At 50.2% G+C, this 41,212-nt stretch carries 35 protein-coding genes; 24 read left to right on the top strand and 11 right to left on the bottom strand.

Going from position 1 to position 41,212, the window contains the following annotated elements:
- Positions 1–100 precede the first annotated feature (100 nt).
- From KTH89_RS13225 to KTH89_RS13240, 4 genes are all read right to left on the bottom strand, one after another.
- The gene (locus KTH89_RS13225) at positions 101–811 is read right to left on the bottom strand and encodes a FadR/GntR family transcriptional regulator (RefSeq protein ID WP_158345525.1); all 711 of its coding nucleotides are present in this window, start codon (positions 809–811) and stop codon (positions 101–103) included.
- Between the two features lie 146 nt (positions 812–957).
- A complete protein-coding gene (locus KTH89_RS13230) occupies positions 958–1,647 on the bottom strand; it encodes an LrgB family protein (RefSeq protein WP_238722025.1) in 690 nt (229 codons plus the stop codon).
- Positions 1,644–2,003 carry a CidA/LrgA family protein gene (locus KTH89_RS13235; protein WP_238722026.1) on the bottom strand — a complete coding sequence of 120 codons (360 nt, stop codon included), beginning with the start codon at positions 2,001–2,003 and terminating at the stop codon, positions 1,644–1,646. Before KTH89_RS13235 ends, KTH89_RS13230 begins: the two co-directional genes overlap by 4 nt.
- Positions 2,004–2,008: 5 nt before the next feature.
- Entirely contained in the window at positions 2,009–3,082 is a 1,074-nt protein-coding gene (locus tag KTH89_RS13240) for an iron-containing alcohol dehydrogenase (RefSeq protein ID WP_238722027.1), read from the bottom strand.
- 566 nt (positions 3,083–3,648) lie between these two features.
- On the opposite strand from KTH89_RS13240, the gene KTH89_RS13245 reads away from it, so the two are divergent.
- From KTH89_RS13245 to KTH89_RS13290, 10 genes are all read left to right on the top strand, one after another.
- The gene (locus KTH89_RS13245; RefSeq protein WP_238722028.1) at positions 3,649–4,524 is read left to right on the top strand and encodes a dihydrodipicolinate synthase family protein; all 876 of its coding nucleotides are present in this window, start codon (positions 3,649–3,651) and stop codon (positions 4,522–4,524) included.
- A gap of 58 nt (positions 4,525–4,582) precedes the next feature.
- Positions 4,583–5,506 carry a 4-hydroxy-tetrahydrodipicolinate synthase gene (dapA, locus tag KTH89_RS13250; protein ID WP_238722029.1) on the top strand — a complete coding sequence of 308 codons (924 nt, stop codon included), beginning with the start codon at positions 4,583–4,585 and terminating at the stop codon, positions 5,504–5,506.
- Between the two features lie 27 nt (positions 5,507–5,533).
- Entirely contained in the window at positions 5,534–6,628 is a 1,095-nt protein-coding gene (locus KTH89_RS13255; protein ID WP_238722030.1) for an iron-containing alcohol dehydrogenase family protein, read from the top strand.
- Positions 6,629–6,633: 5 nt separating this feature from the next.
- Positions 6,634–9,660, top strand: a complete 3,027-nt coding sequence (locus tag KTH89_RS13260; RefSeq protein WP_238722031.1) for a glycosyl hydrolase — start codon at positions 6,634–6,636, stop codon at positions 9,658–9,660.
- Positions 9,661–9,672: 12 nt separating this feature from the next.
- Positions 9,673–10,584, top strand: coding sequence for a carbohydrate ABC transporter permease (locus KTH89_RS13265; protein WP_158345533.1), 912 nt, complete (start codon positions 9,673–9,675; stop codon positions 10,582–10,584).
- A gap of 2 nt (positions 10,585–10,586) precedes the next feature.
- Positions 10,587–11,414: a carbohydrate ABC transporter permease gene (locus tag KTH89_RS13270; RefSeq protein ID WP_158345534.1), complete on the top strand. Its 828-nt coding sequence runs from the start codon at positions 10,587–10,589 to the stop codon at positions 11,412–11,414.
- Between the two features lie 195 nt (positions 11,415–11,609).
- On the top strand, positions 11,610–13,031 hold the full coding sequence (locus KTH89_RS13275; protein ID WP_158345535.1) for an ABC transporter substrate-binding protein: 1,422 nt from the start codon (positions 11,610–11,612) through the stop codon (positions 13,029–13,031).
- Between the two features lie 139 nt (positions 13,032–13,170).
- On the top strand, positions 13,171–13,932 hold the full coding sequence (locus KTH89_RS13280) for an MFS transporter (RefSeq protein WP_238722032.1): 762 nt from the start codon (positions 13,171–13,173) through the stop codon (positions 13,930–13,932).
- Between the two features lies 1 nt (position 13,933).
- Positions 13,934–14,434 (top strand): MFS transporter, encoded by a 501-nt coding sequence (locus tag KTH89_RS13285; protein WP_330656690.1) that lies wholly within the window; start codon positions 13,934–13,936, stop codon positions 14,432–14,434.
- Entirely contained in the window at positions 14,409–16,730 is a 2,322-nt protein-coding gene (locus KTH89_RS13290; RefSeq protein WP_238722033.1) for an alpha-L-rhamnosidase N-terminal domain-containing protein, read from the top strand. The genes KTH89_RS13285 and KTH89_RS13290 overlap by 26 nt, the downstream gene beginning before the upstream one ends.
- A 205-nt stretch (positions 16,731–16,935) precedes the next feature.
- On the opposite strand, the gene KTH89_RS13295 is transcribed toward KTH89_RS13290, so the two are convergent.
- Positions 16,936–17,295: a LacI family DNA-binding transcriptional regulator gene (locus KTH89_RS13295; RefSeq protein ID WP_238722034.1), complete on the bottom strand. Its 360-nt coding sequence runs from the start codon at positions 17,293–17,295 to the stop codon at positions 16,936–16,938.
- Positions 17,296–17,556: 261 nt separating this feature from the next.
- Between KTH89_RS13295 and KTH89_RS13300 the strand changes: the two genes are divergently transcribed.
- Positions 17,557–18,456 carry a type II CAAX endopeptidase family protein gene (locus KTH89_RS13300; RefSeq protein ID WP_238722035.1) on the top strand — a complete coding sequence of 300 codons (900 nt, stop codon included), beginning with the start codon at positions 17,557–17,559 and terminating at the stop codon, positions 18,454–18,456.
- Between the two features lie 266 nt (positions 18,457–18,722).
- Positions 18,723–19,652 (top strand): AEC family transporter, encoded by a 930-nt coding sequence (locus KTH89_RS13305; RefSeq protein WP_238722036.1) that lies wholly within the window; start codon positions 18,723–18,725, stop codon positions 19,650–19,652.
- A gap of 175 nt (positions 19,653–19,827) precedes the next feature.
- Here KTH89_RS13305 and KTH89_RS13310 read toward each other — a convergent pair whose 3' ends face one another.
- Together KTH89_RS13310 and KTH89_RS13315 are read right to left on the bottom strand one after the other, a co-directional pair.
- Complete coding sequence (locus tag KTH89_RS13310) at positions 19,828–20,280, bottom strand: hypothetical protein (RefSeq protein WP_238722037.1); 453 nt, start codon at positions 20,278–20,280, stop codon at positions 19,828–19,830.
- Between the two features lie 260 nt (positions 20,281–20,540).
- Positions 20,541–21,365, bottom strand: a complete 825-nt coding sequence (locus tag KTH89_RS13315; RefSeq protein WP_238722038.1) for a hypothetical protein — start codon at positions 21,363–21,365, stop codon at positions 20,541–20,543.
- A 255-nt stretch (positions 21,366–21,620) separates the two neighbouring features.
- On the opposite strand from KTH89_RS13315, the gene KTH89_RS13320 reads away from it, so the two are divergent.
- From KTH89_RS13320 to KTH89_RS13335, 4 genes are all read left to right on the top strand, one after another.
- On the top strand, positions 21,621–21,944 hold the full coding sequence (locus KTH89_RS13320; RefSeq protein WP_158345545.1) for a PadR family transcriptional regulator: 324 nt from the start codon (positions 21,621–21,623) through the stop codon (positions 21,942–21,944).
- Positions 21,941–22,921 carry an HAAS signaling domain-containing protein gene (locus tag KTH89_RS13325; protein WP_158345546.1) on the top strand — a complete coding sequence of 327 codons (981 nt, stop codon included), beginning with the start codon at positions 21,941–21,943 and terminating at the stop codon, positions 22,919–22,921. The genes KTH89_RS13320 and KTH89_RS13325 overlap by 4 nt, the downstream gene beginning before the upstream one ends.
- Before the next feature lie 218 nt (positions 22,922–23,139).
- On the top strand, positions 23,140–23,517 hold the full coding sequence (locus tag KTH89_RS13330) for a BlaI/MecI/CopY family transcriptional regulator (protein WP_238722039.1): 378 nt from the start codon (positions 23,140–23,142) through the stop codon (positions 23,515–23,517).
- Positions 23,507–25,933 (top strand): M56 family metallopeptidase, encoded by a 2,427-nt coding sequence (locus KTH89_RS13335; RefSeq protein WP_238722040.1) that lies wholly within the window; start codon positions 23,507–23,509, stop codon positions 25,931–25,933. Before KTH89_RS13330 ends, KTH89_RS13335 begins: the two co-directional genes overlap by 11 nt.
- A gap of 60 nt (positions 25,934–25,993) precedes the next feature.
- Here KTH89_RS13335 and KTH89_RS13340 read toward each other — a convergent pair whose 3' ends face one another.
- Together KTH89_RS13340 and KTH89_RS13345 are read right to left on the bottom strand one after the other, a co-directional pair.
- Positions 25,994–27,256 (bottom strand): MFS transporter, encoded by a 1,263-nt coding sequence (locus KTH89_RS13340; protein WP_238722041.1) that lies wholly within the window; start codon positions 27,254–27,256, stop codon positions 25,994–25,996.
- The gene (locus KTH89_RS13345; protein WP_238722042.1) at positions 27,253–28,080 is read right to left on the bottom strand and encodes a metallophosphoesterase; all 828 of its coding nucleotides are present in this window, start codon (positions 28,078–28,080) and stop codon (positions 27,253–27,255) included. The genes KTH89_RS13340 and KTH89_RS13345 overlap by 4 nt, the downstream gene beginning before the upstream one ends.
- A gap of 178 nt (positions 28,081–28,258) precedes the next feature.
- On the opposite strand from KTH89_RS13345, the gene KTH89_RS13350 reads away from it, so the two are divergent.
- The 8 genes from KTH89_RS13350 (at position 28,259) to KTH89_RS13385 (ending at position 39,453) form a co-directional block, all read left to right on the top strand.
- The gene (locus tag KTH89_RS13350; RefSeq protein ID WP_238722043.1) at positions 28,259–30,262 is read left to right on the top strand and encodes an ATP-dependent helicase; all 2,004 of its coding nucleotides are present in this window, start codon (positions 28,259–28,261) and stop codon (positions 30,260–30,262) included.
- A gap of 314 nt (positions 30,263–30,576) precedes the next feature.
- The gene (locus KTH89_RS13355) at positions 30,577–31,806 is read left to right on the top strand and encodes a BMP family ABC transporter substrate-binding protein (protein ID WP_158345552.1); all 1,230 of its coding nucleotides are present in this window, start codon (positions 30,577–30,579) and stop codon (positions 31,804–31,806) included.
- Between the two features lie 143 nt (positions 31,807–31,949).
- Positions 31,950–33,479 (top strand): ABC transporter ATP-binding protein, encoded by a 1,530-nt coding sequence (locus tag KTH89_RS13360; protein ID WP_158345553.1) that lies wholly within the window; start codon positions 31,950–31,952, stop codon positions 33,477–33,479.
- Positions 33,472–34,572 carry an ABC transporter permease gene (locus KTH89_RS13365; protein ID WP_238722044.1) on the top strand — a complete coding sequence of 367 codons (1,101 nt, stop codon included), beginning with the start codon at positions 33,472–33,474 and terminating at the stop codon, positions 34,570–34,572. Before KTH89_RS13360 ends, KTH89_RS13365 begins: the two co-directional genes overlap by 8 nt.
- Entirely contained in the window at positions 34,569–35,519 is a 951-nt protein-coding gene (locus KTH89_RS13370) for an ABC transporter permease (RefSeq protein ID WP_158345554.1), read from the top strand. The genes KTH89_RS13365 and KTH89_RS13370 overlap by 4 nt, the downstream gene beginning before the upstream one ends.
- Before the next feature lie 531 nt (positions 35,520–36,050).
- Positions 36,051–36,674 carry a phosphate-starvation-inducible PsiE family protein gene (locus KTH89_RS13375; RefSeq protein WP_158348852.1) on the top strand — a complete coding sequence of 208 codons (624 nt, stop codon included), beginning with the start codon at positions 36,051–36,053 and terminating at the stop codon, positions 36,672–36,674.
- Between the two features lie 63 nt (positions 36,675–36,737).
- Entirely contained in the window at positions 36,738–38,726 is a 1,989-nt protein-coding gene (locus KTH89_RS13380) for a fructose-1,6-bisphosphatase (protein ID WP_158348851.1), read from the top strand.
- Positions 38,719–39,453 carry a DNA alkylation repair protein gene (locus KTH89_RS13385; RefSeq protein WP_158348850.1) on the top strand — a complete coding sequence of 245 codons (735 nt, stop codon included), beginning with the start codon at positions 38,719–38,721 and terminating at the stop codon, positions 39,451–39,453. Before KTH89_RS13380 ends, KTH89_RS13385 begins: the two co-directional genes overlap by 8 nt.
- A gap of 9 nt (positions 39,454–39,462) precedes the next feature.
- Here the strand turns inward: KTH89_RS13385 and KTH89_RS13390 are convergent, their stop codons facing one another.
- On the bottom strand, positions 39,463–40,425 hold the full coding sequence (locus tag KTH89_RS13390) for a D-2-hydroxyacid dehydrogenase (RefSeq protein ID WP_158348849.1): 963 nt from the start codon (positions 40,423–40,425) through the stop codon (positions 39,463–39,465).
- A 19-nt stretch (positions 40,426–40,444) separates the two neighbouring features.
- Positions 40,445–41,047 carry a TetR/AcrR family transcriptional regulator gene (locus KTH89_RS13395; protein WP_238722045.1) on the bottom strand — a complete coding sequence of 201 codons (603 nt, stop codon included), beginning with the start codon at positions 41,045–41,047 and terminating at the stop codon, positions 40,445–40,447.
- Between the last annotated feature and the right edge of the window lie 165 nt (positions 41,048–41,212).

A 41,212-nucleotide genomic window follows, 5' to 3' on the forward strand; every position in this document is an offset into this window, starting at 1 on the left:
TTTATAGCTATGAGCACTTAGTGCCTGCATTTTAGGCACTTACGTGCGATGCATAAAAAATAGTCAGCGAGGCTTTTTCGAGCGCTACTATTTTTGGGTATTACGGCGCCTCCTGCCCGTCCGATTTCGTATGAATGATCTCCATATCCTTCGCGGTAATGTTCAGATGGTTTTTCATCTCCTCCACCGCCTGCAGCGGAGCGCGGATCTGGAAGCACTGCAGAATTCGGGTATGGGGCTCCACCGCGTTGGCATATACGCTGGTGTTCATAAAGGAATCACCCCGGTATTTTCGGAAGCTGGCCAGCAGCTGTTTATTGATATTCATTAATAAGTTATTATCCGTGAATTCAATGATTTTTGAGTGATATAATTCATCCAGCATAATCATCTGCGGTCCGTCATGATTTTTTACCGCTTCCAGGAATGACTGGTTGATGCTCTCCAGTTCTCCCACCTGCTTCTCGGTAGCCCGCTCCACGGATAAGCGCACGGCCAGGGTCTCGATGGCCATACGGACTTCCATAAAGTCGTTAAAACGGGCATTTTCAATATCATACCAGTTGGAGTGATTGGGGATCTTCTGGTATTCCGCCACAAAGGCGCCTTTTCCCGGCAATATATCGACATATCCCAAAGCCTGCAGCATACGCATGGCCTCCCGGACGCTGGTACGGCTTACTTTCAGAGTTTCACAAAGATTCGATTCTGTCGGGAGCTTTTGGCCGGGTTCATATTCGCCGGAATCGATCAGTTCCTGAATCCTTTCCACGACGGTATCGGTAACCGATATCCTCCTTATTTCTTTCATAAGCAATTCCTCTCCCTCGATTTTTGTTTAAACTAGCGGAACTGTCTGATGTCATATTTGATCAAAACTGAAACCATACTTGTATGCTAGCATATTTTGGCAAAGATTTATAGTGAAAAATGTCCGAAAGCGAAATTCGCCGGACGTCAATACACAGCCGAAAAAATCAGGACGAATAATACGGACAGGATACCGGTGAGGACCAGGGACAGGCTGCTGACCGAGCCCTGGATTTCGCCCATTTCCATAGCCCTGGCCGTTCCGATGACATGGGATGACGTACCGAACCCTACGCCCTGACTGATGGGATCATCGATGCCGAATAGCCGGCAGACCCATTCTGCGGTCATATTCCCCAGTATTCCGGTGAGGATGATCACAACCGCCGTTATGGTAACGATACCGCCCAGCTCCTGTGAGACGCTGATTCCGATCGCTGTGGTTATGGACTTCGGCAGCAGGGTTACATATTGCTGATGGTTCAGCTTAAAAAGCGAGGAACACAAAAGCACGATCAGCATATTCGTCACGATCCCGCTCAGGACGCCGGCGATAATCGCCTTCAGGTTGTTCTTAAGCAACATAATTTTTTCATAAAGCGGAATGGCCAGACATATGGTGGCCGGCGTCAGCAGATAACTCAGATACCGGCTGCCCGCTTCATAGTCCGCATAATCCATATCCAGCGCTTTCAAACATATGATGACAAGGACAATGGCAATCAGCAGCGGGTTGCACAGCGCGATCCCGCATCTTTTTTTGATGATACAGCCGGTCTCATAGGCGGCGATACTGAGAAAAAGGCTCAAATAAACGGAATTGTGGAACAAGCTCATATCGTTCTTCGCTCCCTTCTGCGACGGATAAACCGGGTGGTCCCCGCGCTGACGGCGGTCACGGCCAGAGTGGATACAACCGTAATAACCGAGGCGGGAAGAAGCAGAGGAGCGAAAGCCTGCCAGTCTTTCATGAGACCTACCCCCGCAGGGATAAACATTAACGGCATGAGATCAATCAGCAGTTTTCCCGCATCCTGTATCTGCTCCGGTTTGAGTAGGTTACAAAACAAGAGAAAAAACAGGATGGCCAGTCCGTAGATACTGCCGGGTATGGGGAGGGGGATCACCGCCCTCAGTAGTTCTCCGGCAAGGGCGATTCCCAGGATGATAAGGATCTGGTTGACATATTTCATAGGGATCAAAGCGCCTCCGGTACCGCATTTTTAAGCCGGATGATTTCCGGTTCGGTGTTGATGTCAGAATCCGCAGCCAGGTGTTTTATTAAGAATTCCAGGCTTTCCGGGGAGGTATCGTATCCGATATCCCCAAGTGTCAGCGGCATATTCATACTGCGCATGATCGAGCGGACCTGTCCGATTTCGGATGAAGGGCACTGATTGAAGGCCATCTGTATGAGGAGCCCGACGGCGACCAGCTCGCCATGCAGGAAAGCGCCGCCCTTGAGCGTGTGATAATTCCGGATAAAGTCATAGGTGGCATGGGCGACGGCCAGCTGCCCGGAACCGTCCGCAAAGCCGCTGACGATGGATGTGTGCAGCAGATTTGTCAGAATCGCATCGTCAAATCGTCCGGAGGAACCGTTATTCCGATACAGATCCTCGTACTCGCCGGATAGAAACTCATAGATCCCTTTTGCGTTGATAATCTGTATGTATTCTTTCAGATCACAGCTTTGGTATCCGGTAACCTGTTTTTTGTGCAGGGACTCCGGATATTTTGCCATGGAATCCAGGATGCCTGCCGCCAGTGTGCGTTTGGGCGCGGTTGCGATCAAATCATGGTCGGCGATACAGACGTCGACTTCTTTTTTCAGATTGACGGCGGGAGCGCGCTGTCCCTTTTCATTATACATGATAGCTACCATGGAGGTAGCCGCGCAGGTAGCGATGGAGGAGGGAACGGTGATAACCGGAAGGCCGGAAAAGACGGAAGCACATTTCACATTGTCGATACATTTGCCTCCGCCCACTGCCACCAGTACGCTGCAGGCATTCTCTTTTGCAGTATGAACGAACTCCATCGCCCGGTCTGTAGTACAAGGGCCGGTGTGGGTGAATGAGGTATAGGGGACGCCGTCCGCCTGAAATAGGGAAGCAGCGCAGTCCCAAAAGCGTTCTAGAGATGTTTTGCCTCCGATAATCAACGCTTTACCTCCCAATCTGCGGATCTCTCCGGGGAGATACGAAAGGGCCCCTCTGCCATGAAAAAATTTACCGCATCCGACTTTCAGTGGTGATATTTCTGCTTTCATAATTTCCTCCAGTGGCGCATGTACTGCGCCATAAATTAAAGTATGGGTGAACATGTTGTTCAACCTTTTTACTTCTGTTTCTAATCTCTTTTCCTATATATGGTTGCTCTTTTTTTGTGACGCCGAACCTATTTCCTTAAGTGAACGAAACAGTCGGAATCGTTATAAATTGTGAAATAGTTACGACATCATACAATTGTGAATGGCTATTTATAGAATAATCTAGGAATATTATTTTGTCAAGCGAATAAAAAGATCACTTTTTCTTTTGCTATTTGAATATTGTATGATGGCAATCCTATACAAAGTGACGAGAATATTAATTAAAAGTAGTTCCATACAGCAATAATCACAATAATTAAATGACGATTCTGTATAAATATCACAATAAATGAAAAATTATAAAGATTATATTGACAACTTAGTGAGAGCGATATATGCTAGGAACATGAAATGACATCATACAATATTACGTGTGGCAATTTCAAACACATATTTCTGAAATAGTTATTGTTTCAGCGGCAACACACTATTTGCGGAAGAAAGGTAAGGAGAAAAAGAGTCTTATGGAAAAGAAATTTGAGGGAATCATTCCGCCGATTGTAACCCCGTTTGACGAGGACGGCGCTATTCATGAAACAATGCTCCGCAGCGAAATGAAGATCTGCATGGATGCGGGAGCGGACGGACTCAGTGTGGCGGGCAGCACCGGAGAGGGACCGACGATACGGGACGAAGAGTACGGGACACTTATAAGAGCTGCCAAAGATTACGTATCCGGGGAACAGCCGGTCGTCTGCGGAATCATGAGAACCTGCACCAGAGATGCGGTGAAGTCCGGTCTGGCAGCAAAAGAAGCAGGGGCGGATGCCATCATGGTCACTCCGCCTGCCTACAATGTACTGGTACCCAACGAAGAGGGAATGTATGAGTTTTACCGGACTATTTCCCGGGAAGTAAAGCTTCCCATTATCATTTATAATGTGATTCCCCAGAATACGATTCTGCCGGGGCTGTATAAGCGTCTGCTGGACACCACGGATTATGTGATGGGAATCAAACAGAGTGTGGGCGGAATACAGGCGTTATATGCGGATATCATGTCGACGGGACAAAAGGGCCGGGTGTATGCAGCCACGGACGATATGATTTTTTCCTGTTTTGAATTAGGGGCCGCGGGAGCCATCAGCGCGATTCTCTCCCTGTTCCCTGCAAAGTGCCGGCAGATGTGGGAATGCGCGCAGAGGAAAGAGCATGACAAAGGCCTGGCGATTCAGAACTCCTTGTATGACACCTGGCAGTGCATGGGAGGCAACCAGTTCCCAATCCGTTTGAAGTATGCGCTGCATGTGTTGGGCCGGGAAACCGGATACTGCAGAAGCCCGATTACATATTTGCCTGAAGATGAGAAAACAAGAATTCGGGAAGCTTTACTGAAATAAATCCAACTTACACGGATTTATCGATAAAAGACTAATTTTATTATGGAGGAGATTAAAAATGAACAAATTTGTAGAAAAATACGGACAGATTCTGCTTCCGCTGATTACCCCCTATGATGAGGAAGAAAATGTGAACTACGGGACCTATGCGCAGCTGATCGATTATGTGGTGGAGAACGATCTGTGCGATTCCCTGATCGTGACCGGAACGACTGGGGAGGCAAGCCTTCTGACCTTCGACGAACGGGTAAAACTGATGGAGACGGCAGTAAAAGCGGCGGACGGAAGAAAACCGGTCATCGCCGGAACCGGCTGCGCTTCCACGAAAGAGACCATCGCCCTGACCAAAGAAGCGCAGCGGCTGGGGATCAAGACCTGCCTGATCGTGTGTCCCTTCTATAATAAACCCACCCAGGCCGGGATCTATAACCATTTTGAAGAAGTGGCGAAGAACACCACCTGCGATATCATGTTATACAATATCCCGATCTTCGTCGGAGTTAACATGGAAGCGGAGACCGTAGCGCGTCTGGCTAAGATCCCCAATATTATCGGGATCAAGGATGAAGCGGGCATCAATCCCACGCAGGTCACAGACTTTTTCCTGGCGACGGAGAAGGAGGATCCGGATTTTGCCATCTACAACGGCGACGATGTTATGCTGCTTCCCACCATCGTGCAGGGAGCCATGGGGCTGGTCAGCGGCGGCGCGCATATTTTCGGTCATGAGATCCGCCGGATCTTTCAGGCGTTTGCCGAGGGAAAGAACGAGGAAGCAAAAGAGCTGTTCGTACCGATCTACCGGTTCTGTAAGACAACCGGGCAGAACGGAAGAATCCTTCCCAACTCTATCATGCGTCCGGCAATCGAGCTGGTAAGCGGTATCCATCTTGGGCCAGCCAGAAGCCCTCTGGCTCCCGCCACGAAGGAAGAAATGGATGTAACCGTGAACGTGTTAAAAGAGATCGGAAAAATTCAGTAATACTTGGATTTATAAGAGGTACATAAAATGGATGCAGCATATAAACTGGGAGCCGGACGGTATATCCAGATGCCGGGGGCGCTGAAACTGGCTGGTAAGGAGATTGGCAGATTTGGAACCAGGGTGTTTATCATCGGAGGGACGACTGCGTTATCCATCGTGGAAGATACGCTGCGAAAGAAGCTGGAAGAGAACCATCTTCAGTATGAATTCAGGACCTACAACGGCTATACGGACAGGGAGACAGCCGCCGCGCTGGCTCAGTATGTGAGAGAGCAGGGATATGAGGTGGTGGCAGGAGCGGGAGGCGGCCGGATCATGGATTTGGCGAAGGCTGTCGCGCACCTGGCCGGGACGCCGGTCATTACGATACCGACCAGCGCAGCCACCTGCGCGGCCTACACTCCCATGAGCGTGATGTACACGAAGGACGGAGCTGCTCTGGGCACGGCCGGCGGGAATTTCTACCATGAATATGAGGTGGACGCGGTTCTGGTGGATGAAGAGATTATGGTGCGGCAGCCTCCCAGATATGCCGCGGCCGGAATGTTGGACAGTATGGCAAAATATATCGAGATTCAGAACGGCCATGCGAAGATCGATGAGAATACGTTCAGCCTTGAGATGGATACCGCTTATACGCTGGCCGCCTATATTTACCGCATTCTGGAACGAAACTGCTTAAAGATCTATGGAGACATCCGGGATCACCGGCTGACCAGGGAAGTCCACGATTTCTTATATATTAATTTCGTACTGACCGGTTTCATCAGCGGCAGTTCCAAAGCGCTGGGACAGACGGCGCTGGCCCATGAGATGTATTACGCGGCCCGCATGTTTTTTACGGAAGAAGCGCAATCGTATCTCCACGGGGAGATTGTCGGCACATCCCTGATCCTGCAGCTTAGCTATAACCGGACAGAGGAACAGATCCCCGGATTCAAGGAGTTTATGAGACGCATGAAGATGCCGGTTTCCCTTGGAGAACTTGGAATTCCAGAAACGGCGGAGAACAAGCGGAAAATATACGAATATCTGGCAAGTACGGAGTTTGTGGATGATACCCCGGAAAATCACCTGTTTTTGAAACGGGCGGTAGAAGTAGTCTGCAGTGGAGGATGAAGCGAATGATGGATATGGAATCCCAATTAAAAAATCCTGCACGGGAATACCGCAGTGTTCCATTCTGGTCCTGGAATGATGAGCTGGAGCCAAAAGAGCTGGTCTGGCAGATACGGCAGATGAAGGAAAAAGGGATCGGCGGGTTTTTCATGCACGCCAGAGGCGGATTGAAAACCCCTTACATGAGCGAAAAGTGGATGGAATGCGTGCGCGTTTGTGTGGAAGAAGCAAAAAAATGCGGGATGGACCCGTGGCTGTACGATGAGGAGGGCTGGCCCAGCGGTTTCGCCGGTGGCGAGGTTACGAAACTGGGAGACGGCTATCACACCAGATGGATGGAATTGTATCAGTGCGCCCCCTCGGATATCGGCCGGGAGCTTTCGATCCTGGGGATATACGCTCCGGACGGACGCTATCTGTACGATTACCGGGAAGAAGAAACCGTCTATGTGGTATGCGAAAAGGCTAACCCCTATTATGTCGATGTGTTAAATCCGGATGTTATCCGGAAATTTCTGGAAGTTACCCATGAAAAATATAAAAAAGAATTTGCTGCGGAGTTAGGGACGGTCATTCCGGGTTTTTTCACCGATGAACCGCAGTTCTCGAAGCTTAAAATCCCGTATTCTTACCTGCTTCCCGAAGAGTTCAAGAAAGAAAACGGATACGAGCTTAAGGAACACCTTCCCGCTTTGTTCCTGGATCTGCCAGGCTGCGGACAGTACCGCTATGATTTCTGGAAAGTCGTATCCCGGATGTTCACGGAAGGATTCTGTAAAACGGTCTATAGCTGGTGTGAGGAAAACCATTGCCGGCTGACCGGACATCTGATGCGGGAGGATTCCCTGCTGATGCAGATGCAGGCCACGGCCGGAGTTATGCCGTCCTATGAATATATGCATGTGCCGGGAATCGACTGGCTGCGAAGACGGATATCCTCACCGCTGACGCCGAAACAGGCGGGAAGCGCGGCTGCCCAGCTGGGCAGAAAGTTCGTGCTGTCGGAGATGTTCGCGATGGCTGGCTGGGACTGCAGCCCGGAGGAGTTAAAGTGGATCGCCGAGTGGCAGTATGTGAACGGGGTAAACCGAATGTGCCAGCATCTGGAGGCTTACAGTATCCGGGGAATTCGAAAGAGAGATTTTCCGCCGTCGCTGTTCTACCAACAGCCCTGGTGGGAGGAGTACGGAGATTTTAATGAATATTTTGCCAGACTTGGCCTGCTGCTGACAAGCGGGCAGGTGGAAGTGGAACTGCTGCTGTTACATCCGATGCACAGCGGCTGGATGCTGTACGACGGGCAGGAGGAAGGAGAGATCGTTTCCTTTGGACAGCGGTTCGAGGATCTCTCGCAGCGGCTGGCCGACTGCCATATCGATCACCATTACGGGGATGAGACACTGATCGCCCGGCACGGAAAGGTAAAAGGGGACCGGTTTTACATAGGTAAGTGCGGCTACCGGGCCGTAGTCATTCCGGATATGCGCTGCATGGATCAGCCGACGGTAGAGTTATTGCTGCAGTTCGCGCAGAACAAGGGCCATATTTATCAAATGGGAGATTTCCCGGAATATACGAGTCCGAAAGCGCAGGAACCACTTTTGAAATTGGGGGATCTCGCGCGTCCGGTTGGAATCAGGGAATTAAAAAAAGACATTGACAGGCTGGCGGATTTCCCGGTTTCTATCACAGAAAACGGGCGGGAAATTCCCAATATCCACTATCAGCTTAGAAAAACAGATACCGGACGGATTCTCTACGTGGTGAATCTGGATACGGTGATGGAACGAAACGCCAGGTTCCGTCTTAGCGGCAGCTGGGAGATTACGGAATACGCTCCGTTGGATAACAGCCGGTATCCGGTGGATACGGATGAGGAGCAGCCGGGTCAGACTTCCTTTTGCATACGGATGGCGGCAAGAGAGAGCAAGGTGTTTTTTATCCGGGAGCTGAAAGCAGATCCTAAGGCAGCAGGCCGGGAAGCCAAAGCCCGGGATTCTGACCGGACCATAATTTTGAATCCTGGGGGAAGCTGGAAGATACGGCATGCGGATCTGAACGCTTTGACCCTGGACCGCTGCCGGTACCGGATCGACGGCAAGGAGTGGCGGGACGAGATCTACACGATCCAGCTGATGGACATTTTGCTGCAGGAGAAACGGCCGGTGCAGGCAGAACTCTTATTTTCCTTCCGGATGGATATGGCACCGGAGGAAACTAGGGAATTCTATCTGGCTGCGGAGATAGCGGACCGGCTGAACGCCCGTATCAATGGTATTGAAGTTGCGCTGTGTGAACGGGGCTGGTGGAGAGATAAAGGATTTCGCACCTATGATATCCGCCCCTATATCCGCAAAGGCGATAATGAAATCATTTTGAAAATAGATTTCAGGCAGCCGCAGAACGTGTATGAGGTACTGTTCGGGGAAAACGTGCTGGAGACCGAGAAAAACAAACTGACGCTGGAGACCGAAATCGAAAGCATTTATCTGCTGGGAGATTTCGGAGTGAAGAACCGCAATGGTTTTTCCTATTCCTGGAGAAAGGAACTGAGCTGCGATCCGGAATTCTCAATTGTTAAAATGCCTACGTCGGTATATGGAGATGATTTTACATCCCAGGGATTCTGCTTTTTCTCAGGGAAAATGGTGATCAGCCAGGATCTGATCCTCCATGAGTATGACGATTCGCTGGGGGTCAAGATTCAAAGCCTGAAAGGAAGGCGCATCCTCTACCGTTTTCAAAAACCGAACGCGGCGGTGGCAAAGCTTATCATCAATGGAAAGCCGGTTAAAAAATTTCTTTGGCAGCCTTACGAATGCGACATCACGGACTACCTGAAGTTTGGTGAAAATGAAATCGTCTGGGAACTGTATTCGTCCAACCGGAACCTGCTTGGACCTCACCACCACGTGGACGGAGAACTCTATGCTGTCTGGCCGGCGGACTTCACCGGGGAGCCGAGTCCTTTTAAAGCGGATCAGAGAAATGTATGGTCGGACGATTATCATTTTGTAAAGTTTGGCCTGTAGGGAGGAAATCGGATGAACAAAAAGAAAAAGTTTTCAAAGCTGGCATTTAGCGAGGCCGTGCGGGGATATCTGTTTATCCTGCCCGCTATCGTGCTGCTGGCCGGCTTGCTGTTTATACCCATGATAAATGGGTTCTGGTACAGCTTTACGGATTTTAACATCCTGAAAAGCTGGGATAAAAATTTTATCGCTCTGGACAATTTCAAAAAAGTGTTTTCCAGTGCGAATTTCGGGGAGATTCTCGGGAATGAGGCGCAGTTCGCCATATCGGTAACGGTGATCACCGTGGTCATCTCGATGCTGATCGCGCTTTTGCTAAACGGCGTAAAGCACTGTAAAAATCTGACCCGGGCACTGGTATTTATGCCGTGGGTATTGCCGGAAGTGGTGGTCGGCGCGATCTGGCGCTGGCTGTTAAATGGGGAGAAAGGCCTGATAAACGGTGTGCTGGTGGATTATCTGCACCTGCTGCCGGAACATATACAGTTCTTTTCAGAGGCATTGTCGCTGGTCTCGGTCTCCCTGGTATATATCTGGAGAACCTACCCCTACGTGACCATCATGCTGTCGGCCGGATTGCAGGGGATCGATAAGGAACAGTATGAAGCGGCGTCTATCGACGGATGCAACGGTATAAAAAAATTCTGGTATATTACTCTGCCGAATTTGAAATATGTACTTTCGATCTGTTCTTTGATGGCTATGATCTGGACGATGAACGGATTCGGAATCCTGAATATCCTGACTGCGGGAGGACCCGGCGTATCCAGCACGACCCTGCCGGTGATTATCTATAAGACCGCATTCCAGAAGTTCCGGTTTGGACTGGCCTCATCCTACTCGGTGATTCAGTTTATTATCATAATGATATTTGCCGTTGTCTATCTCAAACTGACGAAAGCAACGGACGAGGAGGGCGCATAACCATGAAAAGCAAATTATTATCCGTGCTGAGAGTCTTAGGCATCATCGTTGTTCTTTTTGTGGCTTTATTCCCGCTGGCCTGGATGGTGATTACCTCCTGCAAGAGTATGACGGAGCTGCTGAAAATTCCGGTGACGATTTTACCGGAGAATTTCACACTGAATTCCTACTACGAGGTCTGGGTACAGAAACCCTTTCCGCGCTACATATGGAATTCCCTGAAGATATCGGTGGTGGCCACGCTGCTGGGGATGATCGTGTCAAGCCTTGCGGCCTACGGATTTGCCAAATTCCGCTTTCCGTTTAAAAAGGGCCTGCTGATGTTTGTTCTGGTTGCCCAGATGTTCCCCGGAACCTCGGTGATTATACCATTATTTTCCACGTATAAGTCCTACGGACTTTATGATTCCCACTTCGGACTGATGCTGCTGTACGCCACCATAAGCCTGGCGTTCTCCATCTGGATGATGTACGGGTATTTCCGGTCGGTACCCTCGGAACTGGAGGAAGCGGCCCGCATCGACGGCTGCAGTGCCTTAAAAACTTTCGTCAACGTGATCCTGCCCATATCCAAGCCGGGAATCGCGGCCGTAGGGGTATACGCCTTCATGTGTTCCTGGAATGAATATCTATACAGCCTGATCCTTTTGACAACCGAAAGCAAATATACCATATCCCTTGGCCTCTCCAGTTTTATAACCGAATTCGGGACGTACTGGAATCAGATGGGGGCGGCGTCAATTATCGTAACGATCCCTACGCTTTTGATCTTTATCCTGCTGGGCAAAAACCTGATCGCGGGCCTGACGGCGGGAGCGGTCAAGGGATGAGTATGCCGGCAAAATGGCTGAGTACGAATGGGAAAGGGCCGTGGAAGCCGCAGGGGAGATCCTGAAAAGAAGTAGGCATTGGGAGATAGAGATTTACGAAACTTAACGGAACTATTTCCGGATATAGAGGCAAGAAAATCGAAAATCCGGAATTGATTCAAAATACATTTCTAATATTAAAGGAGGAAGTATTTCATGAAAAAGAAACTGATCTCATTGTTACTGGCCGGCGTCATGACCGTATCACTGTTAAGCGGGTGCGGAGGTTCCCCGGAAACGAAAGAACCGGCGGCCGCGGATCAGGGCGGCAGCTCTGCCGCCTCAGGTGAGGACAAAACGGCGGAAGGCACGGTGGAGATTGACATGTGGGTGTTCGGCGGCTTGTCCGCGGAACCGGTGGTGTTCCAGGAGATGGCGGAACAGTTTAACGCCTCCCAGGATAAGGTACATGTAACCGTTACCGCTCAGGAGTGGGGAAGCCGTCAGGAAAAAATAGTCACGGCTTATCAGGGCGGAAATGATACCGCTCCCGACCTGTATGCGTTTGGTCCCTGCATCGATGACTATGGCAAGAAATTAGGAATTATCTCTCCGCTGGAAGACGTGCTGCCGGATATCGCCGGTCAGGTAAAAGAGCTGATGCTTCCGGAAGTAGTGGAAGGAGTGGCTTCCCGTGACGGCAAACTGTGGACTATACCTGCCTGGGTCGACCTGTCCCCTTATATGATGTACAACATCGACGCTCTGAAAGCCATCGGCCGTGATGAGAATAATGTGCCGAAGACCTGGAGCGAGTTCAAAGAGGCCGCTATTGCCATGAAGGACGCGGGATATACCGGATATTCCGTTCCCTTGAGTATGGAGAATTACTCCGACGTAAACAATGAATTCAATTATTGGAACTGGCAGTTAGGCGGCGCGCCTATGAATGACGAAGCCACGGAAATGACCATGAACGACGAGCATGCGGTGACGACGGTGGAATTCCTCAAGTCCATGTATGACGCCGGAACCTTTTCAGATAATGCGGCCAACGAGACTTATATGGACAGACACGAGCAGTTCTTTGGCGGCGCTATCGCGACAAACATCGGCTATACTTATATCAACGGTATTCTGACCGACATGGAAGTACCGGAAGACTTCAACTACATTATGGCGGATATGCCGGTGCCGGATGACGGCATGAAGATTGACCAGGATAAGGCATTTTACCGCATGGTCAGCTCGAATATGGAGATCAGCATCTCCTCTATCACGGACAAAGCGGATGCCTGCGGCGTATTCCTGCAGTATCTGATCGACAACAACTTCTGGCATAAATGGGTAACGGATGTCAAAGCGAGAGCGCCTATCGATATCGCTTCCTATGAAGATGAAGCGCTGAAAGCGGAAACCATCGAAGTGCAGCCGGACCTGGTGAGAATGTATGAGGCTGGCACCCTGATGGAAGGTGTAAAGCCGAAACCCAGTTATGGCGGCGTGACCGAGATCCAGACCACTATGGCAGAATATCTGATCGGTATTATCCAGGGGAAATATCCTTCGGTGCAGGAGGGACTGGATGAATTAAACGAAGCGTGCCAGGAGCTGCTGGACGAATACAGCGAGGAATAGATCCGGCAGACGGTAAGGAAGGATAGAAGCGCCTGCCGTACGGGGCAGAGATCTGGAATGAGATATTTTCCTACGGATCTCTGCCTTTTTATTCGATGAAATAAGCAGGCGATCAAGAGAAATCAGGAGATAAGAGATAGTGAACGGCAAATTCATCAGTAAAAAAGATATTAGAAACGTGGGCGCCGGCGCAAAATACATAAGCCTGTTCTACGGAGGCCTTCTGCTGCTGTGTACCGGTGTGATTTACTCCTGGTCGATATTTGTCGCGCCGTTGGAGATTGAATTTGGCTGGAGCCGGTCGCAGACTTCCGCCGTTTTTGTGCTGTCCATGGCCGGCTACAATATCGGCAGTATTATCAGCGGAATCATGATCTGCAGGTATTCCCACCGGATTACGCTGTCCATATCCGCTCTTTTATTGCTGTTGGGCTTCCTGGGGGCATCCCGGCTCAGCTCATTGACGGAAATATATGTATTTTACGGATTGATGTGTGGCCTTGGAACCGGTATTGCCTATAATACGGTGGTGAGCACGGTGCTCGCTTGGTTCCCGGATGATACGGGTACGGTTTCCGGCCTTCTGCTGGCAGGCTACGGGATCAGCAGCTTCCTGCTGGGACCGGTAATCAACCGGATGCTGTATGAGGGGGCCGGCTGGCGGAGTACATTCAGCCGTATGGGCTGGGTATTCTGTGTCCTGATGCTGGGCGCCTGCATATGGATCCGGAAGCCTGAGACAGCCCATGGATGCGCTAAGCATGGGAGAGGGGAAGGGATAGAGGTATCTCCCGGGCAAATGCTGCGCAGGCCATCCTTCTATCTGTTTTTTTGGCTGGCTGATCTGTATCGGTTCCATCGGCCTTGGAGTAATTGGAAGCGGAGCGGTACTTCCGCTTGAGATGGGAGTATCCCCGGCAAAAGCAGCCTGGACCGCCGGGGTCCTGAGCGTGGGAAATGCAGGCGGAAGGATTTTGTACGGCAGACTGTGTGACCGGAAGGGAAGAAGTTTTGGAATGGGCACAGCCTCCGCCAGTGTCGGTATCGCGTCACTTGGCCTTTTATCCGCGCAGCTGCTGGGAAACGGCGTGATCCTGACGGGGGCCTACCTGTTTACCGGGCTGGCATACGGAAGCCTGCCGGTTTTGATCACTTATTTTTGTACCAGGCAGTACGGAACCCGTTACCGCAGCATTAACCTTGGAATACTCAATGCCAATGGAATGGTAACCAGTGTCCTGGGCTCTTGGGGCGGCGGCGTCATCTACGAGAGGAACGGTTCCTATACGGCCGCTTTTTATGTTATGATAGAAATAAGCGTATGTGCTCTGGTTTTGTGGAAAATGTTGAACCAGGGGCTGCAAAAGGAGATTAAATATGGAACAGACAAAGATACCCTATGATGGGAAAAAAATGACCGTGTTTCGAAATGGAATGATATACAGCAAAGAGGCGGAGGGTTTCCGGCTTCCCCGGGAGCAGAGAAAGTGGAAGGCGCAATGGATCTGGGCGCCGTCCGGGGCATATCCGGAGTACCAAAATTGTGATTATACCATGTTTCAACGAAAAGACGGTCCCTTTGCGGTTTTTGTGTTTCAGAAAAAAATGTGGTGCGGGGAAAAACCGGATCGGGCAGATTTGTATATAACGGCGGATTCTTCCTACAAAGTTTTTATAAATGGCCGGCCTGTGGGACGGGGGAGCGCGCAGCCGGGCGGGGATTACGCGAATTGTGAAAGCGTACCCTACAAATTTTATGAGAATTATAAGGTTCAGGATTTCCTTAGGGCAGGAGAAAATGTGATCACGGTTCGCGTGTGTCTGGGAGCGGTGGTACAGTCGGAGATCTCCTGCGGGCACGGCGGCCTGCTGGCTGAAATTACGGACGGCAGGGAGAATGTGCTGACCGCCACCGATGACACCTGGAAATGCGTCCGGGACAGGGCTTACACAGCCCGGTCCTCCTGGGACGGCACGTATACACTGGAAGAGGAGGATTGGGGATACCGGGACGAGACGTGGGATTGGGCGGAGGTGGTAAAGAAACAGGAACTATTTCCTCCTGTATACGCCACGCCGATACCGAATCTGATATATCTGGAGCAGAGGCCGGAAAAAGTGCTGAATCCTTTTGATCCCGGGGCTGAACGGGTTTTCTATAACACAGATGCGGACCGTATCCGGATTACAAAGGGGGCGCCTGTGACATTCTGGCTGGATTTCGGCAGGATCTGCGCTGCCTATTTTTTCTTAAATATCAAAGGCGGGAAAGGGACAAAAGCCGTGCTGCACATGCAGGAGTTTCCGGGAAAAGTAGAGCGGGACGGAACGACGGTGACACTGACTTTGGGGGATGAGCAGGCCGGTCTGGAAACACTCAGAATGCAGAGTATCCGATATGTGCAGATCACGCTTTCCAATGTCTGGCAGGACTGTGTGATCCATGCTGCGGGGATCAATATAAGCGCATACCCGTCCGAATTAAAGGGCAGCTTCCAGTGCAGCGATCCGCTGCTGGAGAAAATCTATCTGGCCGGCTGCAGGACGAATCAGATCTGCCGGCAGACCTACCATATGGACTCCCCGATCCACCAGGAGCCTTTGGGATGTATGGGGGATTATATGATTGAGAGCCTGATGAATTATGTCACTTTCGGCGATCCCTATCTGACCAGATTCGATATCCTGAAGATAGCCGCCTATCTGAAGGAGCGGGACTACCGGATGTTCCATCCCAGTTACTGCCTGTTGTATATCGGAATGATTCTGGACTACGCCATGTACTCGGGAGACTTGGAGCTGTTGTCCAAAACGGAAGAGACCATAGATGGAATTCTTCGCTTGTTCACCTCTTATCTGGGCGGGAACGGGCTGATAGAAAAGGCGCCTAACTATATGTTCATGGACTGGGTGGAGGACGGCGGTTTCAACAGGCATCACCCGCCGAAATGTATGGGGCAGGGGTATCTGACCGCTATGTTCGCCGGAGCTTTAGAGCGGGCGGTCTCGATTCTTCATTTGCTTGGCGGCAGGGAAGAGAAGATTAACGGGTATGAGAGATTGCGCCGCCAGGTTGCGGAGAGTATACACCGGGAACTGTGGGATGAGGAAAAACAGCTGTATGTGGACGGCCTGTATGACCCGGAGGCCCGGGAATCCACCAGATGGATGCCGGCGGATGTGGATCGGAGATTTTACAGTCAGCATATGAATACGCTTGCGGTACTTTACCATGTTATACCGAAGGAGAGAGAGCAGGAACTGATGGCGCGTGTGATGGAAGATCCCACGCTCAGCCAGGCGCAGCCTTATTTTATGCATTTTGTGTTTGAAGCGCTTCAGCAGACCGGGCTGTTTGAGACATACGGCCTAAAGCAGATCCGAAGGTGGGAAAGCCTGCTGGACGAAAATCCGGATGCCTTAAAAGAAGTGTGGTATGGATTTGACTGTGATTATTCCCATGCATGGGGAGGCACGCCGACGTATCAGCTGCCCACCCGGATTCTGGGGGTGGTTCCGGCGGAACCGGGATTTGGCAAGATCCGGTTTCAGCCCTGTCTGCCGCCTGAGCTTACCTACGCGCGTGGAAGTATTCCGACGCCGAAAGGAGAGATCAGCGTGGAGCTGACCCGGTTCGAATCGGAAGTGAAAGTGCGGCTGGACCTGCCCGAAGGAGTAGGTATAGCGGAGGGAAAATAGAGAGTATCCCTGAAACCGGCTGACAAGCGGTTCTTCCTCGAGTTTGGATATGGCCGCTGCTTTTGGCTGGAACCGGGACGGTATCTGGGGCCTCCGGCCGCCAGGAGCTTCGTATGTCCGCTGCTTACAGCTTGGAACCGCGGGCGGTATACGGGGACGCTCCGGACGGCCGGGATCTTTTGTATCTCCCTGGGAGTGCGGAGGGCTAGCTTCCGTCGACAATATTGCGGTCTAACATGTCCAGGTACTCCTTCTCCCTGTCACTTGTCTTAACGGTGTTGCAGACCATCGTTTTATATCCGTATTTATACAGGGCGATCTCCACCTGCCGGATAAAGGACGCATAGAAGGGAGTCTGGAAATCAGGGATAATCACTCCTATGATTCCTGATTTTTTCATGGAAAGATTCCTGGCGCGCTCATTAGGGATAAAATTCAGTTCCCGGATGGCCTCCTCGATTTTTTTCCTGGAATTTTCCGATACATAGCCTGTCCCGTTCATCATTCTGGATACGGTTGCTATCCCGACATCCGCTCTCTTAGCTACATCTTTTATCGTTGCCATAGCTGCAGACCTCCTTAGAGATATAGGCAATTTTATTATTTCTATCGTATCATATCTGATCCTCTTTGGGTATAAGTGAATGTATGAATCCGCAATTCCGAACCAGGATAAACCGGTATAGATAGTTATCCGAAAAATATGACAGAGCGGAAAGAAAGATTCAGCCTGTGAAATCTATTTCATACACGCAAAGCTGTTTTTGTGTGTTATAATAAAAAACGGCAATAGCTATTCTTGAGAAATTATAAGGAGACGCATAAGATGATGAAAAAAATAGGTAATTTTCTACTGGCCCTGGTACCGGCCGTGTCTATGATAGTTCTTGAACTGCTGGTGGAGGTAGTGGTGATCCTGGGTATCATGTTTATGGAATTGATATCTGCGAATGCAAAAGGGATGCCGATGTCATTGACTGATATATTGAATTCACTGCCACAGATGGTAATGGATCACTACATGCTGCTTTTGATTATGATACAGATCAGCTGGATGGTCGGGTTCGGGCTGTGGTACTATTTCGGATTTGTGCGGAAAAAAGAGCGGTTGAAGCTTGCGCAGGTTTTCAGCGTGAGATCTTTTTCGGCGGAGATCTGTCTGGCAGTCGGATTTTATTTTATCATTACACTTTATCTATCGTTTGCAGGATTCGCGTTTCCGAATTTAATGGAAGATTATAATTTATTGATGGAGCAGACCGGTATCGCTGACAGAACTGTTCTCTCAACCATCTCAACAATTGTATTTGCTCCGATCTGTGAGGAAGTGATATTTCGGGGTCTAACCTATAAGTTTGCCAGAAGAGCAGGTTTGAATTTCCTGCTGGCCAATATCTTACAGGCGCTGCTCTTTGGAATTATACATATGAATTGGATACAGGGGACGTATGCCTTCTGTCTGGGTTTGCTCTTGGGATTCGTCAACGAGCGTTATCATTCCCTGTACGCAGCGGTTTTGCTGCATGCGCTGTTCAACTTCTGTGGAACCTATCTTGCGGAGGCGCTTGGTTTCCTGCCGGATGTTCCTGGTGTGTATGCGGGAATGGCGACCGTAGGCGTTATTTTGGTCGGTATTTCCTGGTATCTGCTTAAAAAAGAGAAAAGCGTAAAGATGGAGAGAGCGGCAGCCGGGAGGATAACAGACGGCGATAATATGAATTTTTGAGTTTCGGTTTTGGAAGCGGAGGGAACTAGATAGTCCTGAGCAGGGGAGACTTGGACTTACTCATCATCTCCCTTAAACGAAAGCTTATGAGCTGGGCGTGGCCGTAGGGTAGAAATACCTTGCGGCTTATTTTTTCTGTTTTCAGCTATTCTATCATATGCTAAAATGAAAATGTTAGGAATGGAAAACAGTGTATTTAGATGATGATCCGGTATCGGAGAAATAAATGGATAAAAGAAGTAACCAGAGTATAATAGGAGGCCATAATGGAAAATGTGATTCAGATTTGTAACACAATTCTGCCGGTGATTTTGATGCTGGCCATCGGTATGATCTGCCGGCAGACCAAGCTGTTAAGCAGAGAAGGAATTCGCGCACTAAAAAGTGTGGTAGTAAATATTACTTTGCCGGCGGTTATGGTAAATGCTTTTGCTGCCATGGATTATTCTGGAAAAAATATTATTTTGACCCTGATGATGTTTGGAATTTGTATTTTAGCATGGGTACTGGGCAAGGTTTTTCAGACCGTGTTCCATATGGAGTCCCGGTTTATACCATTTTTAACTACAGGTTTTGAAGCAGGTATGCTGGGATATGCTCTGTTTATGCTGCTATATGGTTCCGACCGGATCAGTGATTTTGCCAGTATTGACTTAGGGCAGGTGCTTTTTGTATTTACCTTATATAAAATTTTATTGGGCATGAACGGTCAGGAACAGATCTCTGCAAAAAAGCTGGCGGCAGAAATGTTTCGGTCACCAACGGTAATTGCTATTTTGGCCGGGGTGCTCTTAGGAGCGACAGGGATATATGATCTGATGGCCGGGGCTGGAATTAGCAGTATGCTAGATGCCTGTACCAGCTTTGTCAGTGCGCCGACCAGCGCCATCATTTTGCTCACCATCGGGTACGACTTAGTATTAGACCATATTCCATGGCTGGCGGTAGGAAAAGTAACGGTAATCCGTATTGTGATTATGGCAGCGCTGAGGGTGCTGGCCGGATTTATGGTACGTCTTGCCGGAATGGGAGACAGTCTGGATATGGCGCTTAATGTGATGCTGATTTTACCGCCGCCTTATGTACTTCCGGTATTTGCAGATGATGAAAAACAAAGAGAATATGTTTCCTCCTCTTTATCCGTGATGACTTTAACGACCATTTTGGGCTTCATTGTATTAGCCATTTTTATGTAAAACAGCGTAACTGCAGGAATATTACGGTCTAAAAGTAAACGACGGCAAAAAAATAAGAAGATTCTATGGTTGAAAAGTATGTCATACCATAGAATCTTCTTAATTCATTTGGGAAGAAACTTAAAACCGGTATTAACCGGCAGCTTTTTAGATACACCCTAAGTGTGTTCTAGTGTTATGCCAATTTCAATGCGGCGATCTCGTTGTCGTGACGATTTAAACGGATACTGTGCATCTCAATCAAGCTTTCCGCATTTTGGGCGGTGCTGGTAGCCTGTATCATTTTCCGGTAAAGATCCAAATGACCTTCTGCCACTATCTGAATATTCCGATTCGTTTCGTTTTCCAGGGTCATCTTTAAAAGAGTGACATCACGGGAAAGTGTTTTCACATCGGTTTGAAGAGTGCAGAGGCTTTGGTCAATCTCAAAGACATTGTCATTGAGCACGGAGACGTTGGACTCCAGCCTGAAAACATTTGACTTAAGCTCGTTGACCTCAGACTTAAGCTCAGTGAACCCAGACTTAAGCTCGGTGACATCACACTTAAGCTCAGTGACATCAGTTTTCAGATCGGTAATTGCGGACAGAATCAAATCCAGTTTTTCGTTATCTGCTATTTTAGCCATCTCCTTTCTACATTCTCCAATCGCGTACTTTTATTATATAGGATTAGGGACTAAAAGTCTTGTACAAACTTTTTTTCTCTGTTTTGAACAAATAATTTCGGTTATTTCCAAATCCTAATAAGAGTTGGTGAAAGAAAACGTTGGTATAGAAAGGAGATTAAGCCTGGTAATTATTCCCAATACACTGTCTGCAATACAGATTTCATTTTTATTTTATGCCGATAATGTAATATAGAAGTACAGAGATTCTCTGGGACCTGTTATTTCGTCATAAAACCGAATTCTACTTCACTGGAACCCCATACGGCCCGAACCACATAAATATAACCGGCTTCCGCCTGAGAAATCAGATAGCTGCCATCTTCCACGGCCGACACTTCCACGTGCTCACCCTGCGGATTGCTCTCAATATAAGCCTGATCCTTGTAATGATCGGAAGTATAGCGGATTACAGTGACTTCGTCGGGTTTTTTGGTAAAGAGCAGTGTCAGATCCGTCGGGTCGGTAAGGGAAATATCTGCGAGGTCCGAATTAGCCAGCATGCTGGGGGCATCTGCCACGACAGACTGCGCTGCACCGTCCTTATCCTGATATTCCCAGCGGAACCCGCCTCGGGTGGTCATGGCCGTGACCACAGCCAGATCTGTCCGGTAGTTTACATCCAGACTGGGCGGTTCGGCCGGATCCGGTTCCTGATAGATCATGTCGATAATATCCTGATAGCGATCCGCATCGGAAGGGGAGCCCTGCTCCACAACTTTGATCTTGGTGACTCCCGGGTACTGGCCGGGATAGGACTCAAGCATGATTCCATTTCCGTAGATTTTTAAGATATTGCCCTTCACCAATTGATCCTGAGTGATCTTTTTCCCGCTGATGTCGTAGATATCCTCCGGAAAATGAACCGTAAATACACCGCTTTCATCACTGGCCATAATATAAGAATCTTCCCCGTAGGGTATGTACATAGCCTGAATGGCGGCCTTTTCCTCCTTATTCTTACGGACGGCAAAGAGGACAGCCAGGGCGATCAGAATGAGTATCACGGCAGATACCAAAATTAAAATAATATGCTTTTTTTTCATAATACAATACTCCTTATATGTTTTTCGTATAATACCTAATTCGGAATTAGTAATCTTCAGGAATCGGATTGATGACCGCGCCCAATTATATTCCGGGTATATAACTCTAGTGTCACATTATAAAGGAAATGTTGCAGGATGTAAAAGAAAAATATTCTGTTGACAAATAAATCGATATACTATATTATACATAGTATGTAATGCATAGCATTGTATAGCGTAGTATTAAAATCATAATTTGGGAAGAGGTGGAAAATGGATACCCAGAGAAAAAAGGGAGTATTGGATGTGTGTGTCCTGTCTGTTTTAAAGAGAGGACCTTCCTATGGCTATATGATTATAGGAGAGGTGTCCCAATGTATAGCGATATCGGAGTCAACCCTTTATCCTATTCTGAAGCGGCTGGAGAGCGCCGGTTTCGTGACCACCTATAAGCAGGAATACAACGGGAGAACCAGAAAATACTATGAGATCACAGAAACGGGAATCGGGAAAATTAATGAATTTTTGGGTGAATGGGAAGAAATGAAGCAGATTTATAATTTTGTGGAAAAAAACAGCCAGGAGGGTAAATCATGAAAAAAGACGAATTTCTGAGCCGATTGACAGAGCAGCTTCCCCAGTTGAAGCAAAGTGAGATAGACCAATTGAGAGAGTATTACCAGGAACTGATCTGCGATGGATTGGAGCAGGGAAGAACGGAAGAAAACATTATCGAAGGGTTTGGAAAACCGGAGGACATCGCCGTTCAAATAAAAAACGAATACAAAGAATATGCGCAGATTCTTATGCCTCGACAAACAGAACAAAACCAGCAGGACTATACAACCCGCTCGCCCATCACAAAAGTCTTGGTTGAGGCGCAGAATTTAAGAGTTGAGATCCGTCAGGTTCCGGCAGGAACCGTCCGGGTATTGTTCCAGCCCCGGGAAGGCGTGGATGAGGTCATTCACACAGTAGACAACGGAGAATTTATCTTCCGGCACCGGATGCGGATATTTCCGTTAAATATTGTAAACTGGTTCCGTTTTCCCCAGCGTTTGATCTTGGAGATTCCCGAGAACTTCCGCGGAAGCATGAGAGTCAAGACGTCCAACAGTCAAATTAATGCCGCCTCCCTGCCGGGGATGGCGGATATCCAGCTGATCACCAGCAATGCGAAGATCACGGCGGAAAATATGTCTGCCGGCACCATGCTGCTGCAATCCAGCAATGGAGGACTTCTTCTCCGAGATTTAAAAGGGAGGAGGCTGGAAGCGATTACCAGCAATGAGAAGGTTCGCGCCGCCAACTGCAGCTTTCCCGATACGCTGCTGCTGTCTACAAAGAACGGCTCCATCTTTCTGCAGGACATCATCGGGGATAACATCGTGCTGACCACCTCGAACGCTTCTATTACCGGTAATATCCTGGGGGATATGAGGGATTACGGAATCGAGAGCAAGACCAGCAATGCATCGAACAATCTTCCGAATTACCAGTATCCGGATCAGCGGAAACATCTGAAGGCCAGGACCAGCAACGGCAAAATTATGGTGGAGTTTCGCATCGTATAGGGACAGAAGAAAAAGGAAGTTAAGGTGATCCCGTTTAAGTCCCCATACAGAGGGATAATCTGACATTCCGGTTCTTAGCGGCTGCTGCGGGACCGGTCGGATTCGCAGCCGGAAAGGGTGGCCAAAAGCCCCTTCCACGTCCTTGACAAAACATGTCTAATGCAGTAGACTAAATATGTCTAATGCATTAGACATGTTTGCGCTTGGGGGTGTGATATATGGAAATACCAAAGATTTTTGACAGTGAATACCGGCTGGCCTGTATCGTATGGGACCGGGAGCCGGTTACGACCAGTGAATTGGTGAAGCTGTGCGCTGAGAAACTGGAATGGAAACGTACGACGACTTATACGGTGCTGAAAAGGCTGTGTGACAGAGGAATCTTCCAAGTGGAAAATTCGGTGGTGACTTCCAGGATTCCGAAGGAGGAGATACAAAGGCAGGAGAGCGAGCAGTTTGTGAAAAGGACTTTTGGGGGTTCGCTGCCTTTGTTTTTAGCGGCTTTTTTAAAGGACCGGCCCTTGTCTGAGGAGGAGGTACGGGAGATCCGGAAGCTGATCGAGGATAAGAACGGGGGGCGGGCCGATGAAACCTGAGCTTTTATTCCTGACGGTGCTTCGCATGAGCATTGTGTCGGGCTATGTGATTATCTGTATGGTGGTTATCCGATTGCTGATGAGGAGGCTGCCGAAGATGTTCTGCAGCCTGCTGTGGGGGATCGTGCTGATCCGCCTGGTCTGCCCGGTGGCATTTGAAAGTCCGTTCAGTCTGGTTCCCGGCGGCAGGTTGGATCCGGTGCGGCTCCTGGAAGAGGAGGAAGCGCATCTGCAGGGAAACTTGGGCGGGAATCAGAGCCAGGAGGGAAACGCGGCCGGGGAAACAGCGGCACAGACGGAGGAAGCGCTTGAAAATATTGCAGGGACAGGCAGCGTTTTTCCTGACGCTTCCGCAGACATGGATGCCGGGGCAGCAGGGCTGCCGACTGGGAAGCGGCAGACAAGCGGCGCCGAACGGGCGGAGATACTTCAGATCCCGGACGCAGGAGAACCCACGGTGTCCGGAGCGAATGCCGCCCCGGATATTCCAAATGCCTTGGCGGGTGCGGGCTGTGTGATTTGGGGAAGCGGTATCGTTTTGCTGCTCCTGTATAGCTTATGCAGTTATATCGGCTTGAAAAGAAGATTAGGGACAGCCATACCGGACGGGGAAGGCTGTTACATCAGCGACGGGATCAGAACCCCTTTCGTTCTGGGAATGTTTCGGACGAAGATTTATCTGCCTGCGGATCTGTCGCCGGAGGAGAAGGAACATGTACTGCTGCATGAACGGATGCACATCCGGAGAGGAGATACGGTTTTCAAACCGGTATTTTATCTGGCCCTGGTGATCCATTGGTTTAATCCGCTGGTATGGCTCTCTTACCGTCTGATGGAAAAAGACATGGAGATGGCCTGTGACGAAGCGGTAATGGCAAGACTGGGAGAGAATAAGGGAGGAGACTATTGCCGTTCCCTGTTAAATCTGGCGCTTCGGGGACAGAACCGGACAGTCCGTCCGCTGGCTTTTGGAGAGAGCAATACAAAGCAGCGGGTGAAAAATATATTGCGTTACAGAAGGCCAAGCACCTGGGTGAAAGCAGCGGCCGTCATTCTGGGCGCGGCAGCCGCGTTTTTCTTCCTGGCAGATCCGCTGTCCGCAAACCGGGGAGGAATACCCGCCGATCTGACTCAGGATGGCAAAGAGGAAACCATACTGGCAGAGATACCGGAAAATACACAGGAAAACAGTATGGCTGCGCTGCAGGTGAAAAACAGGCGGGGAGACGAGCTTTGGGAGTCACAGTTTCCACTTTCGGGACAGACCGGCATTTCCTATTATTTATATCAGACGGACGAGGAAGATCTTCTGTTGAGATATACAGCGCGGCTGCAGCCGGGAGAAGGGATGATGTCCTACCAGCTGTTCTCCTTAGATGAGACCGGTCAACAGCAGGTCAGGGAAGAAAACGAGATAAACTATATGGCGGAGAAGGACAGGTATCTGTTTGACGCAGAAGCGGTACGGCAGTTTCTGCAAGCCCTTAACGGCTATCTGGAACACAGTATTCTCCTGTTAGAGACCAGGAACGGACAGGCGTTTTACAGTACAGTGGAGCAGCCGATCAGGCAGACGGAAGAGTTCCGGTGGATGGATCAGCAGTACGAGTCAATATTTGGGAAAAGCGGCAGCCTCGATGAACGCTTAGATAAGCTCCAGGCACATCTGTTAAAAATAGCCAACCAGGAATGGGCTTTGGAAAATGGGTCCGGGAGATCGGAAGCCGAGGATCAGGAACAGTTAATGGCCAGACTGAATGCGGTCACGGCCGGGCAGCTGGAGCTGATTCAAAACCGGTATGACGGATCGGAAACCGGGGAGATTGTGATACTGGCAGAACTGCCGGAAGATCAAATCACTCTATATGGATACAACGACGCTGAATATTCCGGCCGGGGAGTCCTCCTTCGGAACGGTGAGGGGATCAGCCGTTTTGACATAACATATGGGACTTCGCCGCGGGCCCTCCTGCCTGAGATCTACTGGGACTCCGGCAAAGAGCAGCTGCAGATGAAGATACTTGGGGCATCCGGAACCGGGCTGAACATCTGGAATCTATACCTGTTTGAGAGAACCCGGGACGGCCTGTTGAAAGAAACCATGTTCCAGCCGGACGATTATATGAGCCAGCTGGAACAGAAGATATCCTATGATTACGATCCTGTTGGACAAAGCCTGACCTTGTATGCCCAGGGACGCGAAATCAGAACGATAGACACCTCCTGGGCGGAAGAACCAGTCATGGATATCTACTGGGGAACCATCGTAGATTTTGAACTGGGTGAGACGATCCATATGCTGTTCACTCCTGCCCTGCAGATCGGGAACTGGCCCGCGCCCCAATACGCGGAAGAAGCGGACCTGACCGCTGTTGTTGAATACGGACAGGATTTTACGATCACGCAGATACAGTAAAAGAACGATCACGCAGATACAGTAAAAGAACGATCACGAAGATACAGTAAAAGAAAAAAGTCAGCTCCGGTGATGCCGAATGTCCGGATCTGGGGGCCTTCTGAGCCTGGATAAAACGGAAACGGCAAAGAACATCAGCACCGGGAAGAGGGTCGCGCACAGCAGCCCTGTTTTCAATCCGGCTTCGGTTGAGGTTAAATTGCCAAATAATAGATTCGGCAGGGAACCGTCCCGGCTGGCCACAGAATTGGAGATGACGCCCACCATACCCGGCCCCAAAGAACAGCCGATATCGCCGGCCAGAGCCAGCAGCGCGAACATGCCCGTTCCGCCTGCCGGACAGTATTCCGCAGCCAGGGAAAAGGAACCCGGCCACATGATTCCAACGGACAGACCGCACAGGGCGCAGCCGGCCAGAGAGAGAAGCGGAATCGGGGACAGGGTCGCAAGCAGGTAACTGATCATGCAGAGGATGCTGCTGGCCAGGATGAATTTTTTCAGATCAATTCCAGAACCTTTTTTGCCGTAAAAGGTTCTGGACAGTCCCATACAGACGGCAAAAGCGCAGGGGCCGAGAAGATCCCCCATAGTTTTGGATACATTCAGGCCGGATTCAGCGAACAGGGAAGCCCACTGCGCCATAGCCTGCTCGGATGCGGCGGAGCAGATCATCAGGATCAGGAAAAGCCAGAAGATCTTCATGGAAAATAGCTTCCGCAGCGGCATGACGCTGTGCTCCTCGGTCAGCGTAAGCAGCGGCACCTTTGCATAGAAAAAGGTGTTAAAGAACGGGAGAACAGCCCATATAAGCGGAAGATAGTACCAGCGGGAAAGGCCGATCGTGACAAAATACAGTGTGGAGAGCAGAACGACTGTGACATGTCCCCAGCAGTAGAAGGAGTGCAGCATGCTCATGGCGCTGGCTTTTTCATCTCCGGGCAGGGCCTGGACGATGGGGCTTACCAGCACTTCGATCAGCCCGCCGCCGATGGCGTTGATGACCACGGCGATCATAAGGCCCAGGTAGGGGCTTGGCAGGAACTTGGGAAACAGGCCCAGTCCCACCAGGCCCACCGTACTGCAGATATGTGCGGCCACGATACAGACGCGGTACCCGATCCGGTCGACGAACTTGGCGGAGATGAGATCCACCAGCATCTGGACGCCAAAGTTCAGGGATACTAAAAATCCCAATTCGCTCAATGAGATTCCCATGGTTTTCTGAAAGGTGATAAACAGCAGGGGCGGCAGGTTGTTGACGATAGCCTGGGTGATGTATCCTAAGTAGCTTGCATATACCGTATGTTTATATTGTAGTTTCATTTTGTGATGTCCTCTTGTCTGTTTGTAATATCGATAAAGATCAGCTCAGCCGGATTAAAGATACGAAGATTGACCGTATGGGAGCCGAGCCCCCGGCTGACGATCAGGGAGCGGCCCTGTTCTTCAAAATATCCTGCGTCGTATTTCGGAAAAAGTTTGGCCTGGGGAGTGATCAGGCCACCGATTCCCGGTATACGGATAATGCCGCCGTGAAGATGGCCGGAGACGGTCAGATCCGCGCCCCATTTGGCATACTGTGGAAAATAGACCGGATTGTGGGCGATGAGGATGTTATAGTGTCCCGGATCAGGAGTTCCCAGTGCGTCCGTCAGACACGTGACAGCAAAGGGTTTGCGGGTAAACCTCTTATAATAGCTGAAATCCAGTTCAAATCCATAGATAGTAACCAAAGCTCCGCCGATTTGCTGCGTCAGATGCCCGTTGACCAGTGTGTGAATGCCGCAGCTTCGCAGCATCCGGATATAGGAATCATATTCCCCGGCAAAGGAATCGGGAAATTCCCGCATCCGGTGTTCATGGTTCCCGTTTCCCAGATAGACCGGATATTCCGCCGCCAGAGCGATTAAAAGCTGATAAGCCGCATCTTTGTGGACTTCCTGTTTTTTCCGGTCCGAGATGATCAAATCGCCGGCGATGAGAATTCCATCCGGATGATTTTTTCGTATTTCTTCCAGGAGAAGACGGTTATCCGGCCCGTAGCTTTTGTTGTGCAGATCAGCCAGCAGAGCCAGCCGCCACGGCCGTTTGAGACCCGGGATTTTTCCTGTTTCTATAGTATAAAAAGTCGTTTTAAATTTCGACATGCACGATAATCCTTTTCATTTCCTATGAAAGACATATTTTGTTAAAATATATCTTGATTTCTCTTTACAATGGAACAACAAAACATTTATACTATCTTACTATATTCACATTACCGCGTCAAAATAAACTTTGAAAAAAGAAAGAATACCGCAGAATCCTGCGGCGTCGGAGGAAAGAATGAGTTTTAATAAATCCCAGGCTCAGGCGATCCGTCATAAGGAAGGCCCCATGCTAGTCCTGGCCGGACCGGGTTCGGGAAAAACCCTTGTGATAACCCAGAGGACAAAATACCTGATTGAAGAATACGGAGTGGACCCCTCCGGTATCCTGGTGATAACTTTTACAAGAGCTGCGGCCAGGGAAATGCAGGAACGGTTTCAAAAGCTGATGGCAGGTACGGCCCGTGTAACCTTCGGTACTTTTCACGCCGTATTTTTCTCGATTCTGAAACATGCTTATGGGTATACCGCGGCGGACATTTTAAGGGAAGAGCAGAAGTATGCATATCTTAGGGAGATCCTGGAACACATCGAGCTGGAGATCGATGACGAAGCCGATTTTCTCGCCGGAATCCTCTCGGAAATCAGCAGCGTGAAAAACGAGAGGATAGCCCTGGAATCCTATCATGCCCGGAACTGCCCGGATCAGGTGTTTCAAAAGATCTATCAAACCTATGAGCAGAAACTGCAAAAGGCAAGGCAGCTGGATTTCGACGATATGATGGTGTATTGCCTGGAGTTGTTTGAGAGCCGGCCGGATATTCTGAAAGCCTGGCAGAACAAATACCGGTATATCCTCATAGACGAGTGCCAGGATATCAATCAGATTCAGTATGATATCGTGCGGCTTCTGGCGGCGCCGGAGGATAATCTGTTTATCGTGGGAGATGACGATCAGTCTATCTACCGGTTCCGGGGAGCAAAGCCGGAGATTATGCTGAACTTCAGAGAGGATTATCCAAAGGCCCAAAGAGTGCTGCTGGACACCAACTACCGGTCCACGCCGGACATCGTCGAAGGCGCCCTGCGCATCATTGCCAATAATAAGGCCCGTTTTCCAAAACAGATCAATACGGTCCGTAAAAAAGGCAGGGATATTAAGTTTGCGGAATGTGCCAATCCACAGGAGGAATATCGGGAAGTCATCCGGCAATTAAAATACTATCGCGAGCAGGGCATAGAATGGAATCAGATGGCCATTCTTTTCCGCACCAACACCCAGCCGGGCCGCCTGATGGAAAGGCTGCTGGAATATAATATCCCCTTCCGGGCCAAAGACCGGATTCCCAATCTGTACGACCACTGGATTACCCGCGATATCTTAGCCTATATCCGTTTAGCGGTAAAAGAACTGTCCCGTCAGGATTTTTTTCAGATCATGAACCGTCCCAAACGATACTTCAGCCGGGAAGCGTTTGACAAGCCGGTCGTGGAATTTCAGAGCTTACGAAACTTCTATGAGGGGAAAAACTGGATGCAGGAGCGCATCGACAAGATGGAATATGATCTCAAGCTCCTTAAAAATATGCCGCCTTATTCCGCGGTTAATTATATCCGTCACGGTATCGGATATGAAGAATATCTAAAAGAATATGCGGATTTCCGGCGGCTGTCGGCGGAAGACCTCTATGATACCCTGAACCAGCTTCAGGAAAGCGCGCGTCCTTATCAGAACTATGAAGAGTGGTTCCGGCATATGGAAGAGTATACCCGGGAACTAAGAGAGCAGGCCGCCGCCCGCATCCAAGTACCGGACGGGGTCACCCTTTCCACGATGCATGCCTCGAAAGGGCTGGAATACCAGCTGGTGATCCTGATCGATGTGAACGAGGGGATCACCCCTTACCGGAAGGCGGTACTGGAAGCGGACCTGGAAGAAGAACGCCGCATGTTCTATGTGGCTATGACCAGGGCCAAAACTTATCTGCATATCTATTCTTTGCAGGAACAGTACGGAAAAAAGCTGTCACCGTCCCGCTTTATCGGAGAATACTATCTGGATCGGGCCGGACTGGTAAAAGGAGCGCCGGTCAACCATAAGAAATACGGGGATGGAGTGATACGGGAGGTGCAGGAAAACAAAGTAAAGATCTATTTTCCCGGACCTGGCAAGGAACTGCTGCTGGATATCCATTACTGCATGTCAAACCAACTGCTCAGATTAGGGGTTTCCAAAGGATAAAACAGGCAGCGGGACTCAAAAAGAAATTTAAGATTATAATAAATACCGGGTTATAACAAATACCAGGATATACCAGTTGCCTAATCAATAAGTTGCTGTTATAATTGCCCCGAGGCATTAATAAGCTATGCTAATAAAACATCAGTATAATTGGTAATATTTGTAAAAAAATTGGGCGTTTACGGGGGTAACCTGTAGACGCTTAAATTTATTTGTAGTAAAATGAGGGCGAAGTCAGGGTGGACACAAAAGGTTATGAATGAAGTCTCTGCCGAGACCTCATTTATAATAAAAACAACATTAGGAGGAACGTTATGAAAAAGAAAGTATTAGGTGTTCTGTTGTGTGTAGCGATGACAGCGGCTATGATGACAGGCTGCGGCAGCAAAGAAGAACCCGCGGCAAATGAAGCTCCGGCAGCATCCGAAGCTCCCGAAACGGCGGACGAGACAGCCGCTCCCGCGCAGGAATCCGCAGCTCCCGCAGATGCAGCCGCAGGGGAAGGGATCTTCAAGGCAATCCCCAAAGAAGAGATCAAAGTAGGCGTTATACATATCACAGATCCGGCGGAAGGTTCCGGATATACCTACACCCATGACCTGGGAATCCAGGGAATGCAGAAAACTATCGGACTCGAAGACAGCCAGATCATCCGTAAGAACAAGATCCCGGATACGGATCCGACTGCGACCGAGAACGCGATCAGAGAGTGTATCGAAGAAGGATGCAACGTCATATTTGCAACCAGCTTTAACTATATGGACACCTGCGAGAAACTGGCAGCCGAATATCCGGACATCATTTTCTCCCATGGTACCGGTTATAAGAGCAACGGAACGAACTTCAACAACTATTTTGGAAGAATCTACCAGTCCAGATATTTATCCGGTATCGCAGCCGGTTTGAAGACCGAATCCAATAAGATCGGTTATGTGGCGGCGATGGATAAAGAAAATACAGAGGTTACCGGAGGCCTGGATGCCTTTGCCATGGGAATCTATTCTGTGAATCCGGATGCGGAAGTTTATGTAAAGGTAACCAACAGCTGGTATGATCCCGAAGGCGAGAAGCAGGCTGCAGAAGCGTTGATCGCCAAGGGCTGCGATGTGATCGGACAGCACTGTGACACCCCGAACCCTCAGCTGGCTGCGGAAGAAGCTGGCGTATGGGGCGTTGGATATAACTCTGATATGAGCAAGGACGCTCCCGATGCGGTACTGTGCTCCGTTATGTGGGATTGGAGTAAATATTATACCACGGCGGTTCAGTCTGTCATCGACGGAACCTGGACCGGTGAAAACTACTACGGCGGAATGAAGGAAGGATTGGTAACGCTTTCCGAGCTTTCCGGCCTGAATGATCCGGAAGCGAAAGCGAAGATCGAAGAGGCGGAAGCGAAGATGTTAGACGGTTCCTTCAATGTATTTGACGGAGTGATCGAGACCAACGACGGTTCCACCGTTGGAACCGAGGGCGGCACACTGGACGACGCGACGATTACCGGCGACATCCATTGGTACTTCAAGAACGTAGTGGAAGAATAAGAGTCTAATTGAAAACAGATATGGGTACGGGCGACCGTTAGGTCGCCCATACTTGCATTCAGGACATAAAATATATTGCAAAGCTGCAAGCGTGAGTCTTGGGTTTTGCAATGTTTTTTAACAACCAAACGAGAGGTGATTCTATGGCTCAGTCAGAAGAAAAATACGCCATCGAGCTTAAGGGGATATCTAAATCCTTCGGCACGGTGAAAGCAAATGACGGAATTAATCTGAACCTGAAATACGGGGAAATCCTGGCTCTGCTGGGAGAAAACGGTTCCGGCAAGACGACGCTGATGAACATGCTGTCCGGCATTTATCACCCGGACGAGGGGACGATCCGGGTGGCCGGCAAAGAAGCCCTGATTAATTCCCCCACGGACGCCGCGTCCCTTGGAATCGGAATGATCCATCAGCATTTCAAGCTGGTGAACGTATTCAGCGCGATGGATAATATTGTGCTGGGAACGCAGGAAAAATTGTTGAAAGCGAAAGTGCTACGGGAAAAGGTGGAGGAAATCAGCCGGAATTTCGGCCTGGAGATCGACCCGGAGAAAAAAGTATATAACATGTCGGTCAGTGAAAAGCAGACGGTGGAGATTATGAAAGTCCTTTACCGGGGAGCGGATATCCTGATACTGGATGAACCCACGGCTGTGCTCACTCCCCAGGAGACGGAAAAGCTGTTTGCTATCCTGCGGGAAATGAAGGCCCAGGGCCGGGCGATCATAATCATCACCCACAAACTCAACGAAGTGCTCGCGATCAGCGACCGGGTGACGATCCTGCGCAGGGGGAAGAGTATCGATACGGTTATGACCGCCCAGACCGATGAAAAGAAGCTGACAGAGCTGATGGTGGGCCGTCCGGTCGAGTTGTCGATCAGCCGCCCGAAGGTGGAGGAAAAAAAGAGCGTGCTTGAGGTCCGGGACCTGAATGTGGTTCGGGCGGATAAGACGAAGGCCTTGAAAAATATAAGCTTTGATATGAAGTCCGGTGAGATCCTGGGTGTTGTGGGTATCGCCGGGAGCGGGCAGAAGGAACTGTGCGAGACGCTGGCCGGACTGATCCGTCCGGTAAGCGGAGAATTAAGCTACCGGCAGGAAAGTATAATAGGAAAAACTCCGGGGCAGATTCAGGAGATGGGAATCCGAATGGGATTCGTACCGGAAGACCGGCTGGGAATGGGCCTGGTATCCACCATGGGTATGACAGATAACATGCTGCTTAAGACATACCGGAAGAAAAAAGGGATGTTCGTAGACCGCAGGCCCGCGAAGGAACTGGCGGAACAGCTGGTGCAGGAGCTGGAGATCATGACTCCGAATGTAGAGACGCCGGTGCGGATGCTCTCCGGAGGAAATGTGCAGAAGGTGCTGCTGGGCAGGGAAATCGGCTCCGGGCCAAATGTTCTGATCACGGCTTATCCGGTCCGGGGATTAGATATCAACTCTTCCTATCTGATCTACGATCTGCTCAACGAACAGAAGAAGAAACAGGTGGCGGTGCTGCTGGTCGGGGAGGATCTGGATGTCATGTTGGAACTGACGGACCGGATTCTGGTATTGTGCCATGGGGAGATTACCGGGATCGTGGATTCTGAAAATACGACCAAAGAACAGCTGGGACTTATGATGACAGGGATGACAAAGGAGGTGGCCGTAGGTGAGTAGCCAGACGGGAATAAGCAAGACCGAACCGCTGATCCGCACGGTGAAGCGGGCCGAGCTGTCAAAAAACAGGATATTTCTGCTCAGGATCGTGGCGCTGGTTCTGGCCATCGTGGCCGGCGGCCTGTTCCTGCTATGTATCGGTTATAATCCTTTTCAAGTGTACGGGACAATTATCTACGGGGCCTTCCGGAGCGGGATGGCGATACAGGCCACGGTGAAGATCATGATACCGCTGCTGATCACTTCCCTGGGCGTGGCCCTGGCATTTAAAATGCAGTTTTGGAACATCGGCGCGGAAGGGCAGATTATTATGGGAGCCATATTTGCTACCTATTTCGCCCTGTTTCATGCGGACTGGCCTCACTGGCTGCTGCTTGCCGTCATGTTTTTGGCGGGTATGGCGGGCGGCGGGCTATGGGCGCTGCTTCCGGCGGTCTTTAAAGTGAAATTTAATACCAATGAGACCTTATTTACCCTAATGTTAAATTATATCGCGTTGAATCTGATCGTTTTCTTCCGGGACGGCCCATGGGCAGATCCCCAGTCCGGCGGTTTTCCGAAGATCGCCACCTTCGATGCAAATGCGCAGCTGAACAAAGTGTTCGGAGTGCAGGCCGGCTGGATCATCGGATTGGTCCTGGTGGTGGTCGTCTATATTTATCTGCGCTATACCAAACAGGGCTATGAGATCAGTGTGGTGGGGATCAGCAAACCGACCGCCCGTTATGCGGGTATGAACGTGAAAAAAATCGTGCTGAGGACGATGTTCGCCAGCGGCGCTATCTGCGGTATCGCAGGTATGGTACAGGCGGCCGGTTCGGACGCCACGCTGGCTACCGGCGTGGCCGGAGGGGTGGGCTTCACCGCGATCATCGTGGCATGGCTTGGACAGTTGAATCCGGTATCCATCCTGGTCGTCACCGCGCTGTTCAGCATACTGGAAAAGGGAAGCAGCGTGGTGGAATCCTCCATGGGACTTTCCGCGGACTGTTCCGATGTCCTGCAGGGGATCATCCTGTTCTTTGTGCTGGGCTGTGAATTTTTCATACGGTACCGGTTTGTAACCCGGAAAAAAGGAGGTGCGAACAAGTGAATATCATAAATTTTCTCGTAGCGGCCGTACTGGCCGGGACACCGCTTCTGTTCGGAACGATCGGAGAGATTCTCCACGAACGGGTAGGACATCTTAATCTGGGCGTAGAGGGAATGATGTCCATCGGAGCCTGCTCAGGATTCATGGTCGGCTATATGACGGATAATTTCTGGATCGCCATGCTGGCCGCGTTCGCAGGCGGCGCTTTCGGCGCGTTGATCTACGCGGTTTTAACGGTCACTTTTATGGCGAACCAGAACGTAACGGGGCTTACGCTTACGATCTTCGGCATCGGCCTTGCCAATTTTATCGGATTCTATATGCTGGGCAAATCGGAGACCGGGACTTTAAAGCTGCCGGAACAGATCACGGCTCAGATGCGGGGGGCAAAGATCCCCGGTCTTGGCTCCATCCCGGTACTGGGAGACCTGCTGTTTTCCTATAACCCTTTTGTCTATCTGGGAATCATTCTTGCGATAATTTTAAGTATTTACCTGTTCCGCACCAAGACGGGTCTCAATGTCCGAAGTATCGGAGAAAATCCTGCGGCTGCGGACGCGGCCGGAATCAAGGTCACAAAATGGAAATACATCAACATGATTATTGGCGGCGGTATCTGTGGAATCGGCGGCGCCTATACGATCATGATTACCAACGGCGGCGTGTGGATCACCAACTGTGTGGGGGGCTTGGGCTGGATCGCGGTGGCTTTGGTTATCTTCGCCAACTGGAAGCCGGTATACGCCATATATGGCTCCTTTGTATTCGGGGCGTTCCGCATTCTGAAATACTATGTTCCGAAAAGCTTTCCGATTCCCAACGCCTTCTATGATATGCTTCCGTTCCTGGTGACGGCGGTTGTGCTCGTGGTGAATTCCATCCGGGAGAAGAAGGAAAATGCCCAGCCCGAGAGCTGCGGCGTGAATTATTTCCGGGAAGAACGCTAGAAAAGTCAAGGTATCCGGGACACTTCCGGTTCTTCCTCGGGTTTGGGTATGCCCGCTGCTTAGGGCTTGGAACCGCGGGCGCTATCCGGGGACGCTCCGGGCGGCCGGGTTCTTTTGTATCTCCCTGGGAGCGCGGAGGGCTAGCGCTGGAATCCGCTAAGTGAAATCGAAAAGCCGGGTTCAGGAATCGAGCCTATTCACCAGGAACACGTGATGTGTTCCCGGTTCAGAGGCTCTTGCCCGTCGGACGTGAAGTCCGCCGTGCATCCTGAACCCGGCTTTTCGATTTCACTAAGCGTATTCACAGCCGCCCTATGCGCCCCCAGGGAGATACAAAAGAACCCGTCCGCCCGGAGCGTCCCCGGATAGCGCCCGCGGTTCCAAGCCCTAAGCAGCGGGCATACCCAAACCCGAGGAAGAACCGCACTTCCATCAGCCGCCCTTTTAAGTTTTAAATAGCTTGCGCAAGGGGGTGGGGACAGGTATAATTGCATTATGTAAGACTATACCAACGAATGATGGAGGTTCTGTGTGAAAAAGTTTTTTCAGAAGGGTATTTTTGAAGTGGCGACGGTGGTCGAGACCGTTATTGGCGCATTTATACTGGTGGTAGTGGCAGTGCTGGCTGTAAGGCTGGTTGGGGAGGTCGGAGCCAGCATCAATGTTCTGGAGAATAACGGAAGCTTTAATAATTTTCTTGCCTGGACGATGAACCTGGTGATTGGGGTCGAGTTTGTGAAGATGCTATGCAAGCATACGCCCGGCACCGTCATCGAAGTGCTCCTGTTCGCCACGGCGCGGCAGATGATTGTGGAACATCTGAACGCGTGGGAAATTCTGGCCGGAGCGATCGCTATCGCTCTGTTATTTGCCACCCGGAAGTTTTTGTTCAGTAGTTTTGATGAGATTGAGAGGACGGTGTATCGGGGAAACCAGAAGGTACGTGTGGTCAATGCGGTGAATCATATACATATTCCCTGTGAGAAAGATGAGACGCTGGAGCAGCTGGTGCGCAGGATGCTCGAAGAGAGCGGGGAACAGATCGGCACGGGAGCCTGTGTCTATTTCCAGGGATATGCGCTTCGGATCGCCAAGATCAAAGAGGATGTTATCACCAGGGTGGAACTGATCCAGTCCGGACAGCATCTGGATTAGAGGGCGGCGCACGCAGCCGCGGGTCTTGTATGAAACAGCGCAGTTTCAAAAGGGAGGAATTTTATGGAAAAGATCGAGCTGAAATATCTGAAAAGTATCGCCAAGCAGTATCCGACCATCGCGTCGGCAGCTACCGAAATTGTCAACCTTCAGGCCATATTAAACCTGCCCAAGGGCACGGAACATTTTGTCTCGGATGTCCACGGGGCGTATGAGCAGTTCAGCCATGTACTGCGCAATGGTTCCGGTGCAGTCAAACGGAAAATTGACGATGAGTTCGGTAAGACGTTAAGCAAGCGGGATAAGCAGAGCCTGGCTACCTTAATCTATTATCCGGAACAGAAGCTGGAACTGGTGATGAAGCAGGAAGGGGACGAGGAGAGCCTGGAGGACTGGTATAAGGTCACCATGCACCGTTTGATCCAGATCGCCAGGAGAGTATCCTCCAAATATACCAGATCAAAGGTACGTAAAGCCCTCCCAAAGGACTTCGTCTATATCATCGAGGAATTGCTGCATGAGAAAGAAGAAGTGCTGGACAAGGAAGCTTATTATAATGAAATTATTCAGACCATTATCCGGATCGGGCGGGCGAAAGAGACCATCGTGACGCTCTCCAATCTGATCCAGCGCCTGGTGGTGGATCATCTGCATGTGGTGGGGGATATCTACGACCGGGGAGCCGGAGCGGTCCAGGTGATGGATACGCTGATGAATTATCATTCCGTGGATGTGCAGTGGGGTAACCACGACGCGGTCTGGATGGGAGCAGCGTCCGGCCATCTGGCCTGTATCGCCAATGTGGTACGCCTGTGCGCCAAGTATGGGAATCTGGACACGCTGGAAGAAGACTACGGGATCAATCTGCTGCCTCTGGCCACCTTTGCATTGGAAACCTACGGAGAAGATGAATGCGACTGCTTCCAGGTGACGGACCATCCGGGACTGACCGGCGTAAAATCAGCGAAGCTGGAGCGCAAGATGCATAAAGCCATAACCATCATTCAGCTGAAGCTGGAAGGCCAGCTAATCAAGAGAAGGCCGGAATTCCATATGGAGAGCCGTAGGCTGCTGGACAAGATCGACCAGGCGGAGGGGAGCGTCTTCATCGAAGGGCAGACCTGTAAGCTTAAGGACCACTCCTTCCCCACCATACATAAGGAAGATCCATACGCGCTGACTCCGGAGGAGAAGATGGTGATGGAGCGTCTGCAGACGGCGTTTTTAAACTGCGACAAGCTGCAGAAGCACGTGCGGTTCCTGATGAACAACGGAAGCCTGTATCTGGTATATAATTCCAATCTGCTGTATCATGGCTGCGTTCCGTTAAATGAGGACGGAAGCTTCCGGCAGGTGGAGATTCACGGCAAGATGTACAGCGGGAAAGCCCTCTATGATATTCTGGAGCAGTACGCCAGGAAGGGATATTACCTGCGGTGGGAACCGGAGTCTATGGAGGAGAAGTTCTATGGCCAGGATATCCTCTGGTTTATCTGGACGAACGAGAACTCTCCGGTATTCGGAAAAGAAAAGATGGCAACCTTCGAGCGGTATTTTCTGGATGATGAAAAGCTGCGAAGTGAAAAGAAAAATAATTACTATATGCTGATCGAACAGGAGGAAGTGGTAAACCGGATTCTGACGGAGTTCGGTCTGTCCACGGAAGACTCGCATATTATCAACGGCCATGTGCCGGTCCGCTCCAAGCGAGGGGAGTCCCCGGTAAAATGCGGCGGAAAGCTGCTGATTATCGACGGGGGCTTCTGTAAGGCCTACCAGAGCCAGACCGGGATCGCAGGGTATACGCTGATCTACAATTCCTACGGGCTGCGCCTGGTGTCCCATGAGCCTTTTAAGTCGGTGGAGGATGCCGTTCTCAATGAGAGCGATATTTTCTCTGAGGCGGTGGTAGTCGAATATGCGAACCGGCGCAGACAAGTGGCGGATACGGATATCGGCCGGAATCTGAAGGATTCCATTCAGGATTTGGAGAAACTGCTGCGGGCCTACCGGTCCGGTCTGATCAGGGAAACCGGAGTAAACGATGTATAATGAGGAAAACGATTGGAAGCTGGAACACTGGGATGAAAATACGTACCGGGAGTTCCTGGAATACCTGAAGGGGCAGGCGGACAGCGGATACCGGGAGTTCCATTCCGGCCTGGTTCCGGGAAAAGAGCAGGAACTGATCCTGGGTATCCGGATGCCGAAGCTGCGGGAGATTGGCCGGGAAGTCGCCAAAGGTAACTGGAGAGAATATCTGGGGGAAAATACCCATCGCTATTACGAGGAATCCATGCTGCACGGAATCGTGCTGGGCCTTGGACGGATGGGGTATGAGGAATGGATCAGCCGGATCGGGGAGTTTCTGCCCTATGTGGATAACTGGGCGGTCTGCGACTGCTTCTGCAGCGGGTTAAAGCAGGTAAAAAAGAACCAGGAGCCGTTCTGGCAGCAGATAGACACCTATTTAAGCAGCGAAGAACCCTGGACTATCCGGGTCGGGCTAGTCCTGATGCTGGATCACTATCTTCTGGACGGTTATGTGGAGCAGGTGCTGGAAAGATGTGACCGGGTGTGCAGCCCCCATTATTATGTGCGTATGGCCCAGGCCTGGCTGGTGTCCACAGCCTATGCAAAATACCCGGAACTGACTCATGAATATCTGCTGCGATGCCGTCTGGATGACTGGACTTATAATAAGGCCCTGCAAAAGGCCAGGGAATCTTACCGGGTCAGTGCGAAGAGGAAGGAACTATTAAAGCAGATGAAGCGATGACCGGATTGCTTATTTTTTGTATCCGCTTGTAAAGTCAACCTCGTTTCTAAGTTCTTTGTGATTCATAAAGCGCATCAGGTTCTCTGCAGAGATCCGTACGATCTTGTTCAGGGTTTCCGGCAGATGATACTGGCCGGAAGTATGAGGCGTAATCACCACATTCCGGAATTTCCACAGACGGTGGTCGGGCGGCAGAGGTTCCGGTTCCGTCACATCCAGGGCAGCCCCGTACAGCTGTCCTTTTTCCAGCGCGTCGCAGAGCGCTTCGGTGTCTACTACGGTACCGCGGCCAACGTTGAGTAAAATAGCGGATTCTTTCATCAACTTGATTCGTTTGGCATTGAACAGATGGCGGGTCTGCTCCGTACCGGGAAGGCACAGCGCCACAATATCCGCCTCCGGCAGAAGTTTATCCAGATCTTTCAGAAGATATAATTCTTCAATATACTCCGGTTTGTCGGAAGGGCGGCGCTTAACTGCGTTGACATGGCTTCCAAGCGCGTCCATTTTCCGGGCAAATTCGTTTCCAATATCGCCAAGCCCCACGACCAGTGTGCGGGAGTCCTGAATCGAGGTCACATGTCCCTCATCCTTCCAGAGACGCTGATTCTGGTTGTCCCGGTAATAATGCAGCTTTTTTATAAGTTCCAGCACGACGCCGATCATATACTCGGAGATAGCCAGCCCATAGGCGCCGGTAGCGTTTGTGAGTTTCGTTCCTGACGGCAGGACCCCGGGATCCAGATACCCGTTCGTGCCTGCGGAATCCAGCTGAAGCCATTCCAATTTGGAGGCGCCAACCAGCTGCGAGGGATTGACATTGCCGATGATGATATTGGCGTTGTGCACATCTTCTGTAGTTACTTCTTCCCTTGGACGGTAGAGGAAGTGGGAACCGGGTGCGTACATTTCCAGACTGTGTTTTTGTTTGTCCGTCACTGGAAAGGTAACCAATATGTTCTTTTGCTCCATAATCGTTCCTCCTCGGTACTTACTTTATCATTTGTGTTTGAATCATACTGCGGATTGCTTCATATAAATAGGGTTTATATTCCTCGATTGCCATTGGTTCCTTATATAGGATCGCATTATAACAGCTGCCGCTGACCAGTTCCACGATCATGAAGAGCATTACTTCCGGATTGTGGAATTCGTGGGGACTGTCCTCGATCATCTTCAGATACAGGGCATAAAAATCCAGATTGGTTTCCTCTTCCTGCTGAACCAGAGCGGACTTGAAAACTCCCCAGCTCAGATTTTTGGCGATGAAACTTAGCAGCTTGCTGTCCTTCGTCAGCTGATCGATGATGTCATTGATGATAAAGAGCAGCCGCTCCGTAAAATCGGTCAGTTCGGTCCGCTCCAGGGCGTAATACGCATTCTCGAATACTTTACCGGCTTTGTTGGTGATCAGCCGGTTGCGGATGTCATATTTGTCTTTGAAATACAGATAAAAGGTCCCTTTGGCCACGCCGGCTTTTTCCACGATATCTGCGATGGATGTCTTGGAGAAACCTTTGGTGGTGAATAAATCAAAGGATGTGTGGAACAGAGCTTCTTTTTTCTGCTTTTTCTTATCTTCGATCTTGCCCATGCGGCATGCCTCCGACTGAATATTGGTCAATCTTTAATCCGTTTTCATATTAGCATATTCTGGAGAAAAGAACAAGGGAGCTTCTGTGAGGGGCGGAGGAGCGGGAGCATGGAGGCCGGTTGGTTCTGCGGGGAAGAAACCGTTCCATCCGCAGAACCACCCGGC

The organism is Diplocloster agilis (assembly GCF_019042275.1).
Lineage (GTDB): Bacteria > Bacillota > Clostridia > Lachnospirales > Lachnospiraceae > Diplocloster > Diplocloster agilis.

Bases quoted from the DNA above. Each gene is read 5' to 3' on its own strand.
- KTH89_RS13225 (WP_158345525.1), bottom strand. From the start codon at position 811: ATGAAAGAAATAAGGAGGATATCGGTTACCGATACCGTCGTGGAAAGG.
- KTH89_RS13230 (WP_238722025.1), bottom strand. From the start codon at position 1,647: ATGAGCTTGTTCCACAATTCCGTTTATTTGAGCCTTTTTCTCAGTATC.
- KTH89_RS13235 (WP_238722026.1), bottom strand. From the start codon at position 2,003: ATGAAATATGTCAACCAGATCCTTATCATCCTGGGAATCGCCCTTGCC.
- KTH89_RS13240 (WP_238722027.1), bottom strand. From the start codon at position 3,082: ATGAAAGCAGAAATATCACCACTGAAAGTCGGATGCGGTAAATTTTTT.
- KTH89_RS13245 (WP_238722028.1), top strand. From the start codon at position 3,649: ATGGAAAAGAAATTTGAGGGAATCATTCCGCCGATTGTAACCCCGTTT.
- dapA (WP_238722029.1), top strand. From the start codon at position 4,583: ATGAACAAATTTGTAGAAAAATACGGACAGATTCTGCTTCCGCTGATT.
- KTH89_RS13255 (WP_238722030.1), top strand. From the start codon at position 5,534: ATGGATGCAGCATATAAACTGGGAGCCGGACGGTATATCCAGATGCCG.
- KTH89_RS13260 (WP_238722031.1), top strand. From the start codon at position 6,634: ATGATGGATATGGAATCCCAATTAAAAAATCCTGCACGGGAATACCGC.
- KTH89_RS13265 (WP_158345533.1), top strand. From the start codon at position 9,673: ATGAACAAAAAGAAAAAGTTTTCAAAGCTGGCATTTAGCGAGGCCGTG.
- KTH89_RS13270 (WP_158345534.1), top strand. From the start codon at position 10,587: ATGAAAAGCAAATTATTATCCGTGCTGAGAGTCTTAGGCATCATCGTT.
- KTH89_RS13275 (WP_158345535.1), top strand. From the start codon at position 11,610: ATGAAAAAGAAACTGATCTCATTGTTACTGGCCGGCGTCATGACCGTA.
- KTH89_RS13285 (WP_330656690.1), top strand. From the start codon at position 13,934: ATGGGAGTATCCCCGGCAAAAGCAGCCTGGACCGCCGGGGTCCTGAGC.
- KTH89_RS13290 (WP_238722033.1), top strand. From the start codon at position 14,409: ATGGAACAGACAAAGATACCCTATGATGGGAAAAAAATGACCGTGTTT.
- KTH89_RS13295 (WP_238722034.1), bottom strand. From the start codon at position 17,295: ATGGCAACGATAAAAGATGTAGCTAAGAGAGCGGATGTCGGGATAGCA.
- KTH89_RS13300 (WP_238722035.1), top strand. From the start codon at position 17,557: ATGATGAAAAAAATAGGTAATTTTCTACTGGCCCTGGTACCGGCCGTG.
- KTH89_RS13305 (WP_238722036.1), top strand. From the start codon at position 18,723: ATGGAAAATGTGATTCAGATTTGTAACACAATTCTGCCGGTGATTTTG.
- KTH89_RS13310 (WP_238722037.1), bottom strand. From the start codon at position 20,280: ATGGCTAAAATAGCAGATAACGAAAAACTGGATTTGATTCTGTCCGCA.
- KTH89_RS13315 (WP_238722038.1), bottom strand. From the start codon at position 21,365: ATGAAAAAAAAGCATATTATTTTAATTTTGGTATCTGCCGTGATACTC.
- KTH89_RS13320 (WP_158345545.1), top strand. From the start codon at position 21,621: ATGGATACCCAGAGAAAAAAGGGAGTATTGGATGTGTGTGTCCTGTCT.
- KTH89_RS13325 (WP_158345546.1), top strand. From the start codon at position 21,941: ATGAAAAAAGACGAATTTCTGAGCCGATTGACAGAGCAGCTTCCCCAG.
- KTH89_RS13330 (WP_238722039.1), top strand. From the start codon at position 23,140: ATGGAAATACCAAAGATTTTTGACAGTGAATACCGGCTGGCCTGTATC.
- KTH89_RS13335 (WP_238722040.1), top strand. From the start codon at position 23,507: ATGAAACCTGAGCTTTTATTCCTGACGGTGCTTCGCATGAGCATTGTG.
- KTH89_RS13340 (WP_238722041.1), bottom strand. From the start codon at position 27,256: ATGAAACTACAATATAAACATACGGTATATGCAAGCTACTTAGGATAC.
- KTH89_RS13345 (WP_238722042.1), bottom strand. From the start codon at position 28,080: ATGTCGAAATTTAAAACGACTTTTTATACTATAGAAACAGGAAAAATC.
- KTH89_RS13350 (WP_238722043.1), top strand. From the start codon at position 28,259: ATGAGTTTTAATAAATCCCAGGCTCAGGCGATCCGTCATAAGGAAGGC.
- KTH89_RS13355 (WP_158345552.1), top strand. From the start codon at position 30,577: ATGAAAAAGAAAGTATTAGGTGTTCTGTTGTGTGTAGCGATGACAGCG.
- KTH89_RS13360 (WP_158345553.1), top strand. From the start codon at position 31,950: ATGGCTCAGTCAGAAGAAAAATACGCCATCGAGCTTAAGGGGATATCT.
- KTH89_RS13380 (WP_158348851.1), top strand. From the start codon at position 36,738: ATGGAAAAGATCGAGCTGAAATATCTGAAAAGTATCGCCAAGCAGTAT.
- KTH89_RS13385 (WP_158348850.1), top strand. From the start codon at position 38,719: ATGTATAATGAGGAAAACGATTGGAAGCTGGAACACTGGGATGAAAAT.
- KTH89_RS13390 (WP_158348849.1), bottom strand. From the start codon at position 40,425: ATGGAGCAAAAGAACATATTGGTTACCTTTCCAGTGACGGACAAACAA.
- KTH89_RS13395 (WP_238722045.1), bottom strand. From the start codon at position 41,047: ATGGGCAAGATCGAAGATAAGAAAAAGCAGAAAAAAGAAGCTCTGTTC.